Below are 57,671 nucleotides of genomic sequence, written 5' to 3'. Positions count from 1 at the left end.
GATTTTCTTTAGAAGCTGATTATACATATTTTCTCGTACAAAATACAACTGATCATCTGCTTTCACTTCTATATACTGGTTCCAATCATTAATTTCAATGTATTTACATTCTTTTTTTTGTTCACAATATGCAATTGAACTAATAGATGCTTTTAATGATAAATTTCCATATAATCTACCTTCATACCATAACAACTCGGGTACTTCGAAATCGTGTGGAAATTTAGGAATAAGGAACGATAAATATCCATTGCCCAGTTTTCGCTCTAAAGATTCTCTATTTTTATATCCTGCTAACCTTGGTGATGGAACGATCCTATATGCATCCGCAATCTCCCGCTCTTCTGTACATATTAATTCAACGTACAAGTTTCCCCTTTCATAATAAAGGCGAAACAATACTAATTGTTTTTCTAACTTTTTTTTCTTCAAGTCCGCAAAGATTCTCTCATTTTTTTTGTTTGCATATAGCCCTTCAAACAAATATGTTTCGCCTTCAAATTGCGATTTCAAGATTGGAGGGATTTGTGAAAGACATTGCACCGAAAACGTATCTTTTTTCTTCTCCTCACCTTCAACAAACTTCCCAAGAAACCTCATGTGGTACATCCGTTTTATAAAACTTGAATGGAGAGCTTTATGTAACTTCAATACGACTCACCTTCTTTTTTCCATGCTGTTCTTATTGTATGAACTATAAAAGAAAACTAGAAACAAAAAAACCTGACGTACTACGTCAGGTTACCAAAAGTAAAACTTATATTAATGAGAAGGAAAAGCCTTTTTCTCCTGCATAATCGCATTGTTAGCAATTTTCATTTTAGCAAGTACATATCTTAATTTATCCTCGGCATTTTCATCTTTATTATGCTGCAGACTTGCTAAAGTCTCTACAGAACCAGCCAAATTTTCAATTGCTCCACGTAGTTCGGGATGATGATTAAAAAATGATTCTTGCACTAATACTTTTCGCAAATCACTTGCCAATTCCATAATTCTTAACAGTTGTTCTTTTTCTTCCATTCTCATCCCTCCTAAAACATCTTATATATTAGATATTCTGTGAATAAAATAAAATTCCTTGTATACAAAGAAAAAAAGTCCTTCAAGAGGACTTTTTACATTTTGATAGTACCTGTTGCAAGCATATAAAGTGACACTGCTGCTGCAATTACAATTACAGCCATAACATATTTCTCCATACCAGAAAAACAGCGATTGCCTTTTTCTTTTCGAGCAAACATATAAACAATAAGTCCAATCCCATATACGATTGAGACAAGTAATAAGTTTTTCAAGCCTGCTGCATAAATCAACCATACAGAATATAATGCGGCAATTAGCGCGAGTATTCCATTTTTTAGTCTCGCACGTTTTAGTTCCTTCGTTACAACTAATTTCAACTGATAAAGTGCTGATAATAAGTAAGGAAGTAAAATAGATGTAGATGCGATAAAATACATCATTTGATACGTTGATTCCGAGAATAAAACGATTATAAACAACGTTTGTGCGACACCGTTTGAAATCCATAATGCAACATGTGGCGTCTGCTTTTTATTTGTCTTCGTAAAGACTTTTGGAAATACGCCATCTTTCCCGGCCACGTGAGAAATTTCAGAAACCAGTAAGAACCATCCGATTAATGTCCCGACAAGGGAAGCAACCAATCCAATATTAATTGCAAATGCCCCCCAAGGTCCAACAACATGTTCTAATACATGTCCCATTGACGGCGTTTCTAACATAGAGAGTTCTTCTCTTGTCATGGCCCCCATAGAAAGGACTGAGATTAAAATATAAATCGTCATAACTAAAATTAATCCAACAACCGTTGCTTTCCCAACATCACGACTATTTTTTGCTCTACCTGATAATACGACTGCTCCTTCCACACCAATAAATACCCAAAGTGTAACAAGCATCGTATTTTTCACTTGACCAAGGACAGAAGAAATAGAAACGGTTTCCTCTCCCCAAAAATCATGTGTAAATGTATCCCAGCGAAATGCTGTAACCATAACTACAATAAATAATAAAATCGGAACTAATTTTCCAATTGTTGCAATAAAGTTCATAATAGATGCTTCACGAATTCCAATTAAAATAAGGAAGTGAAGTGTCCATAATAAAAGAGATGCACCAACGATGGATGCAACGTTGTTTCCTCCCTTAAAAATAGGGAAAAAATATCCAAGTGTACTAAACAATAACATGATCGTAGCTACGTTTCCTAAAATTCCTGCAAGCCAGTATCCCCATGCACTGTTAAATCCGATATATTCACCGAACCCTGCGCGTGCATAACTATAAATTCCACCTTCAAGATCTGGCTTTTGTCTTGCTAACGTTTGGTATACAAGCGCAAGGGGAATCATTCCCATCGCTGTAATACACCATCCGATTATTGTTGCGCCACTATTTGCACCTACTGCTAAATCATGCGGTAAACTAAACACACCACCGCCAACCATTGTTCCTACTACTAATGCGATTAATGGAAAAAACCCTAATTTCTTTTCTATCGGTACCACCCCATCTGTCATTCTAGGTGTTATGCTTATCCGTTCAACTATTAAAGTCACCTTTTTCTCTAATAGATGTTTCTATTATATTTTTTCAGGAAAACATTACTTATTCTAAAAGAAAATGAGCAAAAAGGGAATACTTTTTTGAAAAAATGTATAAGTATGCACGAAAAAACCGTTCATTTTATTATGAACGGTCAATTCTTAAGCATTAATTTGTATATTTTTTGCAAATTTCAATGAATTAACTCCTCTTTTTCTAAAAATTGTCTCGCTACTTTTTCCGCACTTTCACCATTTACATTTACTTCATAATTCATTTTTCTCATATCTTCATCTGAAATTTTCCCAGCAAGTTTATTTAATGTCTTTTCAAGTTCAGGATATTTATCAAGGGTTTCTTTTCTTAATAAAGGAGCTCCTTGGTAAGGTGGAAATAGCCCTTTATCATCTTCTAGTACCTGTAATCCATATTGTTCAAGTTCGCTGTCAGTAGAATAAGCATCAATGACAGTAACATCTCCAGATTCTATTGCACTATAACGTAACTTTGGTTCCATTGTTTTTACATTTGAAAACTGTAAATTATATAACTTTTGGATCCCTTTATATCCATCTTCCCGATCTGCGAACTCTAATGTAAATCCAGCCTTAACATTTGCTGCAACATTTCGTAAATCTGAGATTGTCTTCACATTATACTGCTCTGCCACATTCTTTGGCATTGCAAGTGCATATGTATTGTTATATTCCATCGGCTGTAGCATTACCATATTATACTTCTTTTCCATCCCTTGGCGCGCTTGTTCATATACTTCCTGACGATTTGTACTTTTCGGATCTTCTTTTACAAAGGTAGATAAAGCGGTCCCTGAAAATTCAGGATATATATCAATTTCTCCCGATTTTAAAGCTTCAAAAACAAACGCTGTTTTTCCAAGTCCTGGTTTTAATTCTACATCTAAATCCGTATCTTGCTCGATCAACTGCTTATACATTTGAATTAAAATTTCTGGTTCAGATCCAAGTTTTCCAGCAATCACAATATCTTTCTTTTGTGTATTCCAAAGAAATGGTGCGGCAATAACTACAGCGATAATACAAATTGCCGCGATAATTCGCTTAGGAGAGCGTCTCGTGCTCTCAAACATTCGAAGTACTCCATCAAAGAATAAAGCTAACAATGCGGCTGGTACAGCCCCTAATACGATAAGAGCATGGTCATTTCGGTCTATACCGAGTAAAATAAGCTTTCCAAGCCCTCCAGCTCCTATTAAAGCAGCTAATGTAGCTGTTCCAACAACTAGTACCATTGCTGTACGAATTCCAGCCATTATAATTGGTAACGCTAGCGGTAGTTCTACTCTCCATAATCTTCTAAAACTATTCATTCCCATCGCTCTTGCTGCTTCAATAAGCGATGCATCTAACTTACGAATACCCGTATATGTATTTCGTAAAATGGGTAATAGCGCATACACGACCAGCGCGATAATTGCCGGAACCTTTCCAATGCCAACAAGCGGGATTAAAAGCCCAAGTAAAGCTAATGAAGGAATTGTTTGCATAATAGCAGAGGTGCCTATAATAAACTCAGCAATGCGCTCTCTTCTCGTTAACCAAATACCGAGCGGGACGGCAATCATCACCGCAAAAAATAAAGAAATAAGTGAAATTTGCAAATGCTCAATCAGCGCATGAAGTAATTCTAACTTTCGTTCTTGGAACGTTTGTAATAATATGGACACGATTTACCCCCTCTCCTTCATTTGTCTAGCCAAATACGCCACAATATGACGGCTCGTTAATGTCCCTACATATTGCCCCTCTCTTTCAATCGGGATTGCCTCTTCTGCTTCCAAACGAATCAATGCTTCTTGTAGTGAATCATGTAGGGAGAGAGATAAGGCATGATTGTCTACTTGTCTATCACTCGCTAGAGGCAATACATCTTCAATAATCTTCCCTTCGTACCAAGGGCGAACACGATTTCCAATAAATTCTTCCACAAAATCATTTACTGGGTTTTGTATGATTCCTTCCGGTGTATCTAATTGAACAATTTTTCCTTTTCTCATCACACAAATACGATCACCAAGTGTTAACGCTTCTTGCATATCATGTGTCACAAATACAATTGTTTTTTGAATTTTTTTCTGTAATTTTACAATATCCCTTTGCAACTGTTCTCGGCTTAATGGATCTAGTGCACTGAATGGTTCATCCATCAGAACGATTTTGGGGTTGGCAGCCAATGCTCGTACAACTCCCACACGCTGCTTTTGTCCACCAGATAATTCATCAGGCATACGATTTCGATACACATCCGGATCTAATCCAACCATATCAAGTAACTCATCCACACGCTCCCGAACTTTTTCTTTACTCCATTTCCTCATTTCAGGTACAATCGCAATATTTTCAGCAATTGTCATATGCGGAAACAATGCGATTTGTTGTAGAACGTACCCAATATCCCAACGTAGTTCATGGATATTGTAATCTTGAATGTCTTTGCCGTCGATAAAAATTGAACCTTCTGTCGTTTCAATTAAACGATTAATCATTTTCATCGTTGTTGTTTTTCCACAACCACTCGGACCGATTAGAACGAAAAATTCTCCTTTTTTAATCTCTAAATGTAATGAATCTACTGCTTTCGTACCATCTTCATATGCTTTTGACACATGATTAAATCGTATCACAAATACAACTCCCTTATTGTTGTTTCTTTCATTCTGATAGAATCTTGCTTTCTTTTCAAATAATACGCTTTTTCCTCATAAAAAAGAGCCCTTATTTGAGCTCTAATGGTCGAATAATGTTGTTTTAATAATCGCTGCATACTCACGCATATATGCTTTCTTCTTTGAACGCCTTGGCGTTGGTGCTGCGAGCGATTCCATTTTCATTCCTAAACGCTTAGCAATAATTTTTGTTCGATATAGATGATATGTATTACTCACAACTACCGCGTGCGTTACATGGTATAGATCCATGCTAAACTTTAAATTTTCATAAGTACTTGTCGAACGATCCTCAATGAAAATACGCTCCTCTTCAATCCCATGTTGTATTAAATAATTTCGCATACTGTGTGCTTCAGGAATATCCTCATCTTCTCCTTGCCCTCCAGAAACAATTACTTTTGCCTCTGGATGAGAATTTAAATACATTAAGGCTACATCTAAACGGTTTTGAAGAGATAAAGATGGTTTATCCCCGAATAATTTTGCACCTAAAATTATTACATATGGAGCGTTATCACTTACTTTTTCATAAGCAACTTTTTTCATTCGATATGTCATATACATCATACATAATGGTGGAAATAACAACATAACAAGTAGTATCCATTTGTTCATATATAAGCTTACACTCCCTTTCTTTATATTATATAGAAAAAGAAAGGGAGACAGAAGTGTTTTTTAGTGACTGCGTTGTCCTGCGTTTTGAGCATTACGCCCCTTTTTAGAAGATGTATGGCACTGAGTTTGGTTTCCTTTATGTTTCGCTGAACCTAATGCTTTTGTTTTTCCCATTTTGTTTCACATCCTCTTTTTATATGGTTCCCTTATAGATTTTGTATTTTCTCTCTCGTCATACAATGGATTTGTTGGAAGTTTCTCCTTATTTCCAACGCATTTTATAGGTATCAAAATAATATGAAACTTTAATCAGCGTGTAGCTCTCCCACTGGCCGTAAAAGCTCTATCTCCCTAACTTCCTTATTGCCCCTTGCATCTTGAAGGGCATATATTTCTGCCTGTTCATTTAGGATAAAAGGTTACATTTAGTGCATTCATTACATCTTTATAATTTAATATAATATATATCAAATGCAATAAGGATATTGTAATATAGTGAAAAGGAGATGATCTTATGTTAAAAATAGAACAAAACACAGTACGTTTAATTTCAGGAATTAGCTTATTACTATTGGTTATAACGAATTCTTTTATAAAAAATGATTCTTGGGCCATTTGTATAGATGTCATTTTAGTTTTAGTTAACTTATTTTTATTTATTATCTCTAGAGGTGTAACAAAAGCAAATTTACTTAGAAAAAAAGATAAGTTAGATGAAATGAAATAATTTTGTGTTTTTTGGTGAAAAGAGAAAATAAACTTTTATTCAAAAGCTTCTATTTCTTTTAAGAATACATGAGATCCTGTATGTATTATAATAAAATATGTAATAAAACTTATATCTAAAAAGGGGCGATGCTCTTATGTATAAACTCAAAACAACTGAAACCAACAATAGTGTAATCGAGTTCATTGAAAGTGTTGATAACCTAAAAAAACGAGAAGACGCATATCAGTTATTAGATATCTTTACTGAAACAACAGGTTATCTAGCAAAGATGTGGGGCCCAAGTATAATTGGATTTGGTACATATCATTATAAATATGCATCTGGTCATGAAGGAGATGCCCCATTAGTAGGATTTTCCCCTCGCAAGGCGAAAATTAGTTTATATTTTGCAACTGGTGATCCTGAGCGAGAAGAGCTATTAAAAGACTTTGGAAAACACACATCTGGAAAAGCGTGTATATACATTAACAAATTAGCAGATATTGATATCAATGTTCTAAAAGCGCTAATTAAACAATCTGTAAGTTTTTTGCAAGAGACGTATCCAAATCATTAATGCGTGTATAGCAATCAAATGAATTAAACAACAGGTGTTTTGAATATAAGTCAAAACACCTGTTGTTTAATAGAAAACATTTCCAATAACAACTCAAAAAAATACCACTTAAATAGAAAGTGGCAAATTTAACTTATTTGGAATTTCAGCTTTAAAATGCGGAGTATGTTGTATAGAAAAAGAATACCCTTCTTGAACTAACGATATTTCATTCTTACTAAATTGACATGGTACTTCATTTTGTCTAAGTTGATTCCGAACTTTTTGTATGAAGTGGAGGCTTGGTGTCCCAAGTGAAATATGTATTTTTGGCGGTAAAGCTTTCATTGCAATCGGAATCCAAGTTCTCCCTTTCCAACTTGCAACAATATGAGCTGTACCACTAACTACAAAATTAAAAATTTCACCGTCTTCAAATGTTTTCATACTTAAATTAGATTTTAGCCACTCTCTAAATATAGGTACACTTTTAACTGGGCAACCTACTTCTCTTACATACAAAATGTTCAACGGTGTGCATGGAATTAAAACCTCCTCAATAATATAATTATGTGCAATAATTTCAAGAAGATTTCCATCTCCATCACGGAAATATAGATTTAACCGCCCGTCCTCTTCATCAATTTCATGACCATCTTCCCACTCTATAATAAGCAGACCTGATTCTTGAACCCACTTTGCAGTTTCGTAAAACTTTGAAAATGGTACTTGAAAAGCAACATGAGCAGGTGAAATCGGTTCATATACTTCTTCAAAAAATAATGTAACATGTGGAGTTAATTGAAAGCTTATTTGTTTATCCGTTTTTGATAAAACTGGGATGCCAAGACGTTTTGCATACACTTGTTCTACCCCTTGGATCGATACTGTTTGTAATTTCAGCTCTGAAAAATGTGTAATCATCCTTATTCACCACCTTGTTTTCAAACAATATAATAGTTTTTCTAACCAATCATTTGTTTACATTACGCTTGTATGAACCAAAATTAATGGAAACGATTTCATATTTATCCAAGAGCCAATGGATTATAAACCACTAGCCCTTAAAGGTTCATCATTGGGATTCACAGCACACTAGATGCTTATCACTCAACACCTAATTGCTTTTTCACTTCTTTATACACACTCATATATGCTTTTAATTCTTTGAAAAGATCGTGGATTAACGGTTTTGCATCTTCACTCAGCTCACCATCTTGCACATATAAGCCGTCTAATACAACTTGTTTAGGAATTGCATTCGCATATACGCCTCGTGCAACAGTGCGCATACTATTAAGCGCATTTATACCGCCTTTCCCACCGCCAGCAACCGCTAATAAAGCAACTGGTTTATGGACAAATTCACTGCTGCTTAAGAAATCTAATGCGTTTTTAAGCGCACCACTCATCGCATTATGATACTCAGGTGTGCAAAGCACAACACCGTCAGCTTCCTTCACTAATGTTTTTAATTTCGTTACCGCTTCTAATTCACGTTGTGATTCTTCACCGTTATATAAGGGCAATTGCTCTGTTGCTAAATCATATAACTCTCCTTCAAATTGCTCTGCAATATATTTTGCAATGACACGTGTTCTACCAAATTTACGCGGTGTTCCGTTAATTACGACTAATTTCATGTTTATTTCTCTCCTTTATTTTAGCTTCTATCTCTATACTATCAGAAAATTCCATACAAAAAACAGTAAAAAGAGGGAAAAGCCTTGAGAAAATAGTATGAGAAATACAAAAAGAACTCATACTTTCGTATGAGCTCCTAATCTATTAATTAGTCATTTTTCACAACAGCATGTCCGCCAAACTGATTTCGAAGTGCTGAAACAACTTTCCCGCGGAATGTATCATCTTCTTGAGAACGGTAACGCATGAACAATGACATTGCAATAACTGGAGCAGATGTTTGTAATTCTAATGCTGTCTCTACAAAAAGGAGGTATACTCTCACAAAGCAATGAAGCTATAGGAACAGCATTAGGAGTATCTTATGGTTTACTTATGGATAATCTGGCTTTAGGGATAGGAATTGGTATTGCAATTGGAGGAGTGTTTGGGGTAAACAAAAAGAAATAGCCTAATTTGAAGAAAACTCATTTTACAGCAACGCCTTCTGTAGCATACAAAAAGGGCCTATTTAAAAGGACACTCCTTCCCCTTCAAATAGACCCTTTCATTTGATGCCCATGAAATACATTTAAAATCAATTCTCTATCAGAAACTTACAGTTGTTCATAGGGTGCATAAAACAGTGCAACTAGATACACTGGTTTTATATCCGCTTCATTGAAATTGTTTCACGTATACTCTGTAAGTTTTTTAACGTTTCCTCTTGTCGCTGTAATGACAGTCCCACATATAACGTGTCTAATAAACTATGCTAAGCTAACCGTTCCATAGTAGCTTTATTGTACCTAATTATTGAAAGAAGAAAAACCTTTATTCGGTATTGTTATATACTTTTTCTATACAACACCATTCTTCACAGCATACAAAGCCGCTTGCGTTCGATCATCTACTTCTAATTTAGCAAGGACATTTGAAACATGGGTTTTAACTGTCTGTTCTGTAATATGAAGCTCTGCTGCTATTTCTTTATTACTTCTTCCTTTTGCAATCTCACGAAGTACTTCTTTTTCTCTTTTTGTCAACATAAATAAACTATCTTGTTTTTTCTCTTGCGCTACTGGTCGTCTGAGCAAAGCAGGCGTTACTTTTGGATGAAAATTTGCATTACCTTGATATACAGCAATAATGGAAGCAACAAGTTGATCTGGTTGTACTTCTTTTAGTTGATAACCATCCGCACCAGCTTCCAGCGCTGGAAGAACGTAATCTTGCTCTGAAAAACTGCTCAACATAAGGATTTTAATTGTAGCGTCATATTGCTTCAATCTTTTTGTCGCTTCAATTCCATCCATTTTTGGCATTAACACATCCATTAATACTACATCTGGTTTTTCTTTTTGAACAAGCGCTAACGCATCTTCCCCATTCTCTGCTTCTCCTATAATTTCAAATTCCTCTTTCGTTTTTAGAAAGAATACGAGTCCCCTCCGAACAATATGATGATCTTCTACAAGTAATAGTTTAATTTTCAATGCAATTCTCCCTTTCAAACCGGTAATTGAATCTCAATCTTTGTTCCCTGTCCCGGCTTCGTTTTGATCCGAAATGTTCCTTTCATCAGTTCAATTCGTTCTTTCATACTTTTTAAACCAAGTGCTGAATCTCTTACTGTTTCTCTAACAAACCCAATGCCGTTATCTTCAATTTGAAAGTTCAATTTATTATTTTCTGTTTTCAAGCTAACAGATACCCTCTCACATGAAGCATGCTTTTTACAATTATGTAAGGCTTCCTGACTCACACGCCATAGCACTTCTTCTATTTCATCACCAATTGAAATAACCCCATCAATTCGAATTGTTACTTGAATACCTAATAGTTTTCCATAATTCTGCACTGCTTCTGCAAGCCCTTTTTCTAATCCTTCTGGACGTAATTGCCAAATTAATAATGTCATCTCTTCTAGCGCTTCTTGCGATAATTCGCCTATGTAACTAAGCATCTCTTGTAATTCTTTGTCCTTCGTCATATCAAGAGTACCTCTAGCCGTTAACATAATAGAAAATAACAATTGTTTCACCGAATCGTGTAAATCGCGTGCAAGCCTGTTTCTCTCCGCTACCACTACATATTTCCGCTCTTTCTCAACTAACTGAATTCGTTGTATTGTTGTTCCGATTTGGAACGCAATCGCTTCTAACAATGCCAGTTCTTCCTCTGTAAAATGTGTTTTATGAGGTGAAGCGACATTTAATAAGCCGAACTTCTCTGCTCCAGCGCGAAGAGGAATCGTCGCATGATGTGTAATTTCTTCCGTCTCTCCCCAATTATATTCAATGGCATCTTCAATTCGTTTACACTCAATAATATTTGTCGCCTTTTCTAGACGCCCATTTACGAATCGATTTACACACCAACAGTCTCCCTCACACATCGGTTTCTTTTCTTTCCATGTGAGTGCTGGCGGCAAATTTCTATCAACAAGCATACGATACGTTCCTTTTTTATCAATAAAAAATACCCATCCTGTTTGTAAATTCATAACTTGCAATAGTGTATGTAATACTTCCTCTAACATTTCCTGTAAATCCGTTGCCTCATTTAACAACTCTGCAATTTCTTTTAACGTCTCTAACCGGCGCATTTGTTTTTCATCATAGTTCATGTTCATCACCATTTATCATTATAACATTAAGAAATTTCTAAAAACTACAAAATACAGTATGGTATGTGAAACTTTTATGTTTTGGAGAACCATTACCTCTTCAACTTCTTAAAAATCTAAATATAAAGGAATATAGTAGCACCATCTCGAATACATAATTTAAAATTTACAATCTATTATTGGAGGACAATACTATGGGCTATATTGAAGACTTACGCGAAATTGTGGGTTCACGACCACTTAATCTAGCAGGAGTTGCTGTTGCTGTTTTAAATGAGCAAGGACAAATTTTACTTCAGAAGAGAAAAAGTGGTGTTTGGGGTGTTCCTGGTGGGTTTATTGAATTAGGTGAATCAACAGAAGGAGCAGGAAGGCGTGAAGTTCTCGAAGAAACAGGTATTGAAATTGGAAAACTCGATTTAGTAGGTGTTTTTTCTGGAAAAGAATTTTTTGTGAAATTACCGAATTGTGATGAATTTTATCCCATCACAATTGCTTATATGTGTAAAGAAATAAAAGGTGGCATTCTACAGGCTGATGGCACAGAATCTTTAGAAGTTAAATTTTTCAACTTGAATCAATTACCAGAAAAGATTAGCCCGTTTATTAAGAAACTCATTCAACAGCAGGTTGTATCCTTATAAAGTAAAAGTTCTTACATAGAAAAGATCATTACCTTTTTAATAAGAATGCCATAGTTACACAGTAGATTCAAACAGAATAAATGATTCCCTCAATTACTTAGGACTTTATTAACTTTTCATCTCTATTGATTAAAGCTTGAATAAACTTTTCTACAACGTTCGTTTGAGATTCTGCCATCGTCATTTAATTTGATGACATATGCATTGCAAAGGAAAATAAGAAGATAACTAAAAGTTTTTTCTTCATTTTGATCACCTATAGCTATCTTTCCTTATGCTTACACAATCTATGTATATCCATAACGTGCTACACTCTCATATGCAATAACAACAAATCTCTGATTGACACGCTATTGTTTACTGAATAAGTATATATAAATTAAAAAGTACATCACTCTCAAGTAAGTGATGTACCCGAAATTACATAATGTATAACATTGCATTTTAAAAAATAAATGGTCCTTTTTTAATATAACTAGACAGTTACTAACAGGTATGATCCTCAATGTTTCCTCTACCTTCACTGTACTTCTGCGTGCAAACAAGACTTGAAGTGTCCTAGGGCAAACTCATGTCCTTGTTCATTAAAAGAAGCCACTGCTTTTTCGTGTACAACGATGTGAAATCCTTTATTATAAGCATCCACCGCTGTATGGAGAACGCAAATATCCGTACATACGCCAACAAGGTGGACTTCTTGTATACCTCTTTCTCTTAGTTTCATTTCTAAGTCCGTTCCAGCAAAAGCACTATAACGTGTTTTGTCCATATAGTATACATTCTCATTGTTACGATATTTTTCATACAGATTTTGCAACTCTCCGTATAAATCTCTTCCTTTTGTACCCGCTATATTATGCGGTGGAAATAGTTGTGTCTCTGGATGATAGGAATCATTTGCCTCATGCCTATCAATGGCAAATACAACATAATCTCCATTTTCCATAAACTGCTTCGTAATCTCTACAAGAGGCTTTTCAATAGTTTGCCCTGGCTTCCCACATGTTAAAGCACCATCTTCGGCCACGAAATCATATGTATAATCAATATTGATAAGAGCTCGTTTCATTACATCTTTTCCTCCCTACTCGTTTCACGTTAAACAATAGAAAACGTGTTTTTACGACGCAGTATACTATATTCGACATTTTCATACAAGATTCCTATAACACATTTATACTATAGGTATATATATTTTCATTTTATTATAATTCAACAAGATCCTTTCGCCTGACAATCAATTCAGTTATTTCATAAAATATACAAAACAAAAAAGTACATTACTTTTTCAGTAATGTACTTTTTTGTTACATATAACGTGTTAGTCTATTTTAAAATGCAGGTTTATTTTCAAATTTAGCCTGTACAAAGTTAATAACTTTTCCTGATGGATCATTATTTTCAAATTGAGCTGCAGTTACTGTGTGATATCCTGCCTCTAACGTTTTTTGTTTTAATTCTACTGTTGTCTGCGTTATGCTCGTAACATGATGTTTATCTTCAAATATATTATCTACGAATACAAATGTTTCTTTATCATTTTGAAAATTGGTAAGTTCTAATTCAACTTGCTGAATTAGAGCGTCTTTCTTTACAAATACAGTTGGTATATTCCCATCTTCAGAAGTACCATCTGGTGTAATTACTTTTACTTTCCCTTCACCAATTGGCATTGCCCCCTCAGGAAAAGAAGTTACACTCTCATCACTTGCATTTACAATCTGTTCTTCTTTTATAGGCTGGGCTTCTTCTTTTTCATTTGAAACACCACACCCAACCAATAACAAAGCAGACAATCCAGCGATTATGAATTTCTTCAAAATTCATCCCCCCTGTAAATTTACTCTTTCATTTATTATACAAAAATAATTATCTATTCTAAATTCAGTTTTTTAAAATTCCGTGAACAAACATTTTGTTCACTATTACTGTACCATACTTTCTTTTTTAACATCATTAATTTTTTCAAGAAATAATTAGGAATTCCTTCTTATTCTCCATTTTAGCCCATTATTAGCAAAAAATATTCCCTTCTAGAAAAAATAGAAAAAAGACATCGGACGCACCAATGCCTTTTTTCTATTTTTTTACACAACATCCTAAAAAATAAATTTTGTAATATCCTCAATTTCTTTTCGAGCAAGTTTTTTGGGCTGCTCTTTTGGGTAACCGAGTGAAATTACCATATTAATTTGTTTCTCAGGCTCAATTTGTAAATATTGTCGTAATTCATTTTGAGCTAATAACACAGGCCCTGTCATCGGGCAAGTCCCAAGCCCTCTTGCATATGCTGCTAACATTAAATTTTGTGCAGCTAAACAACTACTCTTAATCCCCTCTTCTTCCCATACTGAATCTGGAACGAAGTCAATTGGATCAAATATTTTTTCACGAAACTTTGACTTGTAAGGTGTAGCTAAACATACGATTAAAACCGGTGCATCAGAAAATGCAGTTGCGTATGGTCCAAATGAACGTGTAAGTAATTTACCTGCTTTTTCTTCGCCCTTTTCCGCTGCTTGTTCAGCCATTTTATGTAAAGCATCCCATGTCATTTGTTCAATTTCTTTAATTTTATCCCGATTCATGATGACAATAAATTCCCACGTTTGTGAATTTGTATCACTTGGTGCGTAACGAGCACAATCAATAATTTCTTCTATGTCACGAACTGATACTTCTTGTTCTGTAAATTTTCGAACACTACGTCTTCCGTGAATCACTTCTTTAAATGCTTCATATTTCATATATAATCCCCTTTTATAGCGTTTTCAAAAATCATTCTACGTTTGATTATATCACGAAAAAAGCTGGTGGAATACCAGCTTCATTTTCCTTGTACATTCAGTTTATTACTTTTAAAGACGCAATACTCTCCTCATAAGCAGCTTGTAGCTTCTTCGTAATTACTCCTCTTTCTCCATTACCAAATTGCTCATTTCCTATTTGAATGACAGGAAATATTTCAAGAGGTGTTGCTGTAAAGAAACATTCATCTGCCTCATATACTTCTTGTAATGAAAACCCTCGCTCTTCTACTTCAATATGTAGAGCTTTTGCTAATGAAATGACATGTTGACGAGTAATGCCATGTAAAATAAAATGATCTGCCGGGTGCGTAATCACTTTATTATTTTTTATAATAAAGAAATTTGAATGGCAACCTTCTGTTACAATCCCATCTCGAACTAATATTGCTTCTTGATACCCTTCTTCATTAATTTTATTCTTAATCATAATATTAGGGAGCAGATTTAAAGATTTGATATGACAAAACTTCCAGCGAATATCTTCTTCCACTGTTACCTTTATTCCCTTTTCCATTACAGAAATCGGTCTCGAGAATGAAACGATATTTGCGAAATAAGTTGGCACTAAATTGGATTCATATACATGATTTCGGGGCTGCATACCTCTTGAAATTTGAATATATACATTCCCATCTTCTTGAAATTGATTTTTTTCAATTAATTGCTGAAGTTGCTCAATTAATTCTTCTTTAGTAAAAGGTGGAACAAGATGAATTTCCTTCATAGATTTAAAAAATCGCTCTAAATGTAAATCTAGTAAATGAGGTTTCCCATTGTATAAACGAAATAATTCATATATTCCATCCCCAAATTGCAGCCCTCTTTCTTCTAATGCAACCATCGGCTGTTCTTCCTCCGTATTTACAATTCTCCCATTAAGCAAAATCCAATCTTTATGAACACCTTTCACCATTTCTCCACTCCTTTACTTTTTATTAATTTCATTGTACAACTTCTCTTTGTTTAACAGAAAGAATTTTCTGTCATTTAAAAGTATAAAAAACACATTACCTTTAAATAGTAATGTGTTTTTCACTCTACTTTACTTATTTCAGAAAGTATTTTTCTATGTCTTCCAACATAAGATTTGCTGCTTTAATACCGCCTGCTGTATTCCAAATGACTTCATCTACTTCAAATACTTTATTATTTTTTGAAGCTTGTAATTGTTTAAAGAGTGGATCTTCTGTCCATTCTTTTGCTATTGTATTTCCTGCATTCTTTTTATCAGCATCCTTATCAGATGTGAAATAGAATAAATAGTCCCCATCCATATTCGGAATTTGCTCTTTTGTAACACCTTTTATCGCAAAATCATCCTTATCCTGAAGTGGTGGTCGCTTAAATCCGATATCATTTAAAACAACACCCGAGAATGAATTTTTTTGATAAATGCGAACGTCACCTGGAACGAAACGAATAATAGAAACTTTAGAATCTACTTTATCTCCTAGTTTCTCTTTTAATCCTTCAATACGCTTCTTATAATCATCCAAGGCTTTGTTGCCTTCTTTTTCTTTATGTACTGCTTTTGTGTATAACGCGAAGTTTTCTTTCCAATCACCGCGTAGTGTTTCAGCATAAACAGTAGGTGCAATTTCTTTTAATTGCTCATATACCTTTTCATGGCGCATTTTATTCCCAATAATTAAATCAGGCTTTAATTTCATAATTGCCTCTAAATTAACGTCACGCTCTGTTCCTACAACTTTTGTATCTCTCAATTCTTTTGCTAAGTGCGGATACCATTCATCACCAGCTCTTGGCTTTGTAGCACCAACTGGTGTAACTCCTACCGATAAAAGAGCCTCAGCACCTTCATTTGTCAGGACAACAACTCTTTTTGGTGTCCCTGTAATTGTTGTTTCCCCCATTGCATGCTTAATTACATATGAATCTTTCCCTTTTGCTGCTGCTTTTGTTTCTTTTTTCTCTTCTTTATCACACCCTGCAATCATAACCATTAACATTATAATGCAGAAGATGAAGATATTTTTAGTTTTGGTCATATTTCCTCCTAGGTGAAAGTGATTATCATTAACATTTTAAAGGTTAATGGATAGACTAAAAGTTGTCAATATATTTCAGAAAACTTTTTTAGAATATATTTTTCAAGTTCACCCTATCGATACATACGAAAAATAAACAGACCAACAAAAGTAATGGTCATTCCAAGCAACACATAACGTACTTAATACATGTCTGGAACTTCCTTTTTCAGCACGAATTGCATAGAAATCACAACAATAAGTCCAATTACCATTTTTAAAATTTATAATTTCAATATATTTTTTTCTTTCATTTGAATGAATTGACCTTATAACATCACACCAATTGTTGCACCTGTTATAACATCCATAACATTATAATTATCCATTTGGTCTGTCAAACAGTACACAGCAATAGAAAAGATTAACACAATTTTTTGTAGTACGAATCTTATAGATAGATATACAACTATGATACGCAAGGCAATTGTTCCTAATACATCACTAAACCAATGTACACGTAAATTATTTTTTCACAAAAAAAGCCCTCCCTTTAAGTTCTTCTGTTCACAAGACATTCAAGACAGGGCTTCATGTAGCTCCATTGATAATCTTTCATATTTTAATATTGATTATATTCAATATAAGATGGATCATAATAAATCCATTGATTTCCCCCGAGGTTTAGCCAACCATTTTGATACACGTATACTAAATAGGATTCTGGAGAGTTTAACTTTCGAATCACCGAGGATGTTGTTGATGGGCCGTTTCTTAAATTCACATTCTTGCCGCGAATATTTGCCACTCCTATTGGACTACCATCACTATTTCCATATTTCACATAATCAATATACGATGGATCATTATATATCCATTCTCCTGCACCTAAACCTAACCAGCCGTTACTTTCTTGATATACTACATACGATTCTGGAGCATTTAACTGACGGATCACCGAGGATGTTGTTGATGGACCACTTCTTAAATTCACATTCTTCCCACGAATATAGGCTACACCTATCGTTTTTGGTGTTGGATTTTGGGGTTGTGGATTGGGTGGGTTTGGATTTGCTGTTAATCCTAATATCGCCGCAATTCCTCTTGCATATGCTTGGCTTAAATCTTCCATAAACTGCGGATTTTTTAATAAATTTGCATCAAAAGTTGTATCAATAAAAGCTGTTTCTGTTAATAAAGCATCCATAGCTGTTTCTCTTAGTACTGCATAATTGGCTTTTTTTGCACCACGATCACGCAAACCGTATTTCGTTAAAACTGGATTAACGGCTGCATGTATCTTTTGTTGTTTGGCTGCTGCTGAACTACTATTTGATAGTCCATCATAAATATAACTTTCAAAACCTGTTCCACCACCACTATTAATATGAAATGAGATAAAATAATCTGCCCCAAAAGAATTTGCAATATTTGCACGTTCAGATAATGAGATGAAAACATCACTATCACGTGTCATTTTAATATTAAGTGTATAAGTTGCAAGTAATATATCTCGAACACGTTTAGCAATTTGAAGTGTTAGATTTTTTTCAATCAAACCGTTTCCAACAGCACCGGAATCGTATCCGCCGTGACCTGCATCTATAACTAACTTCATATATCCCTTCCTTTCTATATTTAATATATTAATGCTCGTCCTATTTTATTTTATGTACAACATAAAAATTTGGTTCCAAGCAAAAAACCACCTTATGTAAGGCGGTTTCCATCGTCCCGGTTGAGCCAATTTAAAATAAATATGTATGACTGATAATGAACATGCCGTATGCAAAACAAACCAAATAGAATAGTCATTCCACTGCCACTATATATTAAGCCAAACTTCAAAAAAATGTTTAACATTGGCGGAAAATGAGTAAGATTTTGCAATACATACAGAGTAAAAAACAGAATACAAAATACCGGAATGTATTGCCATTCATACGGTTTACGCTTTTTACCCATCATTTTCCGAATGAAAATTTGGCATAGTTCAGCTACTACAAAACAACCCCCTATTAGTAAAAAACCAGACGTCATCGTCATACATCCACCTGCCTTATATTTCATTTCTTTCCTTCTATAAGTGTTTTATGTATACTTCACCGTTCAATATAAAGCCCAGTCCCTCTATAAATGAATTTGTTCGTTCCGTTATATCTCTTTGTAACACTTGAATACGTTTTATATCTCTATGTTTCATCATTTCTTCCAATGTAAAATAAGTATTGGTTCCATATCCGTAACCTTGGTAATCGAAATGAATAATTAAATTAGACAATATAGCATGCTCATCTTGCACCTTATAATCCAATACGCCAATATATGTATCATCAACTTTTATGCAATATTCAACTTCCTTCATATTCAAATTATGAGAAGCAAACATTTCTTCCACAACTTTTTTTGTTTCTGCATTTACTTTTTCAAACGTAATCATATTTTGTCCACCCTCTTATACTTATTGTATCAAGCTAAATACATATTTATGAAAAAAACCTTAAGTTCGTATACGACCTTAAGGTTTTCCTACTTATACTAAGCTATACGCACGTTTTGTTTCTTCATGAAACTCATTTGTATCGTATTTATGCTCTACATAAATTTGATGCCATACCATAAATGCAAGTACTGTCCAAATTTTACGGCTATAATCACCTTTATCTGCACAGTGTGCTTCCAGTAAGTTTAATACGTACTGTTTGTCGATTAAATGCTCTGTTTTACTTTCTTTAATAATATTAACAGCCCAGTCATGCATTTCATCTTTTAACCAGTGACGAATTGGCACTGGGAAGCCCAGCTTTTTACGATCTAACACGTGATCTGGAACAATCCCGCGCACTGCTTCACGTAAAATTGCTTTTGTCGTTCCATTTGCAATTTTTAATTCTGTTGGAATTTTAGACGCAACGTCAAATACTTCTTTATCTAAGAATGGTACACGAAGCTCTAATGAATTTGCCATCGTCATTTTATCAGCTTTTAATAAAATGTCACCACGTAGCCATGTGAACATGTCGATGTATTGCATTTTGCTAACATCATCATAATCTTTAATTTCATTATACAATGGTTTCGTGATATCCATGTAGTTAACACTTTCATTGTAATACTTCATTAATTCAGCTTTTTCTTCTTCACGGAAGATTTTCGCATTACCATAGTAACGTTCTTCAATTGGTGTACATCCACGCTCTAAGAAGCTTTTCCCTTTAAAGCCTTCTTTAAGCGCACCACTTAATGCCTTTAAGACGCTTTTCCCTGGAGTAGGGATGTAAGAGAACATTTTTAAAGAATTTGGCTCACGATAAATGTTATATCCACCAAACAGCTCGTCTGCACCTTCACCAGAAAGAACTACTGTTACATGCTTACGTGCTTCTTTTGCAACGAAGTACAATGGTACAGCAGCTGGATCAGCTAAAGGATCATCCATATGCCAAATGATTTTTGGGAATTCGTTCATGAATTCTTTTGCTGTAATGAAGACACTATGGTTTGTTACACCTAGTTTTTCAGCAGTTTCTTTTGCAACGTCAACTTCACTGAAGCCGCGGCGTTCGAAACCAACAGAGAATGTTAAAAGGTTTGGATTCATTTCTCTAGCAATAGAAGCAATGATAGATGAATCGATACCACCAGATAAGAATGAACCTACTGGCACATCACTACGCATATGAACTTTTACAGAATCATATAACACATCGCGAATCGCTTGAATGTGCTCCTCTTTCGTTGCACTTGAAGCATTGAAATACGGTTTCCAGTAGCGATGAATTTCCATCTCTTTACCGATTTCTTTTACGAAATAATGACCAGGTTCAATTTTATTAACATCAGTTGTTAATGTCTCTGGTTCTGGACCATATTGATACGTAAAGTAATGTTGCAGAGAAGTTGGATTTACTCCTTTATCTTGCATTACATGCATAATACTTTTCTTCTCAGATGCGAAGAAAGTCGTATCACCTTGCTGAGCAATGTATAAAGGCTTAATACCGAAGTGATCACGTGCACCGAAAAGTTTCTTTTCTTCACGATCCCAAATCATAAATGCAAACATACCGCGAAGGTAATCTACACACTTCTCTTTCATATGTGCATACAATGCAATAATAACTTCTGTATCAGATTGCGTTGCAAATGTTGCTCCTTTTTCAAGCAGCATTTCGCGTAATTCTACATAGTTGTAAATTTCACCATTAAAAATAATTACATATCGATCATTTTCATAAGTTAGCGGCTGATGTCCTGCCTCTAAGTCAATGATACTTAAACGGCGGAAGCCAAATTGTACATGTTCATCACGAAAATATCCTTCGTCATCTGGACCGCGGTGGAAAATAATCGTGTTCATATTTTCAAATTGATGTTTTTCTGTTTCTGAAAACTCTCTAGGGTTTTCACATAAACATCCTACAAAACCACACATACTTCTTACCCTCTTTCAGTTTTCATTCTGTTTCTATACTACTATATCAACCCTATTTATACTAGCATAATCAACTGAATATGGCGACAAAAACTATAAAAAAATCACTCCATTTCACATTTTACCCAATTTTTTTGAGCAAACACGAAAAATAGGCACTCACATTTGCACACATTTGTCATATGATATTGCAAATTGATTTCTAGGAGGCAAAAACATGAGTGATGAAAAAAAAGACTCTTCGTCTCGTCCACCAATTCGTAGTTATTTAAAGCAAATTGATGATTTTTTTGAACAAACGCCACTACGTGATGTAATTGCAGATATGAATCACTTTTTCCAAAAAGGAAATCGTTTATTAACATTTCCTGTCGATTTATATGAAGCTGGCGACGAACTGGTCATAAAAGCAGAACTTCCAGGAGTTCAAAAGGAGCAAATTCAAATAGAAATTCAAAGTGAATACTTAAAAATCTCTGTTACAGAAGATATTACAGAAGAAATACAAGATGAAGTTTCACCTAATTACTATCGCCGTGAACGATCCATGTCAGGAGCTTCTCGTATGATTAAACTTCCATATTTAATTAAGAAAAAAGGTGCAAAAGCTTCTTATCAAAATGGCATTTTAGAAATACGTGCTCCAAAACTTCCGCAACAGCACGATATTTTATCCATAGATTAATCGTTATATATATTTTCCATATACAAAAAAGAAGGATGCTCAGCATCCTTCTTTTATTTCAAGAGTCGCTCCATATCACGTAAAATGTCCTCATACGGTGTTTTACTAATTCCATTATACTTTTTCATTACCTTGCCTTCTTGATCGACTAGGAAAAACGATGTGCCGTGGATAACTTGCCCATTCTCTGGTTTATCTACAAGCGATTGGAAATTATCCTTTGAAAATTTCGTGATATCTTCCAATGAGTAACCAGTTAACAAGTTCCAATTACTTGTATCCTCTGTGAATTTTTGTATAAAAGCTTTCAAATTCTCTGGTTTATCAAGTTCAGGATCTACACTAAACGAAACGAACTGAACATCTAACTTTTTCTCTTTTGCCATCTTTTGTAATTTAGCCATATTTGCAGTCATCGGAGGACAAACCGTTTGGCAATTTGTAAACATAAAATCAGCTACCCATACTTTCCCTTTTAAATCTTTTGTTCCAAACTGTTTACCATCTTGATTTATGTATTGAAAAGTTTCTAAATCCCAATTTAATGGTTTACGGAGTTTTGACCCTGAGCCGCATCCTGCAAGTATAAAGAAGCAAAAAACAACTATGAGACCAATCAGCTTTTGATAACGCTTCATTTTCAAACCTCTCTTCTCTTTCTTTAATTTATGTATGACATGTTTATCATAACAAAAGTAAACACTATGAGAAAATTGTTTATCCCATTTGTTCACGAAATCGTACGAATTTAGGTATGTTACTTCCGATTTTTGAGCGAATTACTAGACAACTGTTTCATTGTTTACTAATATTATCTCCTTCCCATCTCTTTACATAACAATTAGTTTTTTATTTTGTAAAGATGACCACGCTATTTTTTACATTTTTTTAACCGTTTATCAATTTTTCTCACTTTTTTCCTTTACAAGATTTCGATACAATACAACTACAAAGATTTTAAATGAGGTGATGTTCATGGTAAAACGCTATGAAAACATAGATAATATTAGTACAAAAAAAACAATTCGTTCGTTTTTACGTTGGCGTAAAGAACGAAAACAAGGCAAGAAAGATTTCTCTTATCTAGTAGAACAATCACCTGTCAAGCATGCTCAATTTTTACGAACAAATACTGAAAAAACAACGATTACATGGATAGGTCACTCGACATTCCTTATACAAACGAACGGACTCAACATTTTAACAGATCCAGTATGGTCAAAAAAAATAAAGCTTGTGCCAAGGCTAACAAATCCCGGTCTTACATTACAAGAGTTACCTAAAATTGATATTGTCCTTATTTCACACGGCCATTATGATCATTTAGATTTTGCTACACTTCGTCAATTAAATTCGGACGTTCTCTACTTAGTACCTACTGGATTAAAAAAACTATTTACAAGAAAAAAATTTATGCGCGTAGAAGAATATAATTGGTGGGAATCTAAAAAAATCGATATTGTCGACTTTCACTTCGTCCCAGCGCAGCACTGGACAAGAAGATCATTGTTCGATATGAATACTTCTCACTGGGGTGGGTGGGTTATCGATAACGGAACAACAGATGAAACAATTTATTTTTGTGGGGATAGTGGCTATTTCCGAGGATTTAAAGAAATTGGGTCTCGATTTTCTATTGATATTGCCTTAATGCCTATTGGTGCTTATGAGCCAGAATGGTTTATGAAAGTATCACATGTTTCTCCCGAAGAAGCAGTGCAAGCCTTTTTAGATGTAAAAGCAACACATTTCATCCCTATGCATTATGGTACATTTGCACTCGCTGATGAGACACCTAGAGAGGCGATTACACGACTTCGTAATAATTGGAATTTACGTATGCTACCCTGGGAACAACTTCACGTATTGTTTCTTGGTCAGACTTATATTTCTTCCCCATCAACCAATGAGAAAGAAGAGCATGAGCAAACTTTAGATCATTTTCATGTATAACAAACCTCTTTGAAAATACATTTATATAAAGTGAAGGTTTAATCAGTGGTAGGTTTCTTCATCCACCACTGATTATTGACTCTCACCAATCGGATTTTTACGTGCAGCCGGCCCCTATCTATTAAGGTAAAGAAACATAAAAAAGGTGTTTTTATGGAAAAATACTTACAAACACGTTGCATCATTAGCGGAAGCGCCTTTATTACTCTTCTCATCTCATATTTTCTATATTAGTAAAAAAAGCTACTTGAATGAGACATTCAAGTAGCTTTTTTTACTCTGCTAAATACATAAAACCAATTGCTCCTGGTCCTGTATGAGTACTTATAACTGGAGTTGTATAAAAAATTTCAGATTGTGCGAATCCGCTAACTTTTTCAACAGCTGCTTTTACGCTTTCTGCTAATGGAATTGCTTTTGCATGTGGAATCGCTACTGCTTTTACCACTTTCCCAGCTGTATTTTGCTCAAATAATTTTACTAATGTTTTTACGATTTGTCCTTGGCTACGCACTTTTGTTACAGGGTTATATACACCACCTTCAAGGTTAGCAATCGGTTTAATATTTAATAAAGAACCAATAAATGCTTTTCCTTTTCCGATGCGTCCACCTTTTACTAGATTTTCTAACGTATCCACAACTACATACAAACGAGTATTTTTTCTTACTTCATCAAGACGATTTAAAACATCTTCTAACGAGCGTTCTTCTTGTGCCATTTTTGCAGCTTCAATTACTTGATACGCTAAAGCATGACTAATAAATTGAGAGTCAACAACCGTAACTTTTGTTTCCGTCATTGATGCAGCACTATTTGCAGTTGCAACTGTACCACTCATTCCACTTGTCATATGAATAGAAAGTACCTGACTACCATCTTCTCCCAGATTGTCATACATCTCTACAAATGATCCTAGAGCAGGTTGTGATGTCTTTGGTAATTCTTCTGATTTTGCCATTTCTTCAATAAATTCATCTGGTTGTAAATTTACTCTATCTAAGTATGTTTGTCCATTCACAGAAATAGATAATGGGATAACATGAATATCATATTTCTCAATCACATCTGATGATAAATCTGCCGTTGAATCTGTTACAATTTTAATTTTTTGCATATTATACTTCTTCCCTTTCCAATACGCTCTCCTTGTTATTATACTAGCATTCACACTGCTTTCAACAGTTTGAGCTGATTTTCGACAAAATTCTTTGGTTTTGACGCCCAAAAAGAAAACGACAGAGCACATTTGCCCTGTCTCTATTTTAGATTATGCATTTTTTTCAAGTGAATTTGTTTGATACACATTCGAATAATCATTCCACTTTAAGCAACTTTGTAAATATTCACGAAAAGAGTATGAAAATCTCGGTTGTTTTTGTTTTTGAATTTTAGCAATAAATAGTTGGAGACGTGACTGAATTAGAAATGCTAACGGATGCTGTGCTTGCAAGACGGGAATTTCAAATATTTTGATACAATTCCCTGTTGAATGAGTGAAATAAAAACTTTTCATAATCACGATATCAATCCTCTTTTTTATTGGATTTATAACTTCAGTATAAACTTGCAATGGTGAAAAGTTTGTCTAAATTTCGGAGATTCTATAATTTTTTTCTTCTTTATATTGTATACATTTACAAGTATAGTATAACAAATAAATTAAAAAAGTGCCTTTATAATGAGGCACTTTTTGATTCTGTATTCGTTTCTCGCTTTATTTTCCGCTTATAAACAAACTTTGATGCTGTAATACTTAATTCATAAATTACAAGAAGAGGTACCGCTACTGAAAAATCAGAAATAAAGTCTGGTGGTGTGATACAAATAGCGATGACAATTAAAATAAAATACGCATACCTTCTCACTTTTTGAAGTGCTATCGGATTGAGAACACCTATGCTTGTTAAAAACATCGCAACTACGGGAAGTTCAAAAATCACGGCAAACGGTACAGTCATATTCATTACAAATGAAAAATACTTTTCCGTCGTAAACATCGTTTGAAACATATCATCACCGAGACTCATTAAAAATTGTAAAACAAATGGTAAAATTAGAAAATAACCAAAACAAAGCCCGCCGATAAACAATAAAAATAATGCCGGTATATAAAGAATCGTCATTTTGCGCTCATGCTGGTGTAATGCTGGTTTGACAAACAACCAAATTTGTAGTGCGGCAATTGGTATTGTACATACAATCGAAAAAACAGCCGCTATCACAAAGTAAATCCATAAAATATCACTCGGGCCTAAAACAGTTAATTTCATATTTAAATCTTTTACAATAAAATTATATATTTCTTTCGTAAACGAAAAGCCAATAACAATAAAAATTAGAAACGTCAGCGCTGTTATAATGAGTCGCTTTCTTAACTCACCAAGATGCTCTATGACACTCATTTCTTGATTGTCCACTCTATCACCACATTCCCCACTCACTATATACCATAGAAACAAAGTAACTTAATAAAATTTATTTCTTTTCTTCCGTGTCATCATGCAAACCCTTCGCAGACTTTTTGAACTCTTTTAATGTTTCTCCAAATGCTCGTCCAATTTCAGGTAACTTTTTTGGACCAAAAATAATTAAAGCGAGTACTAAAATTAATATTAAACCTGGAACCCCAATATTTGGCATATGACTTCCCCCTTAATCTCACTTAATTTTATTTTGTCAAAAAAGTTTGTAAACGTCAACGCATCCAATGTCTTTTGTCAAAAAAATTCGAAAATATAATCTCTTAAACAAATTTCATTTTCTATTTCTTGTGTATATGATATGGTAAAAGAAATTACAACATATTTCATCAAACATGAAAGGAATCGGATCATGACTCAAAAAGTAACACAGATGACAAGATTTGTAAAAGAGGAAATTGCCAATGCGATTACCCATGGTATCGGTGCCATTTTAAGTATCCCTGCTTTAATTATATTAATTATTCATGCCTCAAAGCATGGCACAGCTTCTGCTGTTGTTGGATTTACTATTTACGGTGTAAGCATGTTTCTACTATATTTATTTTCTACACTATTACATAGCATCCATCATCCAAAAGTAGAAAAATTATTTACAATTTTAGATCACTCTGCTATTTATCTATTAATCGCCGGCACATATACACCGTTTTTACTTATCACACTGCGTGGCCCACTTGGCTGGACATTACTTGCAATTATTTGGACGCTTGCTATCGTTGGGATTATTTTCAAAATTTTCTTTGTACGTCGTTTTATTAAAATGTCCACACTATGCTACGTCATTATGGGCTGGCTCATTATTGTCGCTATCAAACCACTTTATGAAAATTTAACTGGGCACGGATTTTCACTATTGTTAATCGGCGGGATTTTATATTCAGTAGGAGCAATATTCTTTCTTTGGGAAAAATTGCCCTTCAATCATGCAATTTGGCATCTTTTTGTATTAGGTGGTAGCACAATGATGTTTTTCTGCGTATTGTTTTATGTATTGCCTGTTGCATAAAAAGTCTCAGCCTTTTCAAGCTGAGACTTTTTTATTACTTATGTAATTGAGCTGCAATAATATCTTTCGTATACTGCGTTAATTCTTTTACATCCATACCTGCGTATTGCTCAGGTGTAATTGGTTTAGAAATGGTTACTGTTGCCTGCGCAGGCTTCATACAGTTTCCATTTTCTTCAAACATCTTATATGTTCCATCTAGTGTTACTGGCAAAATTGCGACACCAGATTTTACCGCAAGATGAAAACTACCTGCTTTAAAATCTCCCATTTCACCGCCTTTACTGCGCGTTCCTTCTGGGAAAATCACAATAGAATGACCATTCTTTAAAAGTTCAATTCCATCTTTAATGGCTTGAAAAGACTGACGACGATCACTGCGATCCATAAATACACAATTCATCAATTCCATCCAAGTTGGTACAAGCGGAAATTTCTTAATTTCTGCTTTTGAAACAAATCCGATTGGTTTATTTAAGTACCCAAGTAAAACTGGAATATCCATATTACTTTGATGATTACTTACAACAAGTACTGGCTTATCTTTCGGTACATTTTCAAGTCCATTTACTTGTACAGTGGATCCGGCTACACGAACCATCTTCTTACCAAACCAGTTTGTTGTTTTATACACGAGGCAATTTTTCTCTTGCGGCGACATTGCGTGTGCTTTACGCTTTATACGCCATAACCTCGGTGTAATACCAATTACAATTAAAATTAAATAAAAGATCTTAAAAAACGTCTGAATCATATAGAACCCCCACCTATTCTCATTCCGTCATTCATTATACTAGACAAACGAAGGAAAAAGAAGAAAAAATGTCCAAACGACAAGCGTTTGGACATTTTTGAGTTTTCTATATTAGAAGCGTTTTGCTAATTCACGAGCATTTGCAATTGCTGCTTCTTTGATTTCAGGAGCTTTTTCAGGATTTGCATTCATACCTTCAACTGCAAGATATTCTACATCAGATACACCCATAAATCCTAATACTGCATTTAAGTGGTTACGACCGAAGTCCATTGCTGCATATGGGCCTTCAGAGTAAACACCGCCTGTAGCTTGAATATGAAGTGCTTTTTTACCTTCTAATAAACCAACTGGTCCGTTTTCAGTATATTTAAATGTTTTACCTGCAATAGATAAGTTATCTAAGTATGCTTTTACTACTGGTGGATAGCTGAAGTTCCACATTGGCGTTACAAATACATAACGATCGGCATTCATAAATGTTTCTAAGTTTGTGTTCATAGCTGCAATTTTTTCTTGTTGGCTTTCGCTTAATGTTTCAAAGCCTTCATCTGCTGCAAATTTACCCCAAGCTGCAAATACTTCTGCATCAAGTGCTGGTACTGTTGTGTTAAAGAGATCAATTGTCACCACTTCATCTTGTGGATGTTCATTTTTATACGCTTCAATGAAAGCTTCTCCTACTGCCATACCGAATGATGCTTCTACTGAATTTGGATTTGCTGTAATAAATAGTACTTTTGTCATTTTTATTCTCTCCCTTAATATTTATCTTTAATTTGAGATTTTTAATTAAAAAGTAAATCGCTTACCTTATGTAAGTATAATACAAAAACATTCTTTTTCTGTCAATAAAAAATAGCTACTTTTTTTTCGTAAGTAAATAAATCTTTCGTCTTTTTTCATGAAATGTTCACATTTCATTATTTAACTTGTACAAAAAAGCTAGCTCTTTTTTAAGAGCTAGCTTTTCTTATGTATTACTTTTGAAAAACATGTTTCACTTTTTCGCCAGGTACATTACTTCCACCTCGGCCTTTTACATCTTCAATCATCATTGTAACAATCATACTTGGTTCATTTACATCAAAAGCAGCAAACCATCCAAGTTCTTTCCCATCAGCTTCTTTTGATGCTTTCAGTTCTGCTGTTCCTGTTTTTCCAGCAAGAGTCATTCCGTCTATTTTAGCAATTTTCCCTGTACCATCTTCATCATTAATTACTTTTGTTAACGCATTTTTTAAAATGTCTTGATTTTCTTTAGAAATCACATTTTCTTTCCAAGGTTTAGCTTGCTTCTCCTCTTTAATCAGATGAGGAGTTGGAATGTTTCCTTCATTTACAATTGGTGCATATGTTAATGCTAAATGAAGAGGCGTCATTAATACTTCTCCTTGGCCATATCCTGTATCAGCCATTTGAATATCATTTTTAATACCATCTTTTGCAATTTTTGAAACCGGGAATGGATATTCAATTGGTAATTTTTCGTCGAATCCGAATTTCTTTGCTTCACTCATAAATTTATCTTTGCCGATTTTGATTGCTTCTTGTGCAAAGTAAATGTTATCAGAAAACTTCATCGCTTTATCAAAATCAATTGGACTTGCATCTTTTACACGTGTTACATAATAATTTCCCCATGAAGAATCTTTCGTCCATTGTAATCCTTCAATTTTCAATTCCTCTTTTGGATCAATTGTTTTTGTTTCAAGACCGATTGCACCTGTAATTGCTTTAAACACAGACCCTGGTGCGGATGCTTGTGTAAAGCGATTTGTCATTGGCTTTTTCGGATCATTATTCCACGCTTCACGTTGTACTTTTGATGCACCTCTTACCAATACATTCGGGTTGTATGCAGGGCTACTTACAAGCGCAATTGTTTCACCGGTTTGTGGATTAATTGCTGCACTTGAACCAGCTTCTCCCTTCATTTCGTTAAAGATTTTTTCTTGAACTGTACTATCAATTGTTAAAGTAATATTTTCCCCATCTTTTGCTTCTTTTTTTGCTAAATCTTTTATTTCTTTTCCTTGTGCATCTTCCATAAAGACACGGCCACCTTTTTCGCCGCGTAATTTCTCTTCAAATACTTGCTCTAAACCTGCTTTCCCAACTGGATCATCTGCTTTATAACCTTTTTTCTCAAGCGTTTTTAAATCTTCCGCATTTACTTTCCCCATATAACCCGTTAAGTGTGCTGCTGCTTCTCCTAATGGATATGTACGAACTTTTACCGGGTGCGATGAAACTCCTGGCAAGTCAATATAATCATTTTGCGTTGCACCTTCTTGTAAAATGCCGATTGGTACAAAATAATCTGGTTTCACCCATTTAGCCGCAAGCTTTTGATCAATTTCTTCTACAGACATATTGAGTAGTTTCGCTACTGCTTCTTTCGTTTGTGATGCTGTTTCTCCTAATTGCCCTGGAATAATTCCAATTTCAGATGCCGTACCATTTGTTATGAGACCTTTTTCATTACGATCATATATTTCTCCGCGCTTCGCTTGAAACGTTTGCATACGTATTTTACTGTCTTTTGTCATCCCTGGGAAAATAAAATCTGGAGTCCAATCTATTTTCCAAGATTCTTTATCTCCATCTTTCTCTTTCACAAGCTTTGCTTCATGTGAAAAGGAAATTTTCCCACCAACTGTATCCATACTTACTTTAAAAGGAACTGGACCTTTATCTTCTTTATCCTCTTTTACTTTTCCTGTTTCTACCTTTAGATTCTTAACTTCAATACCTGCATAAATCTTTTCATATTTCTCAGTGAAATCTTTTTTCGAAATACTTTTTTTTGCATTTTCTGATAATTGCTCATACATATCTGCAAATTTTTGCTGATTCCATGCTTTTGCATATGTATCAAATGCCTGCGCTGGTTTTTCTTCTTTACCGCATCCTACTAGTATGAGTGTGAAGCAAAGAAAAAGTAATCCCCATAGTTTTTTCAACTGATTCTCCTCCTTTAACTAAGTAAAAAAATAATAAACTTAAATCTTTCTTTTATGGATTTTTCTGGCTACTCAAACTTGCAACCTCTACCATTATATCACCAAAAAAGTTTATTCATAAAGTTTTATCTTGTTATCCAAATAAAAAGATTGATGTGAATATCCACATCAATCTTTTTATAATTATTGTTGTTTTTCATATATGTGATAGTAGTATGTATACGGATTCTTTTCATCTGTAACGCCTTTTTCTACAAAAACTTCTTTCCACTCTTTCATATTCATTTCTGGAAAGAATGTGTCCCCTCCAAATGAATGATGAATCTTCGTGATATAAAGTTTGTTTACATACGGTAAAAATAATTCGTAAATTTGCGCTCCACCAAAAATGAAAATTTCTTCTTCATCTTTACAAAGCTCAAAAACCTCTTCTACAGAATGCGCAATTTCACAACCTTCTACATGATAATCGCCGTTACGCGTTACGATAATATTCCGTCTTCCTGGAAGTGGTCTTCCGATCGCTTCATAATTTTTTCTTCCCATAATAAGTGAGTGTCCCATTGTTGTCTTCTTAACATATTGCAATTCACTTGGCAAATGCCACGGCAATTTATTATCCTTACCGATGACTTTATTTTCATCCATTGCGACCATAAATGAAATAATCATATTTTCATCTCCTTTTGTGTTTACACTGCAACAGGCGCTTTAATTCCAGGATGTGGATCGTAACCTTCTAACGTTAAATCCTCCATTTCAAAGTCAAAAACAGATTTTACATCTGGATTTAATTTTAGCGTTGGAAACGGGCGTGGTTCACGCGCCAATTGCTTTTCCACTTGCTCAAAATGATTTGTATAAATATGCGCATCTCCAATCGTATGAACAAACTCTCCTACCTCTAAGCCACATTCATGCGCAATTAAATGCGTTAACAACGAATAACTTGCAATATTAAATGGAATGCCAAGGAAAATATCACCACTTCGTTGATACAACTGACATGATAGTTTTCCGTCTGCTACGTAAAATTGGAATAACGTATGACAAGGCGGAAGCGCCATACTTGGTACATCTTCAGGGTTCCAAGCAGAAACAAGAAGACGGCGGGAATCTGGTGTTTTCTTAATCATTTCAATGACATCTTTTAACTGATCAATTGTCTCACCAGCTGTTGTTTTCCATGCACGCCATTGCTTCCCGTACACGTCTCCTAAATAACCATATTGATTTGCAAAATTATCATCTTCTAGTACATTCTTTTTAAAGACTTCCATTTGCTCGTCATATTGTTTCTTAAACTCTTCATCTTGCTGAGAACGAAGTCCAAAATCCGTCATATCCGGTCCTTCATATGCATCGCTTTCCACCCAACTTTTAAACGCCCATTCATTCCAAATATTATTGTTATTTTGAAGTAAATAACGAATGTTTGTATCGCCTTTCATAAACCAAAGAAGTTCACTAGCTACTAAGCGGAATGGCACACGTTTTGTCGTTAGTAAAGGGAACCCTTTACTAAGATCAAAACGCATTTGATATCCAAATACAGATACAGTTCCTGTTCCTGTACGATCTTCTTTTTTTGTACCATGTTCCATAACATGGCGGCACAAATTTAAGTATTCATATTCAGCATGTTTCATATGTAAGAAAAACCCTCTTTCGCATCTATTTCCTATATGGAGTTTATCATACAAAAAATATTTCTGCATGCAAAACTCTCAGTAAGATAGATAAAAAACATTTCAATATAGTAAATATTAACTGAAATCTAATACGGAATATCAATTTTAATGAATCTTACAAAATTATTAACTTTTCATCTTTTAAGAGGGATTTCACTCCTTACCAAAGAAACTATAGTGCGGAAGTATAAAATAATATTTGGAGGTTAGTAAAATGTCTCAAATTGAAACTCCTGTTATTAGTACGATACAAACAACAATTGAAAAAATGATGACAGATTTAAATGTTCCAGGAGCTGCTGTAGCGATTATAAAAGATGGGAAAGTTATTATTTCAGAAGGGTTTGGCTATCGTAATGTAGAAAAAAAAGAAGCTGTTACACCTCAAACACGCTTCGCAATCGGCTCTGCAACTAAAGCGTTCGGTACATTTTCTCTAAGCTTATTAGCAAAGCAAAAAAAGTTTGATTGGGATGCTCCTGTTCAATCTTATATTCCTACGTTCTCTTTATCCGATGTATTTGCAAGCTCACAAATTACAGCACGAGATTTAGCCTCCCACCGCTCTGGTGTAAGCCGTCATGATGCACTTTGGTACAACTCTTCCTTAACCCGAAAAGATATCGTTGAAAAAATAAAGCATTTATCACTCGATGCACCATTTCGCACTGCTTTTTTATATAACAACTTAATGTATGCAACAATCAGCCATCTTGTAGAAAGCATTACAAATCAAACATGGGAACAATACGTAACAGAACATATTTTAGAACCACTTCAAATGGAACAAACGAATTTCTCTATTACAGACTCACAAAGTACGAATGACTATGCATTGCCTTACATTGAGAAAGATGGAGAAATAAAAGAAGTACCATTCCGTAATATTGATACAGTAGGAGCTGCTGGATGCATCAATTCCACAATTGAAGATATGGCGAATTGGGTACTGTTCCATCTTAATCAAGGAAAAACAGGAGATCATGAATTACTATCTTCTGAATTACTAGAACAAATGTATACACCGCACAATACAATTCCTGATCAACCACTTTTATCTCCTCCTGAATCACCAGTAAATAGTTACGGTCTTGGTTGGTTTATTAGTTCTTACCGTGGCTATAAAGTGATTCATCACGGCGGAAATATTGATGGTTTTACGGCACTCGTCTCGTTTATTCCAAAAGAAAATATAGGTCTTGTCATATTAACGAACTCGGGAAGTACATTACTCCCTAGTTATCTCGCAAATCAAATCTATGACGAACTCCTCGGATTAAAAACAATTGATTGGCATAAGCGCGCTATAGAAGACACTGATAAGTTGAAAGAAATGATGAAAGAGGTAAATCAATCACTTCCAGAACAAATACAAGGGACTATACCTTCTCATCCATTCAAAGATTACACTGGTACATTCGAACACCCTGCATATGGAACACTAGAAATATATAAACAAAATGAAGAATTATATGTACAATTTACAGAGATGAAAATCCCACTACAGCATCATCACTATGATATGTTCTCTGCAACTTTAGACTTATTCCAAATAGAAATGGAGGTGTTGCTTGCTTATGAGATGGATATAAAAGGGCAATTCCAAACAATCCAATTACATGTACCAGCTATGTTAAGTACACAGCCTCTTACATTTACGAAAATAAAATAAAAATACCGATATACGAAATAGAGGGAGCACTATACTTCCCTCTATTTTTATTAGAACTTAATGTTCTTACCGACCTCACATTTCCACATTAGGCGCATAAGCAACTTCTACTACAAACCCATTCGGTCTTGAACTACCCCCACTTAACATTCTAACAAACTGTTTGAAGTGGGGGATTCCTACGAACACCAAAGTATCCCTCGGCTTTATGAGTAGGCAATCCCCTCGCTATTAAGGTCCTCTTTACCTTTAAATTTTCACATCTATAAAACAAAAAAAGAACAAGGTCATTACCCTTGTTCTTTTTCATTAAGACAGCCATTTCGGCGGCATATTTGTATTCCAATAAATATCCCCTAGTTCATGATGCGCTGTATAACCATCATCAAAGCGATGGTAATGGAAATTAAAATAATATCCATCTTGCGGTGGATGATCACGTCTTACATGAAAACGCAGTAAATCGTTTCCTGTTTTTGTATCATATACATGAAAAATCTTTTCATTATTGCCACCTGTTGGTTTCTGTGAAATTGCTAATGATTGTAAAGTTTCTTCTGGTACATCTGTCGCAAGTTCTGCGATTGCCTCTTCAATTTTAGGTAAAATAATATCTTTAAACTCATCTTCAATCACAGGTCCAATTTTAGAACCGAACTTTTGCATGGATTGTTTTTCAGCCTCTTGCATCGCATAAGTGATAAAGGTGTCTGTGGTTAACCTCTCACGATTTTCTTCATATGTATAGGACGGCTGCTCCAAATTTTGTTGCCTTGTAGGCTTGTCCGCTTTTGCATTATCAAGCAAAATAGAAGGAGGCGTCACTAAGCCAAATGTAAATACAGTAATTAATGCGACTAACGTCTTTCTAAACCAATTTGGCATTTTTTTATTCCCTCCTCTTTCACTACTTATATTTTTATAACCGTTGTTTCTTCTATTATACAAAATGATGCTAATTTTTGCACTTTACAAATTTATTAACTTTCATATTTTTTTCATTTGAATATGGAATAGTAAGATTTCATATAATATAAGTACAACAATAGTGAGGAGGATTTTTAATGACTCTAGATGTCATGTACTCCGTCGTGAGCATTTTTGTTCTCTTATATTTTATTTATCAGTCCATTACAGACTAAAAAAGAGCCATTCCGGCTCTTTTTCTATGGCAAAAATACAATCCATCCTATTACTATTAATAATAAGATACTAATGATGATGGCTGGCAATAAATAAAACTGTGCAAGTAGAACGGCTCCATAGATTAAAACAGCCGGAATAAACAAGCCCATCGTGGCCCTTCCTTTTAACAATAATAACTTCCCTTGTTCACAATATAACTGAAGAAACATTTTTTTCGCAAACTCATTCCATTGATCTCCTGAATAACGTGCAATAGCAACACCCGAAAATACAACAATAATAAGTGCAATCCACCACGGTGTTACTTTTATAGATGTTGCACTCAAAAAAATAATTTTTATATAAAAACTTAGAGAAGCACCTGATCGAAAATACTCCTTGAAAAACAATTCAATAATACGTGAATCAGATTTCTTTCCCAATATATGCTTAGAACGTGGAAACAACCATGGTCTCGCGTTATTACTTGGCTTTGTTGTTTGACCACTGAAATGCATAATTTCCATCGTCCAGCGCATTCCTTCTTCCTTTTCTTTTTCAACTTCTTTAAAAAAGAAACGCTTATAATTCATTTTTTCTTTTATTAATATCAAACTAATTCCAATCAATACAATAATAAATAGCATTGCATATACTGGATGCTGAAAACCTAAAAACACTCCACTTCCCAAGCAAATAAAACTCATAAAAAATACAATAATCTTTACAATCCATAATATCCAGCGTTTACCTCCACGCACATCCATATATCTTACCAATAACGATAACACACACCGAAAAACGGTAAAGGATAACCAAAATAATACAACTTGTAAAAGGGATGCATCCATACTCTTAACCAATATAGGTAACATAATGATTGTTACAATAATATTTGTTATACTTATTCGAATACATGTATATACAATGCCATATTTAATTAACTTTTGCATATGAACTGGATGTTGAATTAAAAACAGGCTATCTGCTTGCTCAAAAAACGAACGCATCCCCCTTGAATATGTAACAAAGGAAAACATAAACCAACCTAATAAAAAATAAGCTGGTTCTTCCACAGATAATTCTCTTGTCCATAACGAACGATAATAAATTCCACTAAATACAAGAGCTGGAACGATAAAATATAATGCGATTGTCCAATCGGTTACAGAACGAATCGCCTTCCATTTTCTTTTTAGTTCATGACGTAACCTTCTATAAAACTGTTGTTTCATCATGTTGTTCCCGCCTTACGATTGCATCAAAACAATCTAATAATGGACTTTCTGGCATTTCCGCAAGTGATTGAATCGCTTGTAAATCACCGTTTGCTACTAATGTCCCTTGTGAAATAAGTAAAAATCGTTCGCATATTCTCTCAGCAGTATCTAATACATGCGTACAAAGTAAAATTCCTGCCCCGCGCTCTTTCTCTTTATATAAGAAATTTAAAAACTCTCGTATTGCGACTGGATCTAACCCTATAAAAGGTTCATCAATAATATAGAAATCCGGCTCAGTTAAAAATGCAAAAATCAACATCGCCTTTTGTTTCATACCTTTTGAAAACTTTGATAAATATTCATGTTTATGATTTTCCATCCGAAATGTATGTAAAAACTCCCGTGCACGTTCCTCCCAGCTCCCTACTTCACACCCACGTGCAGCCATTAACAATTCAATGTGCTCCCATAAAGTTAAATAATCATAATAAGTCGGATGTTCTGGTACATATGCATATGGATTTCTCTTTTCACCAAACGTAATTTCACCATCCATATTTGCAAGCAAGCCAAGCATTGATTTAATTGTCGTACTTTTCCCCGCACCATTTGCACCAATCAAAGCAACTAATTCACCTTTTTTAATTGAAAAAGCTATATCATGGATTGTTTTTTCTCCTGTTTCATAACCTGCTGAGCGAATATTGACTTGTAACAAATTGTTTCCCCTCTTTTCTATTTACAATAAGCCCCAGGAAAATCATAACATATTATTCTGTATATCTAATATGTTAAATATTAATATACAGAGCAGGAAAAAATAAGTTTTGGCAGAATATTTAACATTTGGAGTTATTAATTTATATTTACAGATGGAGTTGAGAGTATGGAATCTCACATTCGAAAAGCGACTGCGAACGATATAGAAGCACTATGTTCACTAACAAAAGAATTAAAAGGCTCCTCTATTTCTCATGAAGATATGCAAAACCGATTACGATTTGTTGAAATGAGCCCATTTGATTTCTTATATGTTTACGAAGAAGATGATCATATATTTGGATTCCTTGGGTTTCGTATACGAGAGAACTTAGAAGACGTGACACGATATGGAGAAATATCTATTATTAGCGTTGATTCAACAGCACGCCGAAAAGGAATTGGCCAAATGTTAATGGATTATGCAGAACAATTAGCCAAAAAGCATAACTGCATTGGAACATGGCTTGTAAGTGGTACACAAAGAAAAGAAGCTCATCCATTCTATAAAAAATTAGGATACGAGATAAACGGATATCGATTTGTAAAATACTTTTAATCTACTAACTGAAAGGAATTAGTATGATGACAAACATTCAAGCAATCTTTATCGATCGTGATGGAACAATTGGCGGAGATACCACTGTACATTATCCTGGTGAACTCACCTTATTTCCATTTACACAAAACGCCTTACGTGCATTAAAAGAGCAAAATATAAAACTATTTTCCTTTACAAACCAGCCTGGTATTGCTGATGGGAAAGCGAGTATAGAAGATTTTATTCAAGAACTAGAAGCATTCGGTTTTGATGACGTATACCTTTGTCCTCATAGACATGGAGATGGATGTGAATGCCGAAAACCAAGTACGGGTATGCTTCTGCAAGCAGCAGAAAAACATGAACTTGATTTGACAAAATGTATTGTCATCGGTGATCGCTGGACTGATATCGTTGCGGGTGCAAATGTTCATGCAACAACGATATTAGTTCAAACCGGTGCCGGACATGATGCATTGCATACATATCGCGATAAATGGGATCATATTGAACCAAGTTATATTGCGACAAATTTTGAAGATGCTGTTACATGGATTCTACAACATACACTTTGTCCTAATTGAACTACCCCCACCTACCTCTACAAGAGCTTGAGGTGGAGGATTCTCCTGTCTCTGTCCTCACAAAAACAGTTCCTCTCGTTCAACAAAGAGGATACAACGATATAGAGTTCGGTAGTGTCTATATGGAATATAAGACGACCTATTCTATCTTCCGACGAAAGGCAAACAAAATAGGTACCCCTACTTTTTCTTATATCGAGGCCAGAACACTTTGTCATGCATCCAGTTCCTAGACTTGTTATCTGCTCTGGTAATAAGCGTAAAAATCTGGGACAAAGTGTTCTTTTTTATCATGCAAATCGTTTTGCTAGTTTTTTCTTTTCATTTTCAAACAAGTGTAGCCGTTCGATTTGTAAAGCTTCTTTCGGTTGATCTACATCGTATAGCTGATAGAAATGATGCATGCGAATATCCAATTGATTGTTTAATTGCTGCCAATGACTCCAGTGATGTGCGTCTTTCTTTGGAATATAAGGCTGAAGCACCCGAGGTACTTTTTCTTTATACCCTAATCCACGACGCCCAATTGTAAAGGCCGCGGATTGATGAATAGAGATACCGAATTTCCGCATGTATTTCATCTTTCCGGAGATTGAAGTGTAAGCGGGATTCACTTGAAAGACAGCCACGCCCCTTTTATCTGCACGATTCAGAATTGCACTTATCATCTTCTCATACGCAAACATACTCCTCATTCGATTGGCTCGCTTATTCCCATATCGATTTCCTGTTTTCGATTGGGTCGTATCTAGTTTCTCTAGTACAATTGGTTTGTTATACCGCTCCGCTAAGTCCACTAAGCGAATCGCTTCCACTTCGATGATTTTTGTGATTTGTCCTGTAGATTTCTCCATGATAGAAAAACGAAGGGAACCACTTCCCTTGTAATTTCCATCCTTCGTTACATGTGCCCAAGCAAAATGCTCAAGATTACAATCTACACCGATCACACCATCTGATGTGCTGTAATTCGTGTGTGGATTTTCCGGTACATCGACTAAACATTTCACAATATAATAGGAACCATAGTCTTCTACAGACCATGCAATCGGTTTGCCACACTTTTTCTTATTCTTACACTGGAATTGGGTTGTGATTACTTCTTCAATCATTTCTTGGCCATACGGGAACATAACAGCTGGAAACATAAGTGTTTTCCCAGAACTTGTCGTCATCCACAATTCTTTTGTCTCCAGCACATACTGAAATACAAAATTGCCATGTTTGGCATCTTTCCGTCCAGATAGGATCAGTTGTTTATTTCGAGCACGAGAAAATAATGTTTTCCATTTGTCATGGTTACGTACAAACTCGCGGATCGTAAATTGCGAGCGAAACAGTTTTTTGCTTCCAAATACTGCGCTTGGAATATGCGTTTGATCGGATGAAAGTTTTTGTATTAAACGGGATTGTCTGTGAGTGAGATGACCGATTTTCGCCTGAATTCTTTTCATTTGAACATCTAAGTATTGGTGTTCAAACAGATATTCACTCAGCCAAATTAAGGTGTCTTTTTTACGAGATAAGGAGATGAGGTTGTCGTGCTTCGCGAAGCGGGTGTTTTTCGGAAACGTCAGCGTTCCTTTCACACAACTTTGTTTGATTTTGCGAAGATTTGTTAGTTTTGTCCGTTCTTGTTTTAACTTTTTCTTGAGTTTCTTAAGCCTCTCTTGCGTTTGCTTCTCATATAATTTTTGTAACGCCATTAAACCTGTAAACAACGCCTTTGCTTCTTGCGCCGCACTGTTTGCATAATAATCATTCAATTGATAGTTCCGCTTGAGAACGAGATGAAGACTGGCCGTATACAACTTACGGTTCCAACGTTTTTCACGAACAATCGTTTGAAACGCAAAGCGTTTTGCCTGATTAAATGTTTCGACTGTCTCTGCCAATGCATCTACCATTTCACGCGGTAAATCTATCTTGTAGATCCGTTTCGAAAAATACGCTTTCTTCACCTGTTCTCACCTCCTTTTATTTGATAAGATCATTATACACCAATTCAAACATATGTTCTACAAAAAAGAGACGTTTTCTTTAAAAAGAAAAAAACGATTCATCCCCCACCTTCACTTCGTTTAGAGGAAGGGGTCTTCTCGGTTAAAATGATAAATAGTACGATTAAAAAAGTAGATTATATAAATATAATCTACTTTTTTATGTATACGTCTACTAGCTTTGCTAAATCTAAAAAGTTAGTTCATAATGAAAATAACGATTATCCCTCAAATAACCATTTTCAGCATATAATCGTTGCGCTGATATATTGTCTATTTCTGTTTGCAGTTTTAATCCCTTCGCACCGTTCTCTAATGCAAAAGTTTTAGCTGCTTCTAATAATTTCTTTCCAATGCCAGCTCCGCGTTTACCTTCTTGTACAAAAAGATCATTTAATATCCATAACTCTTTCATAGAAATAGATGAAAAAGAAGGGTACAATTGGGTAAATCCAAGGTATTGTCCATCCTCTACTGCTACAAAAATGATTGATTCTTCTCGTTCGATGCGATTACGCAAAAACATTTTTGCTCCTTCTACATTCGATTCTTGTCTATAAAACATACGATAATTGTTAAACACATCTGCTAATCCTTCTAAATCTGAAATTGTTGCTTTATATATTTTCACTTGACTCCGCTCCCCTTCCAATACTCCTTCATAAGGTCCGTTACCCATTCAGGTTGTATAATATCTTCATTTTGGAAAAACTCTCTCATAACAGGCTTTATATCCAATATAGGCGTGCCATCAATTGCATCTAATCCTTCAACTAAAATGGATTTCCCTTCTCGCCTTACTACTTTTGCAATTGTCGCCCCCAATCGATTTGGACGGTTTTTACCCCGCTGTGCAAAAATACCTATTTTAGGGTATTTCTCATTATTTCTTGGATGCCTAGCCGAATATTGAATCTGTTCATCTTTCACCTTATGAAAATAAAAGATTACTTCTATATGGGAAAAATCTTCAATTCCTTGTATGCTCTCTTCTGAATATGAATCCACTAATGTAATAAGGGATTGTACATCTCCCCATTCATCATCTATTATCATTTTTCTTTCATTATGTACAAAAGCAATTGGCTGAAGTGAAAACATCCATACTCCCCCTTTTTGTAACCACTTACATTATAAAATATTTTCTGAATGTTTTCCATCTATAAAGCGCATTAGTTTACATAATAAAATTATGTTACTATATTCTCTGCACCGCATCAAAATAACTACCTAAAGAGATATTCACAGCTTCAACTGCATGTATAAAAGTTGTATCGAATAAAGGAAATTGGGTATCTTCCTGTTTTACTAATAGCCCTATTTCCGTACACCCTAATATAATTCCTTCTGCATCATTTTGTACTAAGCGATTTATTATTTCCTTATAGGCATCTTTTGATGTTTGATTAACCTTTCCTAAACATAACTCGTTATATATGATTCTATTTATTATTTCCCTATCTGTTTCATTGGGTATTATTATTTTCATACCCTTTTCTTCTATTCGAGATTTGTAAAAATCTTGTTCCATCGTATATTTCGTTCCAAGTAAACCAACTGATCGAATTCCATGTTTTTTTATTTCCATAGCTGTTGCATCCGCAATATGTAAAATAGGGATACTCACCTTCTCTTTAATATTACTAATAACTTTATGCATTGTATTCGTGCAAATAACAATGAAGTCTGCACCAGCTTTCTCAAGAGAATATGCAGCTTCTCCTAGTACTTTCCCCGCCTTTTCCCAATCACCTTCAGATTGATAATATTCAATCTCTGCAAAGTCAACACTATATAAAAGGCATTTCGCCGAATGTAATCCTCCTAATCTCTTTTTTACTTCTTCATTTATTATCCGATAATATTCAGCCGATGACTCCCAGCTCATTCCACCGATAAGTCCAATCATTTTCATAATATTTGTTCTCCTTATTTTAATTAATGGGTCTGTTAAATTTTAATGTTGAAAATTGAGTAAATTAGAGGGAAACCCAAATAGAAGGGGTTCCCGTTTTTATACTTTCGACTTTTCGCTGTTAAGAGACATTTTTTAGCCAAGTAATAATTCGAAGTACCTGAAATGGTTCAAACCAAGTAATTAAAAACGTCACAACGAAGAAAGAAATAAGTGATATGAATTTTAATGTTCCTTTTTCCTGTTTAGCAACTGCTATAAAACTTAGTACAATTCCAACTAAAAAAGAAATAAAACTAAAAAGGACAATCGGCTCAGAATATCCATCTATTATCCAATTTGATCCGAATAATAATAGCCCTATAAACATCAAGACTATTGACAATATACTGAATTTTTTCATAACTTCACCTCCAAATATGATTTTACCATTTTAAGAAGTAAACGATAATTATTTTTTGTAGCATAAGAATGAACAATTACACGATAAACTTAGATAAACGTAAGCTCTCATACGTATCAATTATTTCATACACAAATGACGATAGGAGAAACTCTTTTATATTGTGTTTAGTGCTTTCGTTACTGCAACATCAATAAATAAAAACCAAGCGAGATAGTTATCGAGATATTTTGTAGCCACGCCTTTAAATCGGTCTATCCATTGTTTCATACGAGAATGGAGACCATTTAATTTTGAATGTGATACAAGCCTTTAATAACGTCCTTACCGTCATTTGACTTAATTCTGTAATGTTCAATCCCCTTTTCTTTAGCGTAGGTTTTGTATGCTCTCCAAGCATCTGTAACAAGTACATTATCAGGGGTCAGTTTAGAGCCAATCATAGTATCCACCTTAGTTTTGACAACACGCCCCAAACAAGCAACTTTTGAGACAGTTGCTTTAGTGCGGTCTCTGGCAACAAGAACACATACTTGTTCGTGGCTAATGCCTCTATGTTTGGATTTTTCACCTCGCTTACGGGGTTTGCGTTCCGTAATGCCACGTTGCCCTTTTTGAGAGTATAGGAAATAAGTCTCGTCAACTTCAACGATACCATCAAATTGCTCAAAATCCATTTGTTTTAATGCACTTAACAATTTGTGTCTGCAATAAAAAAGCGTAACCCAAGTAACCCCTACGATTTCGGCAGATTTTCGCAGAGAATAGCCTTTGAACATACACTCAACAAATGTAATCCATTCGTCACCTTTTCGAGTACGGTAAAGAACGGTATTCGTTGTATCAGTAAATGTTTTACTACAACACTGGCAACGATAGCGTTGGCGGCCATTATACTTTCCAAACCTTACAACGTGTTCAGAAGCACAATGAGGGCATTCAAATCCCTCTTTGAAACGTGTTTCACGCATTTCATTGATTAGACGACCACCGACAGAGGAAGAAGGCTCAACATAACACTTTACCCATTGAAACACTCGCTCTTTTTCTATGTGGGATAATTTGTCGATATGTTTTAATAAATTTCTGAACGCTTTGCTAAACCTTGCCACTTCCCGAACATTCGTTCTTATTATACTTAGTTTCAGGAGAGTTTTCAAATATCAACATTTTACCTTTAACAGAGCCTAATTAATATATTATTTTTCTAATCTTATTATATATTTTCCATATAATAAAACACGACTTTTACTTAAGGTCGTGTTTTATCCAAGATATAATCTTATTATACAATTCCCGTTAAGCTATACACACCAATCACAACAAAGACAGCTAATGTTTTAATGATGGTAATTGCAAAAATGTCACGATATGATTGCTTATGTGTTAACCCTGTTACTGCTAATAATGTAATAACCGCTCCGTTATGAGGTAATGTATCCATTCCTCCTGATGCCATTGAAATAACCCTATGCATGACCTCAAATGGGATATTATATTGTTCAGCTGCCGCAATATATTTCTCTGACATCGCACTTAAAGCGATTCCCATTCCTCCTGATGCTGATCCAGTAATTCCGGCAAGGACGTTTGTAGTCACTGCACCATTTACAAGCGGATTTGTAAACGTTGTAGAAATACTATCTCGAATAACACTAAAACCAGGTAATGCTGCTATAACTCCTCCAAAACCATATTCTGCTCCAGTATTCATAGCAGCAAGCAATGCGCCACCAATACTTGCATTTAAACCAGCTTGAAAGCCTGTAAATAAACGTTTCCAATTTAAAATTATCGTTGTGATAATTCCGATTAAAAGTGCTAGTTCCACAGACCATACACCGAGTACACCAGAAAGTTCTACTTTACCAAATGCATTTAATCCAATTGATGAAAAATCAAAACCCTTTGGATACCATGTTGGAATTAACACTGTGAACACTTTATTCATGACCCCTACTAAAATAAGTGGTACGAAAGCCAGCACTTGACGAAGTGGTGTAATTTCAGCTGCATGAATAGCTGGTTTTATATTTTGTTCTGTTTCTGCTGTGGCAGCCATTTCAGGATTTCCATCTCCAAATCCATAATATCCTTCGCCACTTGCTTCTGCCTTTTTTCGTCTTCTTTCTAAATACAGCATCCCCACAATGAATACAAAGATTGCTCCGATAATCCCTAAAAAAGGTGCTGCATAAATATCTGTTTTAAAAAATGTCGTTGGGATGACATTTTGAATTTGTGGTGTTCCTGGAAGAGCATCCATTGTAAACGTAATCGCTCCAAGAGCAATGGTTCCTGGTATTAATCGTTTTGGAATATTCGCCTCGCGAAATAAATTAGCTGCAAATGGATATACCGCAAAAGCAACTACAAACAAACTAACACCACTATACGTTAATATAGCTCCCATTAAGACAATTGCTAGCATAGAACGTTTAACACCAACTAGCTGAATAATTGTTTTTGCAATAGATTCCGCAATCCCTGACATTTCTACTACTTTACCGAAAATTGCTCCAAGTAAGAAAACAGGAAAATATAATTTAATAAACCCAACCATTTTTTCCATAAAAATATTAGAGAAGAAAGGTAATACATGACTTGGTTCTGTTAATAAAACTGCAAATAGCGCACAAATTGGGGCAAATAATATAACCGAAAAACCACGATATGCAACAAACATTAGCATGCAAAGAGCCAATAAAATAATTACTAATTCCATCCCCTGCCCCCTTTTCATTTCCATGGAAATATTTAAAAAATATTCAGAATTTTAATAAGAAACTCTAGAATTTTCATATTGATAGTCAAAACATATCCGATATAATTTTTTCACCTCATGATAAGAAGGAATGCGTGGATTATTACTCGGACTTCCACTAGCTAGTGCATCTTTCGCCATTTTTGAAAGAGCATTTTCAAATTCAACCTGATCAATTCCATACTCTCTAAGATTAGGAATACGTAGGTCCAAACAAAGTTTCTTTATTTCAAAAATAGCATGATCAGCAAGTTCTTCATCAGATAATGAATGTAAGTCTGGGTTTATAATCCGCCCAATATCTGCAAGGCGTTTGATTGAGCAAGCTTTTGTAAAATCTAAAACTACTGGTAATATCATCGCATTTGATATACCATGAGGTACATGAAATAGCGCTCCGATTGGCCGTGACATTCCATGAACTAAAGTGACCGTTGCATTTGAAAAAGCAATACCAGCTTGTAAGGAAGCAATCATCATTGCTTCTCTCGCTTCTATATTTTTTCCATTTTCATAGGCAATCCGTAAATGTTTCATAATCGTTCCAATTGCTGCAAGTGCTAGTACATCTGTAAGCGGTTGCGAAAATCTAGAAAGATATGCTTCAACCGCATGACATAATGCATCAATACCTGTTGCTGCGGTAATATTCGGTGGAACAGAACGTGTTAATAATGGATCGATAATTGCTATTTGTGGCGTGAAGTTTGGATGCTTCATCATCATTTTGACATCTGTTTTTGTATTTGTAATAACAGCAACACTTGTCACTTCTGATCCTGTACCAGATGTTGTTGGAATTGCAATAAGAGGTAACGGTTGCTTCTCTACTTCTACATGAGTTTGAACATAATCTCCAATCTCTCCCCCGTTTGTAAACAAAACTGCTACAGCTTTTGCTGCATCAATACAACTGCCCCCACCAAGTCCAATAATAAAATCACATTTTGATTCTGTACATATCGTTAACGCTTCCAAAACATGAATATTAGTTGGTTCCGCATTTACATTTTCATAGGTAATAACATCTATTTTTTTTGCTTTTAGTAGTTTCACGCACGCATCGATATAGCCAAGCTTTCTCATAATAGAATCACTGATAATGAACGCTTTTTTCCCTAATTTAATCGCTTGTTCTCCTAATTTATCAAGTGAATTTCTCCCATACAAAACGTTTTTTGGCATACGAAATTCCGCGATTTCTTGCAAGTAGCCCACCCCTTCTTTCCCTACTAAATATTTTATAATGTGAACCTTCTACTACAATTAATTATCAAATTTAATATTCCACTTCGAATAATTATTTCCTTCCAGACTAATAAATTTATTAGTAGATTCCTGTAAACGTATAAAAAGCAATTACTAAAAATACCGCAACCGTTTTCAATATGGTTACAGCAAATATATCACGATACGATTGTTTATGCGTTAACCCTGTAACAGTAAGAATTGTAATAATCGCTCCGTTATGCGGGAGTGTATCCATTCCTCCCGATGCCATTGAGACAATGCGATGCATAACCTCTAGTGGAATATTATATTGATCGGCTGCTGCAATAAATTTATCTCCCATCGCACTTAAAACAATGCCCATCCCCCCTGAAGCTGAACCTGTAATACCAGCAAGAATATTCGTTGTCACCGCTCCATTCACGAGTGGATTCGTAAACGTTGCAGAAATACTATCTCGTATAATCGCAAACCCAGGAAGTGCTGCAATCACGCCACCAAAGCCAAATTCTGCTCCTGTATTCATTGTTGCCAACAACGCTCCTCCAATACTTGTATTCAATCCAGCTTGGAACCCTGTCACAACACGCTTCCAATATAATAAAAGCGTTGTAATAATTCCGATGATAAGTGCTAATTCTACCGACCAAATTCCAATTACTGCACTTAACTCCACCTTTCCAAATGCCTGCATTCCAATTGCAGAAAAATCAAAACCATTCGGATACCACTTCGGGATTGTCATCGTAAAAAACTTATTCATAACCCCTACTAAAATAAGTGGTACAAAAGCAACGACTTGCTGTGCCCTCGAAATTTCAATACTTTGGAAAGTAGTATGATTCTTTTGCTCTAACTCTAGTGATGCTGCCATTTCAGAATTCCCATCTTCAAAACCAAAATACCCTTCTCCAGCTGCTTTTGCCTTCTTACGCCTGCTCTCTAAATAGATCAAACCTAACGTTAAGACAAAAATTGCTCCAATAATACCAAGTATAGGTGCTGCATAAATATCTGTTTTAAAAAATGTTGTTGGAATTACGTTTTGAATTTGCGGTGATCCTGGAAGTGCATCCATCGTAAACGTAACAGCTCCAAGAACGATCGTTCCTGGTATTAAGCGCTTCGGAATATTCGCTTGACGAAACAGTTTTGCTGCAAATGGATAGACTGCAAATACAACAACATAAACACTGACACCACTATAAGTTAAAACAGCTCCCATTAAAACGATAGCCAAAATGGTCCGCTTTTCACCCACCACGTCAATAATTGTCTTCGCAATTGAATCTGCAATTCCAGACATTTCTACTACTTTACCAAAAATCGCACCAAGTAAAAAAACTGGAAAATATAATTTAATAAAGCCTACCATTTTCTCCATAAAAATATTCGAAAAGAAAGGTAACACAAAACTAGGTTCTGTTAAAAATACCGCAAACAGAGCAAAAATCGGTGCAAATAAAATGACTGAAAAACCTCTATAAGCAACAAACATAAGTAAACTAAGTGCTAATAAAATAATGACGAGCTCCAATTCTCTCACCTTTCTTTTGATTGAAAATTCAATCTCTTTAATCCGTTTTTTTCTGTGTATTCCCTACAAAATCTCTTTTTTGACTATCCAACCCCTTACATTTCTCCCCCTTTTCTCACAAAATTTTTATAATGAAAATAGCATATTTATTATTTATTCTATTACATATGAAAAATCCCTTTAAACGAAAATGAATTAACCACTACTCGTTACAAAGGGATTTCTTTCTTTTATTTTATATTTAGAAACTCTTCTCTCTTGCATAAAAGCCTCGCAACTCTTCGACATGTTTCACAATGTGTGTTGCCCCTGCCTCTTTTAACTCCTCTTCACTTCCATATCCATACAACACACCGATAGAGTCAATTCCACTACGAGTCGCTCCGATTATGTCATGCTTTCTATCTCCGACCATTACTACCTCTTCTCTTTCTAGCTCTGGATTCGTATGTAAAATATATTCAATAATTTCCTCTTTCTTTATACGCGTTCCGTCTAAATTACTACCTACAATTTCTTCAAAAAAATGATTCAAGTTAAAGTGTTCTAACACTTGTCTTGCAAATACAGTTGGTTTTGAAGTTGCGACAAACAGCCTTTTCTTTTCATCCTTTAATTCTTGTAAAATATATGGAATCTTTTCATAAACTTTGTTTTCAAGCAGACCGCTTTGCCGCATATATTCTCGAAAATACGCAACAGCTTGTTCAACTTGTTCTTCATTTATTTTGTATCTATCCGCAAACGAATGCTGAATTGGTGGGCCAATAAAAGATTCTAGCTCTTTCTGATTCGGTTCATCTATTCCCATTTTTCGCAATGCATATAAAACCGAATTGACAATTCCCTCTTTTGGATCTGTTAATGTTCCATCTAAATCAAATAGAAATGTTGTATACCTCCCTGCCTCATACTCTTTGGCACGATTACTATAATATGTATGCATAACACTCCACCCCCTAATTGACAAATCAACATCCTTTCTATATTATCAAAATATTCATTTGTTTTGAATTTTTATTTTTGTGCACATTATTACTCGATTCAAAAGTAGCTATCGTTCTATTGTATGATTAGCATAATTTCATAGAAAAATGGTGACCAAAAATGACGACAACATTAATTTTCATAATGGCTTTCACGATTATCATCCACGCAGTCGAAACAAGTTCTTATAGTATTCGACTAGCTGGGGTTCGTTTAAAAAAGATTGCCGTTGCATTATCCGTAGTTGGAATGGTATTACTCGTTTCACGAACATCCAACTTACTACAAGCTTTTTTACTTGGTGGTATTATTGATCAGGCTAAGAGTGGTGCTTCTGTTAATTTAGAAAGTACAATGCGCCTTGTTTTATTATCCGCTTCTATCGGTACACTGCTCGCAATTATTCTGTACCCAACTTTAACAAAGTTATTTGGATATATAATTCGAAACTTTGAAGCAGATGGTTCATTCATTCGAATGATGAAAACAAACAATATGCAAAAATTGAAGTATACAAAAAAATATGTTCGCTTTCCAAAATTTGAAATGATCCACCGTATGCGAGTTGGTGGTATTCCAAAACGAATTATGCTCATTAATATGTTTGCAACTGCAATTTATACAGCTGGGGTCCTTTCGGCTTTATATGCTTCTTATTTGAGTCCGAAATTCGCAACGAAAGCCATCACGGCTTCCGGTCTTATTAACGGATTTGCTACAATTTTATTAACTGTACTGCTAGATCCGCGTATTGCTCTTTTAACAGAGCGTGCGCTTCAATCAGAAAACGGTGCTGACACAATGAGTAAAATGTTCGGTTGGCTTATGATTTCAAGATTTCTCGGTACATTATTAGCTCAGTTCATATTTGTGCCTGGCGCCTATTGGATTTTATGGATTATTAAACTCACGAATTAAAGAACTGGCAAAGTAAATGGCCTAACATTACAATCTTCCATCCTGAAATTTAATATAAAAAAAAGGTGCTTCTCATTTTTATGAAGCACCTTTTCTTAATTTATTTCAAAAAATCTATCACAGTTTCTGCAAATCGATTTGCCGCTTCATAATGCAGTGTATGACCACTCTCTTCAAAGACAATAATTTCACCATTTTGAGCATCCTTTTTAAAAGTTTCGATTTGTTTTTTACAGGTTACCACATCATATTTCCCTATGATGAGCAACATCGGATTCTCAACATTTTTTAATTTTGATAATAGTGATTGATGAATAGTCCCTTCCTCTTTCAATCTTGTAAAATGAATTTCGGAACGATTATAAAATTCTTCCCATTCTTCTTCACTATATAAACTATAATCCGTTTCATCCTCACCGTAATTATATATTTCCATTCTGTTCTCTTCTAATTCGCCACTTAATTTCGAATAAGCCTCTAGTAGTTCCTCTGAACTAGCATCGCTCTCGATGATCGTTATGCATTCATTCCCCTGTTTTTCTTTTCCATACTTCTTTAGTAGAAATGCTGTCTTTTTTAATAATGCTCTACTAGTTAATGCAAAATCAAAAGTAGGACCTTCAAAAATAATTTTTTGAATAGATTGCGGATACATTTCTGCATATAACAACGCTAGAAAACCACCAAAGGAATGTCCAATAACAGACCATTTTTCAATTTGTAACATCTTCCTTAACTCTTCGCAGTCTTCAATAAGATCCCTTAATCCAAACTGCTCTTGCCTCCCAATCTCTTCCGAACGCCCTACCCCACGTTGATCAATAGCAATGAGTCGAAAAGAATCTTGTAATCGATGTGCTTGATGATAAGAAAAATCAAAACACATCTCACCAGGACCTCCATGTAGATACAATACAGGATGATTTTCCAATGACCCATGAATCTCCACATACAGCTTTTTCCCACGTACTTCCACCATTTCCCCTTGTAATGCTACTTCTTTTTCTTGTTTCATCTTCTCTCTTCCTCTTTTATATTTTTACTTCATATGCAAACAGGAGGACCACGAATCCGTATACGTTATATATCCGTAATATAGTAATACATCCCCTCACCCTCTCAATTCAGAATATTGTAACATTTAAAGTTAAATAATCCCAATTACATTCAAAAAGACAATGATAATCGCAATCGGCGCAACATATCGAAGCAAAAATACCCAGCAAGTAAATATTGATTTTCCGTAATTCCCGCCAACAAAGAATTCTGCTTCTAATACCTTTTTCTCCATTTTAAATGAAACGAAAATACTTATGAATAAGGCTCCAAGCGGCATTAAAATATTACTAGATAAAAAATCTACCGCATCAAAAATATTTTTACCGAAGATTGTAATATCACTCCATACACCAAATGAAAGTGCAGATGGGATACCTATTAAGAAAATTAAAAATCCAATGATCCATGACAATTTCTTTCTTCTTTCTTGCTGCCCATTCGCTAGTGCTGAAACAACTGTTTCAAGTAGAGAAAATGCAGATGTTAACGTTGCAAACGTGAATAACGCAAGAAATACTGTTAAGAAGAAATTTCCAAATGGAATTTGACTAAATACAGATGGTAATACGATAAATAACAAACCTGGTCCTTCTGTTGGCTCCATTCCTAGTGAAAAGACTGCTGGAAAAATAGCAAGCCCTGCGAATAGAGAAACAAATAGGTTCAGTCCAACAATCGTTACCGCAGAACGTGGTAAACTTTCTTTTTTATTTAAGTAAGAACTATACGTGACCATGATTGAAATCCCTATACTAATTGCAAAGAATGATTGTCCCATTGCAAACAAAATACTTTCCGATGTGATTTTTGAGAAATCCGGCTGTAAGAAGAATTTAACCCCTTTCATCGCATCATCAAGTGTTAAGGAGCGAACGATAAGAGCGACAAACAGAACAAACAATGCTGGTAACATATATTTACTCGCTTTTTCAATTCCATTTTGTACTCCTTTTGATACAATCCAAATTGTAATAAACATAAAAGCAAAATGACCAGCAATGGCCCAAACAGGGTCTCCAATTGTTTCTGTAAATAAAGAGCCGTAATTTTGCTGCGGTGTAATCAATTGTCCAGTAATCCCTCTGAATAAATAGATTAATACCCAGCCACCAACAACACTATAAAATGATAGCAAAATAAAACAAGTGCCAACGCCAAGACGTCCTATCCAATGCCATCCTGTATTCGGTGCGATGCTTTTAAATGCTCCAATTGCTTGTTTCTGTGTACTACGCCCTATCATAAATTCAGCTATTAGTAACGGCAGACCTATTAATACTGTAAACAATATAAAGATTAAAAAGAATGCTCCTCCCCCGCTCTTTCCAGCAATATAAGGAAACTTCCATATTGCTCCAAGTCCAATTGCAGATCCTGCTGCGGCCATTATAAAACCTAATTTCGAAGTCCATTGCTCCGTCTGTTTCATCCTATTTTCCTCCTAATTAAATCTTTTTATATTAATAAACGAATATAATTAACCAATCCAAATAAACCCTCCATTTCTTCCTATATATAATAAAAAATGGCCCAGCATCTCTTTATATAAAGAGACGCTAAGCCATTTACTTAACGCGGTACCACTCTTATTGATTCCATTATGAATCCACCTTAGCAGTAATCGTTTGATTACAAACCTGTTATCGAAGGTTAACCGTTAAGATTTACTAAGAATTAGACTTCTGTTCCACCTTACTGCTCCTAGGCGAGTTCAGGATGTTATTTGACTATGTCACACCAACCCATAGCTCTCTGTACAAACACATAACCTTACTACTCCTATTCAACGCAATCTAATATTCTGAATATAATTTCTTTTGAAATTACTACGAATTATATCGTTTATATGTATGACTGTCAAGAAAGATATTTATTTTTTGTCGAAAAAAAGACGTTTTTCTACTTTCAAACAAAAAACTACTACGAAAGAAACTTACTATACAAATCACTATCATAAAAAAGAATCTTCGCATCAAGCACGAAGATTCTTTTCAATTTATGGTACAAGACGCGTACAATCTCTCGGAAATGCGCTCGCTTCTCGTACATTCGATAATTCTAAAAATTTATATACAAGCCTTTCTAATCCAATTCCAAATCCACCATGTGGCGGACAACCATACCGGAATGTATCCATATACGACTGAAATTTTTCATGATGTAACCCTTTTTCTTTAAAAGAAGTAAGTAACATATCGTACTCATGAATGCGCTGCGCACCAGATGTAATCTCTAATCCTTTATACAATAAGTCAAAGGAGTCCGTAACATCTTGATTTTCTTTATTTGGCATCGTGTACATCGGCCTTGCTTCTTTCGGATAATGTGTAATAAAGACAAAATCACTACCGTATGTTTCCTTCACATATTTTCCAAGCAACTTTTCACCTTCTGTATCTAAATCTCCTGCTGGTGATTCTTTATGGTACTTTGTTTTCAAAATATGCTGCGCCTCTGCCAGTGTAACCTTTGGAATTTCCGTAATGATAGGAACTGTAACTTGCAAGAGTTGTAATTCTTTTCCACATTTTTGTTCTACCTTTTCAAACATATAACGTAGAACATCCTTTTCTAATTCCATCACCTCATGAAAATCATGAATAAACCCAAGTTCTACATCTAAAGATATATATTCATTCAAATGACGAGAGGAGTTATGATGTTCTGCTCGATAAACAGGAGCAATTTCAAAAACACGTTCTAGTCCACCAGCTACCATCATTTGTTTATAAAATTGCGGAGATTGAGCTAAATATGCTTCTTTTTGAAAATATGGCAGCTTAAAAACATTTGCGCCACCTTCTGCTCCTTGCGAAACAATTTTTGGTGTAAAGATACGTGTGAAATCGTTCTCTATTAGAAATTCACTAAATGCCTGAACAAGCATAGATTGGATTGTAAAAATCGCTTGAATTCGTTCATGCCGAAGCGATACGACGCGCTCATTCAACATTTGATCTAAACCAACTTGCAATTTTCTTTTATTCACTTCAAAAGGAATTGAATCAGAGGTATTTAACACTTTTACTTCTTCTACAATTACTTCCGCGCCTAATTCTGTTTTTGTAGTCTCCACAAGTTTACCAATAATTTGAACAACACTTTCTACATCTACTTTATATCCAGCTAAGTCCTTTTCTAACACACATTGGATGACACCTGTTCGGTCACGTAATAATAAAAAACTGACATTCCCCAAGTGACGAATTTTTTTTACCCAACCTTGTAGTAAAACCACCTTTTTACTAGACGTTTTACATTCACGAACGAGTGACCGCTTCATTGTTTCGCTCATTATTTTTTCCTCCTATGTGCTCATATTTATTTAGATTATTGTTGTCATCATCATCATCCACGGCCACTCACCTCCTTTCAAAGAATACAAAAATCCGCCCCTATAAATAGGGACGGATTTTTCCGCGGTACCACCCAAATTGTCATACTGACCATCTTAATCCTGATAACGGTAGGTACCGTTTGCTTTTACTAATCATCACGTTCAAAGCAACGCTCACAGGTGTCTTTCCATCATGCGGTATCGCAATCTTTTCAGCAGTCGATTGCTCTCTGTAGACCCTTGCACCATGTACTTTTCCTGTTCATCACTTTTTATATTTACAGAGTATTCTATTCCTTTAAAAGAAAAAACGCAAGTACTTTTTCTTTATTTTCTGATTTTAATTTCAAGTCCATTGTCTTCTACTACCATCCCTCATAATCTTGTCACTAATACAACATCATTTTCATTTGCTACTTCTTCAATTTCTTTTACTATATCCTTTTTATTTAAAAACATCCGTACATTATCTTTTGAATCAATTTATTTACGTTACATGAAAATTTATTTTCCCGCACATATTATTAATAAATTTATTCTGGAGGTCTATACATGAGAAAAATTGTAAGTTTCTCGCTATTACTATTATGCTTGATTATACCAAATCAAGCATCCGCTTATTCTCCACAATCTTTACCTGTCTCACAACATTCAAAACAATAGAAAGTCAATATTGATGAAGTAAAGAAAATAGACAAAGACATAGTACAACCTAAAAAAGGTATTTGTCACACATATCACTTCTCCGTACAAAACATCGGAAAAGATGAAGTTTATAACGTTCAAGTAGAAGTGTTTCGAAATGAACTAAAAACAGAGACAAAATATGAACTATTTTCTTTAAAAGAAGTTCGATTAGCAAGTCGAAAAATAGGATTTGAACATGCGAATTTTCCTGTTTCTATAAAAGTAGACGAAGTAGATGTCATGATTACATGGCAAGAACCTCCTTTCCGCGCCATGCGAAATGGTCAAAAAATTGAGGGAAGGAAATTTAAGGAACATTTTGTTTTTAAGGAATCACAAAAATGAAATGCTTCTACAAGAGTAAAAAAACTCTTTGTACTACCCTATTTATATCTCCAAACTTATAATATAAATATATCAAATGCAAAATTGCGCCATTCTTTCTAAACAATCTTAAGAAAGAATGGCGCTTTTTTATATCATTCTTTTTTCCTTCAAAAACGCTAACTACCTTTCAACTCCTCAGTATGCTCCATCAACTGACCTTAGTGCAGAAGGTTTAATTTTGTATGCAGGAAAAATCAAAGTCAATCACTAATAACCAGTGTGTAAAGGAAATATATTGATTAAAATTGACCTATAAATGGAGGTTTATGATTATGACTCATACCCATTATGCACTAACAACAGGAAAAACAGAACGAGCGATTATCATTGGGGGTGGTATTGGAGGGTTACTAACTGCAAAAGTACTTTCTACCTACTATAAAGAAGTACTTATAGTCGATAAAGATACTTTTCCAGAAAGACCTGACAACCGTCCTGGTACTCCACAAGCCTTTCATCCACATCGTTTTACCCAGCGTGGTAAATTGATTACAGAACGACTCTTTCCAGGCTATGAAAATGATTTAGCAGCACAAGGTGCACCTTCAGCACTAAACAAAACCATCCACAACATGAATCAATATGGCACGATAGAAATGCAATATCCACGGAATGATGTCAAATTCAGTAGGGCCTTGCTTGAATGGGTACTTCGAAAACAAGTAAAAAAAATTTCTAATGTTAGTTTTCTCACAAATCATAACGTAATGGATTTATCAATGAAAATTGATCAAACAACTGTTACAGGAGTCAAAGTCTCAGAACGCGGAAAATCTGAACAAATACGTTCACTGCATGCTGATTTGATAGTTGATACGAGTGGTCGTTCCTCTAAACTAGTAAATTGGCTTCAAAATCACGGTTATGATATTCCAGAATCAGATCGTTTGAAAGTCTCTCTTGGATATAGTACCCGCCGTTATAATGTCCCTTCCCACCTACTCCCTCTTACAGACAAATGGGACACAATTAACATTGCAGGACAGCCTACTAAAGAAACTTTTACAGGCGTCTTTTCCTTTATTGAAAATAATATTGCCGAAATGTTACTCTACCGTCCGGGCGGACATTTTCCTCCTACAAATGCCGAAGAGTTTGAACAGGCTATTACTCAACTCCCAAGTCCGATAATCGGCGAGATTTTGCATGAGTTTGAACCAATATGCTCCCCTCGGAGTTATCGTGTTCCAGAACTGTTTCGTCATCACTTTGAACAAATGGATCGATGGCCCTCTGGATTGTTAGTCTTAGGTGACGCATTCTGTATTTACGATCCTATTTTTGGCCAAGGAATGACCGTTGCTGCAATTGAAGTAGAAGTTCTCGAGTCCTGCTTGCAAGAACAACAAAATAATCCTACTCCACATTTTGAACAAAGAGTCCTCAAAAAAATGCAAGATGTAATCGAACCAGCTTGGTGGCTCAATTGTGCTACTGATTTACAGTGGGAAGGTGTCGAATATGTAAGTTCACAACAATTGAAAGGTATTTCTTTTGGTCAAAAATATATGGATTTATTTCTTAAATATGCAACAACGGAGCGTGATTTCAAATTATACGGAATGTATTGGGCAGTAAACTCATTAGCCGTCTCACCACATACTATATTTGATCCACAGCTAGTAACTACCATTCTCACTTCATCTACTGAAGGACAGCGCTTCCTTGATGAACTCTTACTAGCCCATGGTCAATCATTAGATGTAGTATTA

General features: G+C 34.9%; 57 protein-coding genes, 4 pseudogenes and 2 other annotated features (2 of these 63 cut by a window edge). Of the genes and pseudogenes, 13 read left to right on the top strand and 48 right to left on the bottom strand.

The window, feature by feature from the left end; translation table 11 throughout:
• The 6 genes from HRG09_RS10640 to HRG09_RS10615 all read right to left on the bottom strand — a co-directional run.
• On the bottom strand, nt 1-651 hold the start of the coding sequence (locus tag HRG09_RS10640) for an AAA family ATPase (protein WP_174100745.1). It extends 1,161 nt beyond the left edge of the window; only the first 651 of its 1,812 coding nucleotides appear in the window; it begins with the start codon at nt 649-651; its stop codon lies beyond the left edge, outside the window.
• 111 nt (nt 652-762) lie between these two features.
• Nucleotides 763-1,023, bottom strand: coding sequence for a LemA domain protein (locus tag HRG09_RS10635; RefSeq protein WP_174100743.1), 261 nt, complete (start codon nt 1,021-1,023; stop codon nt 763-765).
• A gap of 95 nt (nt 1,024-1,118) precedes the next feature.
• On the bottom strand, nt 1,119-2,546 hold the full coding sequence (gene arcD, locus HRG09_RS10630; RefSeq protein ID WP_174100817.1) for an arginine-ornithine antiporter: 1,428 nt from the start codon (nt 2,544-2,546) through the stop codon (nt 1,119-1,121).
• 218 nt (nt 2,547-2,764) lie between these two features.
• Nucleotides 2,765-4,276, bottom strand: a complete 1,512-nt coding sequence (locus tag HRG09_RS10625; RefSeq protein ID WP_174100741.1) for an ABC transporter permease/substrate-binding protein — start codon at nt 4,274-4,276, stop codon at nt 2,765-2,767.
• A gap of 3 nt (nt 4,277-4,279) precedes the next feature.
• Complete coding sequence (locus HRG09_RS10620) at nt 4,280-5,233, bottom strand: ABC transporter ATP-binding protein (RefSeq protein ID WP_174100740.1); 954 nt, start codon at nt 5,231-5,233, stop codon at nt 4,280-4,282.
• Between the two features lie 102 nt (nt 5,234-5,335).
• Nucleotides 5,336-5,893, bottom strand: a complete 558-nt coding sequence (locus HRG09_RS10615; protein ID WP_174100739.1) for a YdcF family protein — start codon at nt 5,891-5,893, stop codon at nt 5,336-5,338.
• 517 nt (nt 5,894-6,410) lie between these two features.
• Here HRG09_RS10615 and HRG09_RS10610 point away from each other — a divergent pair.
• Together HRG09_RS10610 and HRG09_RS10605 are read left to right on the top strand one after the other, a co-directional pair.
• Nucleotides 6,411-6,623 carry a hypothetical protein gene (locus tag HRG09_RS10610; RefSeq protein WP_174100738.1) on the top strand — a complete coding sequence of 71 codons (213 nt, stop codon included), beginning with the start codon at nt 6,411-6,413 and terminating at the stop codon, nt 6,621-6,623.
• A gap of 136 nt (nt 6,624-6,759) precedes the next feature.
• Nucleotides 6,760-7,182 (top strand): DUF1801 domain-containing protein, encoded by a 423-nt coding sequence (locus HRG09_RS10605; RefSeq protein ID WP_174100737.1) that lies wholly within the window; start codon nt 6,760-6,762, stop codon nt 7,180-7,182.
• A 108-nt stretch (nt 7,183-7,290) separates the two neighbouring features.
• Here HRG09_RS10605 and HRG09_RS10600 read toward each other — a convergent pair whose 3' ends face one another.
• From HRG09_RS10600 to HRG09_RS10590, 3 genes and pseudogenes are all read right to left on the bottom strand, one after another.
• A complete protein-coding gene (locus HRG09_RS10600; protein WP_174100736.1) occupies nt 7,291-8,085 on the bottom strand; it encodes a VOC family protein in 795 nt (264 codons plus the stop codon).
• Between the two features lie 182 nt (nt 8,086-8,267).
• Nucleotides 8,268-8,804: an NADPH-dependent FMN reductase gene (locus tag HRG09_RS10595; RefSeq protein WP_174100735.1), complete on the bottom strand. Its 537-nt coding sequence runs from the start codon at nt 8,802-8,804 to the stop codon at nt 8,268-8,270.
• Nucleotides 8,805-8,953: 149 nt separating this feature from the next.
• Nucleotides 8,954-9,109 (bottom strand): annotated as a pseudogene (locus HRG09_RS10590) (phosphogluconate dehydrogenase (NAD(+)-dependent, decarboxylating)); the annotation flags it as partial.
• On the opposite strand from HRG09_RS10590, the gene HRG09_RS29810 reads away from it, so the two are divergent.
• Nucleotides 9,082-9,255 carry a glycine zipper domain-containing protein gene (locus HRG09_RS29810; protein ID WP_483862108.1) on the top strand — a complete coding sequence of 58 codons (174 nt, stop codon included), beginning with the start codon at nt 9,082-9,084 and terminating at the stop codon, nt 9,253-9,255. The pseudogene HRG09_RS10590 and the gene HRG09_RS29810 sit on opposite strands and share 28 nt — an antisense overlap.
• A gap of 196 nt (nt 9,256-9,451) precedes the next feature.
• On the opposite strand, the pseudogene HRG09_RS10585 reads toward HRG09_RS29810, so the two are convergent.
• From HRG09_RS10585 to HRG09_RS10575, 3 genes and pseudogenes are all read right to left on the bottom strand, one after another.
• Nucleotides 9,452-9,556 (bottom strand): annotated as a pseudogene (locus HRG09_RS10585) (RpiR family transcriptional regulator); the annotation flags it as partial.
• Between the two features lie 88 nt (nt 9,557-9,644).
• Entirely contained in the window at nt 9,645-10,280 is a 636-nt protein-coding gene (locus HRG09_RS10580) for a response regulator (protein ID WP_174100734.1), read from the bottom strand.
• Nucleotides 10,281-10,294: 14 nt separating this feature from the next.
• Nucleotides 10,295-11,413 (bottom strand): GAF domain-containing sensor histidine kinase, encoded by a 1,119-nt coding sequence (locus HRG09_RS10575; protein ID WP_302480767.1) that lies wholly within the window; start codon nt 11,411-11,413, stop codon nt 10,295-10,297.
• Between the two features lie 194 nt (nt 11,414-11,607).
• Here HRG09_RS10575 and HRG09_RS10570 point away from each other — a divergent pair, with 194 nt between their 5' ends.
• Nucleotides 11,608-12,057, top strand: a complete 450-nt coding sequence (locus tag HRG09_RS10570) for an NUDIX hydrolase (RefSeq protein WP_174100733.1) — start codon at nt 11,608-11,610, stop codon at nt 12,055-12,057.
• 520 nt (nt 12,058-12,577) lie between these two features.
• On the opposite strand, the gene HRG09_RS10565 is transcribed toward HRG09_RS10570, so the two are convergent.
• From HRG09_RS10565 to asnB, 10 genes are all read right to left on the bottom strand, one after another.
• Complete coding sequence (locus tag HRG09_RS10565; RefSeq protein ID WP_174100732.1) at nt 12,578-13,126, bottom strand: cysteine hydrolase family protein; 549 nt, start codon at nt 13,124-13,126, stop codon at nt 12,578-12,580.
• A gap of 262 nt (nt 13,127-13,388) precedes the next feature.
• The gene (locus tag HRG09_RS10560; RefSeq protein ID WP_174100731.1) at nt 13,389-13,877 is read right to left on the bottom strand and encodes a hypothetical protein; all 489 of its coding nucleotides are present in this window, start codon (nt 13,875-13,877) and stop codon (nt 13,389-13,391) included.
• A gap of 279 nt (nt 13,878-14,156) precedes the next feature.
• On the bottom strand, nt 14,157-14,804 hold the full coding sequence (locus HRG09_RS10555) for a nitroreductase family protein (RefSeq protein WP_174100730.1): 648 nt from the start codon (nt 14,802-14,804) through the stop codon (nt 14,157-14,159).
• Nucleotides 14,805-14,901: 97 nt separating this feature from the next.
• On the bottom strand, nt 14,902-15,777 hold the full coding sequence (dat, locus tag HRG09_RS10550) for a D-amino-acid transaminase (protein WP_174100813.1): 876 nt from the start codon (nt 15,775-15,777) through the stop codon (nt 14,902-14,904).
• A gap of 136 nt (nt 15,778-15,913) precedes the next feature.
• Nucleotides 15,914-16,876 (bottom strand): ABC transporter substrate-binding protein, encoded by a 963-nt coding sequence (locus tag HRG09_RS10545; RefSeq protein WP_174100729.1) that lies wholly within the window; start codon nt 16,874-16,876, stop codon nt 15,914-15,916.
• A gap of 308 nt (nt 16,877-17,184) precedes the next feature.
• Nucleotides 17,185-17,337, bottom strand: a complete 153-nt coding sequence (locus HRG09_RS10540; protein WP_174100728.1) for a hypothetical protein — start codon at nt 17,335-17,337, stop codon at nt 17,185-17,187.
• Between the two features lie 140 nt (nt 17,338-17,477).
• Complete coding sequence (locus HRG09_RS10535) at nt 17,478-18,473, bottom strand: N-acetylmuramoyl-L-alanine amidase (RefSeq protein ID WP_174100727.1); 996 nt, start codon at nt 18,471-18,473, stop codon at nt 17,478-17,480.
• Between the two features lie 92 nt (nt 18,474-18,565).
• Complete coding sequence (locus HRG09_RS10530; protein ID WP_174100811.1) at nt 18,566-18,895, bottom strand: hypothetical protein; 330 nt, start codon at nt 18,893-18,895, stop codon at nt 18,566-18,568.
• Between the two features lie 40 nt (nt 18,896-18,935).
• Nucleotides 18,936-19,295, bottom strand: a complete 360-nt coding sequence (locus HRG09_RS10525) for a GNAT family N-acetyltransferase (RefSeq protein ID WP_174100726.1) — start codon at nt 19,293-19,295, stop codon at nt 18,936-18,938.
• 93 nt (nt 19,296-19,388) lie between these two features.
• Entirely contained in the window at nt 19,389-21,290 is a 1,902-nt protein-coding gene (gene asnB, locus HRG09_RS10520; protein WP_000333811.1) for an asparagine synthase (glutamine-hydrolyzing), read from the bottom strand.
• 217 nt (nt 21,291-21,507) lie between these two features.
• Here asnB and HRG09_RS10515 point away from each other — a divergent pair, with 217 nt between their 5' ends.
• Nucleotides 21,508-21,975, top strand: coding sequence for an Hsp20/alpha crystallin family protein (locus tag HRG09_RS10515; protein WP_174100725.1), 468 nt, complete (start codon nt 21,508-21,510; stop codon nt 21,973-21,975).
• A 53-nt stretch (nt 21,976-22,028) separates the two neighbouring features.
• Here the strand turns inward: HRG09_RS10515 and HRG09_RS10510 are convergent, their stop codons facing one another.
• On the bottom strand, nt 22,029-22,613 hold the full coding sequence (locus HRG09_RS10510) for an SCO family protein (protein WP_174100724.1): 585 nt from the start codon (nt 22,611-22,613) through the stop codon (nt 22,029-22,031).
• A 337-nt stretch (nt 22,614-22,950) separates the two neighbouring features.
• On the opposite strand from HRG09_RS10510, the gene HRG09_RS10505 reads away from it, so the two are divergent.
• Nucleotides 22,951-23,928 carry an MBL fold metallo-hydrolase gene (locus HRG09_RS10505; RefSeq protein ID WP_174100723.1) on the top strand — a complete coding sequence of 326 codons (978 nt, stop codon included), beginning with the start codon at nt 22,951-22,953 and terminating at the stop codon, nt 23,926-23,928.
• Nucleotides 23,929-24,202: 274 nt separating this feature from the next.
• On the opposite strand, the gene HRG09_RS10500 is transcribed toward HRG09_RS10505, so the two are convergent.
• The 4 genes from HRG09_RS10500 to tatA form a co-directional block, all read right to left on the bottom strand.
• The gene (locus tag HRG09_RS10500; protein WP_174100722.1) at nt 24,203-25,045 is read right to left on the bottom strand and encodes a DegV family protein; all 843 of its coding nucleotides are present in this window, start codon (nt 25,043-25,045) and stop codon (nt 24,203-24,205) included.
• A 153-nt stretch (nt 25,046-25,198) separates the two neighbouring features.
• Nucleotides 25,199-25,450, bottom strand: coding sequence for a DUF2535 family protein (locus HRG09_RS10495; protein WP_000605583.1), 252 nt, complete (start codon nt 25,448-25,450; stop codon nt 25,199-25,201).
• A 154-nt stretch (nt 25,451-25,604) separates the two neighbouring features.
• Nucleotides 25,605-26,333 carry a twin-arginine translocase subunit TatC gene (gene tatC / locus HRG09_RS10490; RefSeq protein WP_174100809.1) on the bottom strand — a complete coding sequence of 243 codons (729 nt, stop codon included), beginning with the start codon at nt 26,331-26,333 and terminating at the stop codon, nt 25,605-25,607.
• A 73-nt stretch (nt 26,334-26,406) separates the two neighbouring features.
• On the bottom strand, nt 26,407-26,571 hold the full coding sequence (tatA, locus tag HRG09_RS10485; protein WP_001132888.1) for a twin-arginine translocase TatA/TatE family subunit: 165 nt from the start codon (nt 26,569-26,571) through the stop codon (nt 26,407-26,409).
• Nucleotides 26,572-26,763: 192 nt separating this feature from the next.
• Here tatA and trhA point away from each other — a divergent pair, with 192 nt between their 5' ends.
• Nucleotides 26,764-27,420, top strand: a complete 657-nt coding sequence (gene trhA / locus HRG09_RS10480; protein WP_174100721.1) for a PAQR family membrane homeostasis protein TrhA — start codon at nt 26,764-26,766, stop codon at nt 27,418-27,420.
• 34 nt (nt 27,421-27,454) lie between these two features.
• On the opposite strand, the gene HRG09_RS10475 is transcribed toward trhA, so the two are convergent.
• The 5 genes from HRG09_RS10475 to HRG09_RS10455 all read right to left on the bottom strand — a co-directional run bounded on the left by HRG09_RS10475 (nt 27,455) and on the right by HRG09_RS10455 (nt 32,789).
• On the bottom strand, nt 27,455-28,174 hold the full coding sequence (locus HRG09_RS10475; protein WP_174100720.1) for a lysophospholipid acyltransferase family protein: 720 nt from the start codon (nt 28,172-28,174) through the stop codon (nt 27,455-27,457).
• 111 nt (nt 28,175-28,285) lie between these two features.
• Complete coding sequence (locus HRG09_RS10470; RefSeq protein WP_174100719.1) at nt 28,286-28,921, bottom strand: FMN-dependent NADH-azoreductase; 636 nt, start codon at nt 28,919-28,921, stop codon at nt 28,286-28,288.
• A 233-nt stretch (nt 28,922-29,154) separates the two neighbouring features.
• A complete protein-coding gene (locus HRG09_RS10465) occupies nt 29,155-31,140 on the bottom strand; it encodes a penicillin-binding transpeptidase domain-containing protein (RefSeq protein ID WP_174100718.1) in 1,986 nt (661 codons plus the stop codon).
• A 183-nt stretch (nt 31,141-31,323) separates the two neighbouring features.
• A complete protein-coding gene (locus tag HRG09_RS10460) occupies nt 31,324-31,812 on the bottom strand; it encodes a dihydrofolate reductase (protein ID WP_174100717.1) in 489 nt (162 codons plus the stop codon).
• 20 nt (nt 31,813-31,832) lie between these two features.
• A complete protein-coding gene (locus tag HRG09_RS10455; protein WP_174100716.1) occupies nt 31,833-32,789 on the bottom strand; it encodes a thymidylate synthase in 957 nt (318 codons plus the stop codon).
• A 256-nt stretch (nt 32,790-33,045) separates the two neighbouring features.
• On the opposite strand from HRG09_RS10455, the gene HRG09_RS10450 reads away from it, so the two are divergent.
• Nucleotides 33,046-34,503: a serine hydrolase gene (locus tag HRG09_RS10450; RefSeq protein ID WP_174100715.1), complete on the top strand. Its 1,458-nt coding sequence runs from the start codon at nt 33,046-33,048 to the stop codon at nt 34,501-34,503.
• A gap of 309 nt (nt 34,504-34,812) precedes the next feature.
• Here HRG09_RS10450 and HRG09_RS10445 read toward each other — a convergent pair whose 3' ends face one another.
• From HRG09_RS10445 to HRG09_RS10435, 3 genes are all read right to left on the bottom strand, one after another.
• Nucleotides 34,813-35,388 (bottom strand): YpjP family protein, encoded by a 576-nt coding sequence (locus HRG09_RS10445; protein WP_174100714.1) that lies wholly within the window; start codon nt 35,386-35,388, stop codon nt 34,813-34,815.
• Nucleotides 35,389-35,669: 281 nt separating this feature from the next.
• Nucleotides 35,670-36,866: an ABC transporter permease gene (locus HRG09_RS10440; protein WP_174100713.1), complete on the bottom strand. Its 1,197-nt coding sequence runs from the start codon at nt 36,864-36,866 to the stop codon at nt 35,670-35,672.
• Nucleotides 36,844-37,569, bottom strand: a complete 726-nt coding sequence (locus HRG09_RS10435; protein WP_174100712.1) for an ABC transporter ATP-binding protein — start codon at nt 37,567-37,569, stop codon at nt 36,844-36,846. The genes HRG09_RS10440 and HRG09_RS10435 overlap by 23 nt, the downstream gene beginning before the upstream one ends.
• A gap of 168 nt (nt 37,570-37,737) precedes the next feature.
• Here HRG09_RS10435 and HRG09_RS10430 point away from each other — a divergent pair, with 168 nt between their 5' ends.
• On the top strand, nt 37,738-38,169 hold the full coding sequence (locus HRG09_RS10430; protein ID WP_174100711.1) for a GNAT family N-acetyltransferase: 432 nt from the start codon (nt 37,738-37,740) through the stop codon (nt 38,167-38,169).
• A 26-nt stretch (nt 38,170-38,195) separates the two neighbouring features.
• Entirely contained in the window at nt 38,196-38,735 is a 540-nt protein-coding gene (locus tag HRG09_RS10425) for an HAD-IIIA family hydrolase (protein WP_174100710.1), read from the top strand.
• A gap of 290 nt (nt 38,736-39,025) precedes the next feature.
• Here the strand turns inward: HRG09_RS10425 and HRG09_RS10420 are convergent, their stop codons facing one another.
• The 10 genes and pseudogenes from HRG09_RS10420 to HRG09_RS10375 all read right to left on the bottom strand — a co-directional run bounded on the left by HRG09_RS10420 (nt 39,026) and on the right by HRG09_RS10375 (nt 49,530).
• Nucleotides 39,026-40,696: an IS200/IS605 family accessory protein TnpB-related protein gene (locus tag HRG09_RS10420; protein WP_174100709.1), complete on the bottom strand. Its 1,671-nt coding sequence runs from the start codon at nt 40,694-40,696 to the stop codon at nt 39,026-39,028.
• Between the two features lie 229 nt (nt 40,697-40,925).
• The gene (locus HRG09_RS10415; protein WP_187427853.1) at nt 40,926-41,366 is read right to left on the bottom strand and encodes a GNAT family N-acetyltransferase; all 441 of its coding nucleotides are present in this window, start codon (nt 41,364-41,366) and stop codon (nt 40,926-40,928) included.
• Nucleotides 41,363-41,836 carry an SAM-dependent methyltransferase gene (locus HRG09_RS10410; RefSeq protein ID WP_174100707.1) on the bottom strand — a complete coding sequence of 158 codons (474 nt, stop codon included), beginning with the start codon at nt 41,834-41,836 and terminating at the stop codon, nt 41,363-41,365. The genes HRG09_RS10415 and HRG09_RS10410 overlap by 4 nt, the downstream gene beginning before the upstream one ends.
• 97 nt (nt 41,837-41,933) lie before the next feature.
• Nucleotides 41,934-42,650, bottom strand: a complete 717-nt coding sequence (locus tag HRG09_RS10405) for an aspartate/glutamate racemase family protein (RefSeq protein ID WP_174100706.1) — start codon at nt 42,648-42,650, stop codon at nt 41,934-41,936.
• Nucleotides 42,651-42,771: 121 nt separating this feature from the next.
• Nucleotides 42,772-43,053: a hypothetical protein gene (locus HRG09_RS10400; RefSeq protein WP_174100705.1), complete on the bottom strand. Its 282-nt coding sequence runs from the start codon at nt 43,051-43,053 to the stop codon at nt 42,772-42,774.
• Nucleotides 43,054-43,129: 76 nt separating this feature from the next.
• Nucleotides 43,130-44,165: pseudogene (locus HRG09_RS10395) on the bottom strand (IS1595 family transposase).
• A gap of 173 nt (nt 44,166-44,338) precedes the next feature.
• Nucleotides 44,339-45,778, bottom strand: coding sequence for a GntP family permease (locus tag HRG09_RS10390; protein WP_174100704.1), 1,440 nt, complete (start codon nt 45,776-45,778; stop codon nt 44,339-44,341).
• A 51-nt stretch (nt 45,779-45,829) separates the two neighbouring features.
• A complete protein-coding gene (locus tag HRG09_RS10385; RefSeq protein WP_309232094.1) occupies nt 45,830-47,035 on the bottom strand; it encodes an iron-containing alcohol dehydrogenase in 1,206 nt (401 codons plus the stop codon).
• 109 nt (nt 47,036-47,144) lie between these two features.
• Nucleotides 47,145-48,584, bottom strand: a complete 1,440-nt coding sequence (locus HRG09_RS10380) for a GntP family permease (RefSeq protein ID WP_174100702.1) — start codon at nt 48,582-48,584, stop codon at nt 47,145-47,147.
• A gap of 241 nt (nt 48,585-48,825) precedes the next feature.
• Complete coding sequence (locus HRG09_RS10375; RefSeq protein ID WP_174100701.1) at nt 48,826-49,530, bottom strand: HAD family hydrolase; 705 nt, start codon at nt 49,528-49,530, stop codon at nt 48,826-48,828.
• Nucleotides 49,531-49,691: 161 nt separating this feature from the next.
• Between HRG09_RS10375 and HRG09_RS10370 the strand changes: the two genes are divergently transcribed.
• Complete coding sequence (locus HRG09_RS10370; RefSeq protein WP_174100700.1) at nt 49,692-50,489, top strand: lipid II flippase Amj family protein; 798 nt, start codon at nt 49,692-49,694, stop codon at nt 50,487-50,489.
• A gap of 100 nt (nt 50,490-50,589) precedes the next feature.
• Here the strand turns inward: HRG09_RS10370 and HRG09_RS10365 are convergent, their stop codons facing one another.
• From HRG09_RS10365 to aspS, 3 genes are all read right to left on the bottom strand, one after another.
• Nucleotides 50,590-51,504, bottom strand: a complete 915-nt coding sequence (locus HRG09_RS10365; RefSeq protein WP_174100699.1) for an alpha/beta fold hydrolase — start codon at nt 51,502-51,504, stop codon at nt 50,590-50,592.
• Nucleotides 51,505-51,636: 132 nt separating this feature from the next.
• Nucleotides 51,637-52,977, bottom strand: a complete 1,341-nt coding sequence (locus HRG09_RS10360; protein WP_174100698.1) for a sodium-dependent transporter — start codon at nt 52,975-52,977, stop codon at nt 51,637-51,639.
• 117 nt (nt 52,978-53,094) lie between these two features.
• Nucleotides 53,095-53,344 (bottom strand) — a binding site (T-box leader).
• Nucleotides 53,345-53,544: 200 nt separating this feature from the next.
• Nucleotides 53,545-54,843, bottom strand: coding sequence for an aspartate--tRNA(Asn) ligase (aspS, locus tag HRG09_RS10355; protein ID WP_174100697.1), 1,299 nt, complete (start codon nt 54,841-54,843; stop codon nt 53,545-53,547).
• A 105-nt stretch (nt 54,844-54,948) separates the two neighbouring features.
• Nucleotides 54,949-55,160: a binding site (T-box leader), on the bottom strand.
• A 277-nt stretch (nt 55,161-55,437) separates the two neighbouring features.
• Here aspS and HRG09_RS10350 point away from each other — a divergent pair.
• Nucleotides 55,438-55,917 (top strand): annotated as a pseudogene (locus HRG09_RS10350) (hypothetical protein).
• A gap of 314 nt (nt 55,918-56,231) precedes the next feature.
• Nucleotides 56,232-57,671, top strand: partial view of an NAD(P)/FAD-dependent oxidoreductase gene (locus tag HRG09_RS10345; protein WP_174100696.1) — the 5' portion only. The gene runs 54 nt beyond the window's last position; 1,440 of the gene's 1,494 nt are visible here — the first part of the coding sequence; it begins with the start codon at nt 56,232-56,234; its stop codon lies off the right edge, out of view.

The organism is Bacillus sp. Xin1, from assembly GCF_013314535.1.
Lineage (GTDB): Bacteria > Bacillota > Bacilli > Bacillales > Bacillaceae_G > Bacillus_A.
Note: the sequence above shows the minus strand (reverse complement) of the source record. Positions and strands in the feature narration are given on the sequence as shown.

Excerpts from the sequence above, each read along its gene's own strand:
- HRG09_RS10635 (WP_174100743.1), bottom strand. The coding sequence starts at position 1,023 with ATGGAAGAAAAAGAACAACTGTTAAGAATTATGGAATTGGCAAGTGAT.
- arcD (WP_174100817.1), bottom strand. The coding sequence starts at position 2,546 with ATGACAGATGGGGTGGTACCGATAGAAAAGAAATTAGGGTTTTTTCCA.
- HRG09_RS10615 (WP_174100739.1), bottom strand. The coding sequence starts at position 5,893 with ATGAACAAATGGATACTACTTGTTATGTTGTTATTTCCACCATTATGT.
- HRG09_RS10610 (WP_174100738.1), top strand. The coding sequence starts at position 6,411 with ATGTTAAAAATAGAACAAAACACAGTACGTTTAATTTCAGGAATTAGC.
- HRG09_RS10605 (WP_174100737.1), top strand. The coding sequence starts at position 6,760 with ATGTATAAACTCAAAACAACTGAAACCAACAATAGTGTAATCGAGTTC.
- HRG09_RS10600 (WP_174100736.1), bottom strand. The coding sequence starts at position 8,085 with ATGATTACACATTTTTCAGAGCTGAAATTACAAACAGTATCGATCCAA.
- HRG09_RS10595 (WP_174100735.1), bottom strand. The coding sequence starts at position 8,804 with ATGAAATTAGTCGTAATTAACGGAACACCGCGTAAATTTGGTAGAACA.
- HRG09_RS29810 (WP_483862108.1), top strand. The coding sequence starts at position 9,082 with ATGTTTGTAATTCTAATGCTGTCTCTACAAAAAGGAGGTATACTCTCA.
- HRG09_RS10575 (WP_302480767.1), bottom strand. The coding sequence starts at position 11,413 with ATGAACTATGATGAAAAACAAATGCGCCGGTTAGAGACGTTAAAAGAA.
- HRG09_RS10570 (WP_174100733.1), top strand. The coding sequence starts at position 11,608 with ATGGGCTATATTGAAGACTTACGCGAAATTGTGGGTTCACGACCACTT.
- HRG09_RS10565 (WP_174100732.1), bottom strand. The coding sequence starts at position 13,126 with ATGAAACGAGCTCTTATCAATATTGATTATACATATGATTTCGTGGCC.
- HRG09_RS10555 (WP_174100730.1), bottom strand. The coding sequence starts at position 14,804 with ATGAAATATGAAGCATTTAAAGAAGTGATTCACGGAAGACGTAGTGTT.
- HRG09_RS10545 (WP_174100729.1), bottom strand. The coding sequence starts at position 16,876 with ATGACCAAAACTAAAAATATCTTCATCTTCTGCATTATAATGTTAATG.
- HRG09_RS10535 (WP_174100727.1), bottom strand. The coding sequence starts at position 18,473 with ATGAAGTTAGTTATAGATGCAGGTCACGGCGGATACGATTCCGGTGCT.
- HRG09_RS10530 (WP_174100811.1), bottom strand. The coding sequence starts at position 18,895 with ATGACGTCTGGTTTTTTACTAATAGGGGGTTGTTTTGTAGTAGCTGAA.
- HRG09_RS10525 (WP_174100726.1), bottom strand. The coding sequence starts at position 19,295 with ATGATTACGTTTGAAAAAGTAAATGCAGAAACAAAAAAAGTTGTGGAA.
- asnB (WP_000333811.1), bottom strand. The coding sequence starts at position 21,290 with ATGTGTGGTTTTGTAGGATGTTTATGTGAAAACCCTAGAGAGTTTTCA.
- HRG09_RS10515 (WP_174100725.1), top strand. The coding sequence starts at position 21,508 with ATGAGTGATGAAAAAAAAGACTCTTCGTCTCGTCCACCAATTCGTAGT.
- HRG09_RS10510 (WP_174100724.1), bottom strand. The coding sequence starts at position 22,613 with ATGAAGCGTTATCAAAAGCTGATTGGTCTCATAGTTGTTTTTTGCTTC.
- HRG09_RS10505 (WP_174100723.1), top strand. The coding sequence starts at position 22,951 with ATGGTAAAACGCTATGAAAACATAGATAATATTAGTACAAAAAAAACA.
- HRG09_RS10500 (WP_174100722.1), bottom strand. The coding sequence starts at position 25,045 with ATGCAAAAAATTAAAATTGTAACAGATTCAACGGCAGATTTATCATCA.
- tatC (WP_174100809.1), bottom strand. The coding sequence starts at position 26,333 with ATGAGTGTCATAGAGCATCTTGGTGAGTTAAGAAAGCGACTCATTATA.
- tatA (WP_001132888.1), bottom strand. The coding sequence starts at position 26,571 with ATGCCAAATATTGGGGTTCCAGGTTTAATATTAATTTTAGTACTCGCT.
- trhA (WP_174100721.1), top strand. The coding sequence starts at position 26,764 with ATGACTCAAAAAGTAACACAGATGACAAGATTTGTAAAAGAGGAAATT.
- HRG09_RS10475 (WP_174100720.1), bottom strand. The coding sequence starts at position 28,174 with ATGATTCAGACGTTTTTTAAGATCTTTTATTTAATTTTAATTGTAATT.
- HRG09_RS10470 (WP_174100719.1), bottom strand. The coding sequence starts at position 28,921 with ATGACAAAAGTACTATTTATTACAGCAAATCCAAATTCAGTAGAAGCA.
- HRG09_RS10460 (WP_174100717.1), bottom strand. The coding sequence starts at position 31,812 with ATGATTATTTCATTTATGGTCGCAATGGATGAAAATAAAGTCATCGGT.
- HRG09_RS10455 (WP_174100716.1), bottom strand. The coding sequence starts at position 32,789 with ATGAAACATGCTGAATATGAATACTTAAATTTGTGCCGCCATGTTATG.
- HRG09_RS10450 (WP_174100715.1), top strand. The coding sequence starts at position 33,046 with ATGTCTCAAATTGAAACTCCTGTTATTAGTACGATACAAACAACAATT.
- HRG09_RS10445 (WP_174100714.1), bottom strand. The coding sequence starts at position 35,388 with ATGCCAAATTGGTTTAGAAAGACGTTAGTCGCATTAATTACTGTATTT.
- HRG09_RS10440 (WP_174100713.1), bottom strand. The coding sequence starts at position 36,866 with ATGATGAAACAACAGTTTTATAGAAGGTTACGTCATGAACTAAAAAGA.
- HRG09_RS10430 (WP_174100711.1), top strand. The coding sequence starts at position 37,738 with ATGGAATCTCACATTCGAAAAGCGACTGCGAACGATATAGAAGCACTA.
- HRG09_RS10425 (WP_174100710.1), top strand. The coding sequence starts at position 38,196 with ATGACAAACATTCAAGCAATCTTTATCGATCGTGATGGAACAATTGGC.
- HRG09_RS10410 (WP_174100707.1), bottom strand. The coding sequence starts at position 41,836 with ATGTTTTCACTTCAGCCAATTGCTTTTGTACATAATGAAAGAAAAATG.
- HRG09_RS10405 (WP_174100706.1), bottom strand. The coding sequence starts at position 42,650 with ATGAAAATGATTGGACTTATCGGTGGAATGAGCTGGGAGTCATCGGCT.
- HRG09_RS10400 (WP_174100705.1), bottom strand. The coding sequence starts at position 43,053 with ATGAAAAAATTCAGTATATTGTCAATAGTCTTGATGTTTATAGGGCTA.
- HRG09_RS10390 (WP_174100704.1), bottom strand. The coding sequence starts at position 45,778 with ATGGAATTAGTAATTATTTTATTGGCTCTTTGCATGCTAATGTTTGTT.
- HRG09_RS10375 (WP_174100701.1), bottom strand. The coding sequence starts at position 49,530 with ATGCATACATATTATAGTAATCGTGCCAAAGAGTATGAGGCAGGGAGG.
- HRG09_RS10370 (WP_174100700.1), top strand. The coding sequence starts at position 49,692 with ATGACGACAACATTAATTTTCATAATGGCTTTCACGATTATCATCCAC.
- HRG09_RS10365 (WP_174100699.1), bottom strand. The coding sequence starts at position 51,504 with ATGAAACAAGAAAAAGAAGTAGCATTACAAGGGGAAATGGTGGAAGTA.
- HRG09_RS10360 (WP_174100698.1), bottom strand. The coding sequence starts at position 52,977 with ATGAAACAGACGGAGCAATGGACTTCGAAATTAGGTTTTATAATGGCC.
- aspS (WP_174100697.1), bottom strand. The coding sequence starts at position 54,843 with ATGAGCGAAACAATGAAGCGGTCACTCGTTCGTGAATGTAAAACGTCT.